Genomic DNA, 55,073 nt, shown 5'->3' with positions numbered 1-55,073 from the left:
AGTGTATCGCCGTCGCGGCAACGCGTGAAGAACGCTTTCTTACCGACGATGGCCATGCCGCCGAGATGGCGTTTCAACGAGATGTCGAAGTCTGGGATCTGAAGCTACTCCTCGAAGCAACCCTCGTCAAAGGCCATGTCGAGACCAGGAGCGAACTCGAAACCATAATCGACACACTTCGGGAACGGGACGGATATCGGTTCTCGAACCAAGACCGGACTGACCTGTTCGACCGCCTCTGACTCAACATCGAATATGTGCGACTCACGCGTTCGTGAGGGCCTCTACGAGCAGCACGAGCGGAACCGAGAGCAGTGCATCGAGGCCGTCACATGCTGGGTGAAGTAGAGAACGACGACGGCGCTGCCGAGCACGAGTACCCAATCGGTCGTCATCCACTGGCTTTTCGCATAGATCGATTTGTCAGGCCTCGGAGAGCGGAGGTTCTCAATGATCGACACACCAAACCCAGACGTCCATCATCAGGCAGCGTTCGGTGACGCGGCGAACTCGAGATTTATCGGCGCGCCTGCGAAGGGCGCAGGCGCGTAGAAACGGGCCTGTGTAAACTATGGACCAATCAGCAACGACGACGGTGTTCGCGGGAATCGACGGCCGAGCAGACGCGGCGCTTCCAGAGTGATACGCGGCGCAGCACGGTGAGGACGACGTCGTATCGTTCGCGGAGGCAATTCGGAGCCTCCTACGGGCGGTCGCATCATCGGTGGCGTTCCAGAATCGCGACTCGGGGGCGTGGATGGAGACCGAGCGGTTCAGCGCGCTTGTCGATCCGGAACGGGTTCTACCGCACTGCGCCACGCTCCCGTGAGAGGTCAAGTTTCAATCCCGTGCTGGGTTTCTACCGCGTTGCAACATCGCCTGCTCGTACTCGTCGAAGCTCGTGTATTTGTTTCAATCCCGTGCTGGGTTTCTACCGCGTTGCAACGTCCTCGATGCCGACGATCGCGACGTCGACCGTCTGTTTCAATCCCGTGCTGGGTTTCTACCGCGTTGCAACCGCCCACTCCCGGAGCACACCGGTCGGCGACGACACGTTTCAATCCCGTGCTGGGTTTCTACCGCGTTGCGACCACGGGATCACCGGCAGCAGCTTACCCATCCTGGATGTTTCAATCCCGTGCTGGGTTTCTACCGCGTTGCGACCGTCGAGGACGGTAGCAATATATCCCTACCCGGCAAGTTTCAATCCCGTGCTGGGTTTCTACCGCGTTGCGACGAGCGCCAGGGCGGCGACCAGGACGGCGATCGAGTTTCAATCCCGTGCTGGGTTTCTACCGCGTTGCGACGCCCGGGAGGTCGCCGTCCTGGACGTCGACCACTTAGTTTCAATCCCGTGCTGGGTTTCTACCGCGTTGCGACGTGACCGGCCGTCTCGGACTTCGTATCGGCGAGGTCGGTTTCAATCCCGTGCTGGGTTTCTACCGCGTTGCGACCACAAGATGCTGACAGCGGTCTGCATGAATGAACTGGTTTCAATCCCGTGCTGGGTTTCTACCGCGTTGCGACACTTCGACGCCGGTGATGGACTGCCCCTTGAGGATGTTTCAATCCCGTGCTGGGTTTCTACCGCGTTGCGACGAAGACGCGAGGTGGTGCGTGATGCGGGACACGATGTTTCAATCCCGTGCTGGGTTTCTACCGCGTTGCGACACGACATCGCAGAGGAGAGCGAGGCATAATGTACGTGTTTCAATCCCGTGCTGGGTTTCTACCGCGTTGCGACACGACATCGCAGAGGAGAGCGAGGCATAATGTACGTGTTTCAATCCCGTGCTGGGTTTCTACCGCGTTGCGACGCGACGACCGAGTCCGCAGTCTCGTCGGGGTCGGGCGGCTGTTTCAATCCCGTGCTGGGTTTCTACCGCGTTGCGACCGGAACCACGAGACGAGCTCCTCCTTTTCGTCCTTATGTTTCAATCCCGTGCTGGGTTTCTACCGCGTTGCGACAGTTCCAATAAATCTCCCCGATATTCGCCCGAAGGTTTCAATCCCGTGCTGGGTTTCTACCGCGTTGCGACTCCTGCTATGGTGAAGTCTGAAAGCGGGCAGGCTGAGTTTCAATCCCGTGCTGGGTTTCTACCGCGTTGCGACAGATACGTCATATCCGTCCTTTTGGTGGGTAAGGGCATGTTTCAATCCCGTGCTGGGTTTCTACCGCGTTGCGACACGGGGTAGTTTTTCGCTCAGAGCACCTATAGTTTTCTCTGAAGATGCGAGTCCGCGCGTCTCAATCGTGGACCCCCACCGTACACTACTTTCAAAAAGGTCGACGAAGATCAGCGGTCACACCCGAAGTCGACCGGCGAGTGTCGGGGTAACATAACGGGTTTTGCCTTCCATCCACGTCTCGACGGCGCCGTCGGCTTCAAGCGCGTCAAGGTGCCGACCGACGGTGCTCCGCGATTTATCAGTCTCCTCGGAGACCTGAGGTAGTGTCGTCTCTTCGTCGAGCGAAACAAGATAGCGGAGCGTATCGAGGGTCGCATCAGACGGGCGACTCATTAGGTCCGGGAGAGTAAGCTCCTCGATCTCCTCGTCAACGTCTCTAAACTGGAGCGCGAGATCGACGACGTCGGGTCGAGCAAGCGCGGCGACGGTCAACGGGAGAAAGATCTCGCGTGGGCCTCCATCGAAATTGAGAACCACTGTTCCGTCCGCGGCTTCCAAGACGTCTACACACTCCAGTACGGCGGTCTCGAACGATTTGTAGCTGATTTCCTCGACGGCAACTGTGGATCCGGGACCAAGTTCGGTGACCGTCTGCTTGACGTCTTGGATTGCGCTCTTTGCTCTCTCACTCCCGTCGTCACGCGGTCGGAGGAGAACGACGACATCGTCGGCGTCGAGGCCGTTGTTGAGTATCGGGCGCATCACCCGTGGACTATAGTGCCCGATTGTCGAGACGTACGTGCGCATACATCTGATTGCAGTTGTACCCGACTAAACGGTTTGGCTTCGAAAAAGTGGAATCGAATGGGAACGACGCCGGGAACGTGAATACGTATCCAAAATCACGAAAAGATTCAATACGGTGACCAGAGCAAATGTGACCGTGAATCGACACACGATCGACCGGCTTCGTGAGGTGCCATGAGGCGGGTCGACTTAACGCTTGAGCCGGCGGGCTCGTTTCCGGTTCCGACTGCGAACGGCTATCAGATCTACGGTGCTGTCCTCTCAGCGCTCGACGATGTCGACGAGGACGTCAGCACACGAGTCCACGACTCTCCGATCGGGAGCTTGACGAACAGCGGCCTGCTCGGGACCTTCGACGGTAGCCACCGCGATCACCACAAGCGTGTGACCCACGACGAGACCTACGACCTCAAACTGGGTGTCGCCGACCCGCGTGACCAGGACGTCTTCCAAGCGCTCGCCGACGCGTTCGTCTTCAGCGGCGACACGCTCGAACTTGCCGACGGCGACTTCCGCGTGCGCGACTTCGCGAGTACGAATACGACCCACGAGGAACTCCTCACCGACGCCTCGGAGATCGTCGCCCAGAACCACGACACCTTCGAGATTGAGGTTCACTTCGAGACGCCGACGTGCATCAAGGAGAGTGGGGAGATTACGACGATGTTCCCCCACCGTGGCAGCGTCTTCCGTTCGCTCCTCCGCAAATGGTCGTCGACGATCCCGGATGAGCGGGCCGACGAGCTCGACCTCGCGATGACCCGCGAGGACTTCGAGACGAATCTCATCGAGAAACCCGAATCACACACCTACGAGACGCACAGCGTCCTCGTTAATCGCGGCGAGGACGGTGGCCCGATCCTCCGCCAAGGGTTCACCGCTGACTGCACCTATCGGTTCAAGGGCGCAAGTGAAGCCATCCGAACTGCGGTTACGGCCCTCGCGCTCTTCAGCGGGTACGCAGGCGTCGGCGGGTTCGTCTCTAGAGGGTGTGGGGCGGTATCTGTAGAGGTGGAGGGATGACTGGGGACTCCGACACCCCCGCCTCAGCGGCCCGCTACGCGCACGACTACATCGTGGACTCGCCGCTTGTCGGGAACGTCCTTGAGCACGCTGGCGAGTACGACGCGAAGACGGACCCGGAGGAGACGACGTCGCTCGCGGCTCACGTCATCAACGCGATGACGATCGGCGTGAACACCTTCGTGTACAACGCCGTCGACGGTGGTCACGACATCATGGAGCTCGAAGAGGAGCTCTCTGTGCTCGCAGCGGCGCTGGTACTCCACGACACCAACAAGTACGTCCAAGAGGCGTACGGCGTCAAGACGGACGGGAACACGAGCAAGGCCTTCGACGCCTACTTCGAGAATGGTGACGACTTCGGCGTCGAAGCGTTCCTCGGCGATGGCTATCGCGACGATCTCCACTACCTTGTCCAGCGAACGGAAGTTAACGAGGACAGCCGCGAGACGCGGGGTACGGAGACAGAGTTCGCCAGCCTCGCACGGTACTGTCGGATCGGCGATCAAGTCGCGTCGGTAATCCTCCGCGACGGTATCGAACGCGGGTTCGTCGAACTCCGGAAGAAGCTCGACGACGATGAAGTCCACCTCCTCGAGCTCTCACAGGTCGAACAGCCGATCCTCAACGACGAGCTCCTCGGTGCGACGAAAGAAGTCATCTCCGGTGAAGACGACGGTGAGGAGTATGGCGTCGTCGTCGGGAGCACGTCTGACCGCGTGCTGTACCTCGGTGACGAGGTTGACCGCGACGTGCTTCGGGAACGGGTTGGGAGCCATCTGAGCCAGCAGCTCGTCGAGACCGATCGATACTCGTTCTCGTGTAAGCTGAACTGGAACTCGTTCGACTACGATATCCTCGCTGAGTTCGCGCTCGACCCGGAGAAGAAAGAGGAAATCATCGCGACGACGTTTCGCGATCTCCTCACCGACGGGACCGCCGGCGTCGAAGGGTTCGAGCACATCCCGGAAGGGTTCGATCCGTACTTCCCAGTCCTCGCGAAGGCGATCTACATCGACGGACAGTCAGAATTCGGCGACGAGGACGTACAGGCCGCGTACGACGAAATATACGAGGAACAAGGCCCGCAAAAGGCCAAGATCCACTTCGTCGCGTACCTCCTCCGAAACTTCGAGGAGCACCGGGAGTTCCTCAAGGAGTTTCGAGAGGACGTTCGGCCCCATCTCCACGACGACCTCGAACCGAAGTCCGACGCGATTGGCTCCGTCATCGATCGGTTCTTCGACGCGACGGCGTCAGCGAGTCTCGGATCGAAGGGGGAGATGTGCTTCCTCTGTGGGGCCGAGGCGGAGACGAACTACCAGAAGGGGCTCTCCGCAGTCTATCGGACTCAGGAGTTCTCCCGGCGTGTCCGTCCACACGCGAAGTACAAGAAGATCTGCGAGGTGTGCAACCTAGAGTACGCGCTTCTCGCGGATCTGTGCGAGCGCTCCGACGTCAATTTGAACGCGAACGTCGGCGTCGCGTACTACTACTTCGACGAGTTCCTCGGGGATATCCGGCTCCGTGGTGGACGCGTCGGTCTCCAGCAGGGCGAGACGATTGACCTCAGCGACACGGAGGTGGACAAGAGCCTCCTCCGACCGCAGTACTACGTCCAGCCGTTCAACTTCGGTGGTCACCCCGCGATGGGTGAGAAAAATCACCGGATGGTCATCGTTCGCCAGTTGATGCAGGCGGCACAAGACGCCGGCATGAAGGTCGTCCTCGGTCGGCCGTTCACGCGATTCGAGAGCGCGGACGAGGTGTTTGTCGACGAGGATGCGATCCGCCAGCAGGAGCTCCTCGGTCTGGACGCAGTCGATCGATTCGGGCCGCTCCCATCGTTCATCGATCGCGAGGATGGACACGAGCAGTCACACCTCCGACGTGCACTCTCGCTCTGTAAGATCATCAGCATGGTCGGACAGGACGCGGGGATGCGGAACCCCTACCTCCAGCTCGATCGGGACACGTATCACCACCTCGCCGACTTCGCGGTACAGAACCACGAGCACGCGACTCGTCTCTCCGATCTCGAGTCGTACCTCAAAGCGTACCACACGAAACAACTCATGGACATGAAAACCGTCGCCGAGCGAGGAGTTGACCTCTTCGGCAAGCAGTACGACAGCAAGTACAAGAAGACGAAGATTTTCCGAGAGGCAATCGACGCGTTCCTCAGCGCGAAGAACCAGCGGATGTCCGAGGAGGACCTCCTCGAACACGTCGCGGCGCAGGTGTACGACGCAGCGGACCGCGAGGACTACGCCGGCTACGTGACGGTCGAGGAGGCGGAGGCGTTCGTCGACGCTTTACAGACGTACCTCGTCGAGAACGATCTCGCCTCCCTCAAAAAACTCTCCGATTGGGAGAACGCGCTCGTCAACTCGTACCTCTACGCCTACGAACAGGTGCTGTATGAAGACGACACCGACGACGAACCGTCCGATAACTGATCCCACCCACCGATCCACAATGTCACTCACGTACCCCGAAACCGGCCTCGTCGACTCGTTCGAAATCTACCGCACACAGAAGCCGAGCGTCACGCTCGTCGTCGAACGCGAGATTACCGAACCGACGCTGTTCCGCAACTCAAACAACGACCGCGCCGAAACCCAACAGTTCGGCGACCAACTGCACGCGCAGGTGAACGGGGAGAAGTTCACGAGTAAGGAGCGCCTCACCGGACTCGATCTGCTTCGATCGCTCGACGACGAACTCGTCGACGACGAGTACACGTACAACGAGCCCGCGTCGCTCGAAGAGTCGATCAACGTCGGCACGCTCACATACGGTCTCGCCGGTACCGGTGACCAAGACTTCGCAATCAAGTCCCGGGTCATCGAGGGCTACACGTACACGACCGATGAGTACGACCTAATGAACAAGGAGACCCGGAACGCGGTGTACGAGTCCGGGACGATGCGAACCGACGAGAACGAGCAGTCCGAGGCACTGTTCGACTACGTCAAGGTCCAGCCCGGCAACTCCCTCGTCCACTTCATTACACTCGAAGCCGCGACGGGACCGATGCTTCTCTACGCGCTCCACAACGTCCTCAACACGGGCCGATACGGAGCTCGCGAGACGCGGACAGGGCGTAATGTCCGAAACGAGGTCCGTGCCGTGATCCTCGGTGGGCACGACACATCGCTCTCGACGGGTGAACTCCTGATGGAATACCACGAAAATGAGGCCTGCATCGGCGAGAGTATCGCCGACTACATCGAGGCGGTCCGCCGCACTGATTGGGAGGTTTACGGTGAGTTCGAGGGGGCTGACGACTTCCCTGAGTGGTACGAGAATCTGGAGGCGGTCGCAGCGCGAGAGACCGACGACGCTGACGATGTCCTCCGTGAGGAGTTCGACCGCCTCACTGAGGCGGCGATAGATGTCTTCACCGACGATGATTGAGCGGACGTACGAGGCACAGCTGTACGCTCCGCTGTTCTACTCGAGCGCGGAGGGGCGCTCCATCCGAACGCAGCCGATGCTCTCTGCGACGGCGCTCATGCACGCGATCGGCTACCGCTACTGCGGACTCGAGAAGCGGTACGCGCTCGTCGGGGAGGAAGCGACGAGCGCGTCGTACGACCATCTCCGCGACCTGCCATTGTTCGTGAGCGATATGCGCCCGGTCGCCGTCAAAGCGAACGAACGGACGTTCCGGAGCACCGACTACCGATCCGAGCGCCACTTCACGACAGCGGACCCCGACGTCGCGGATCAGGTGACTGGTGGGAAATCCGTCCCGGAAGTCCTCGAGCGATCCGGCGCCGGGTGGCAGACCATCCGGCGATACCAGGGACTCTCGCCGGGATCCACCTTCGAGTTCACCGTTTGGAGCGAAGAGCCGCTTCCTAACAGACCGTCGTTCCAGATGGGGATCGGACAGACTGGAGAGTTCCGGGCGACCGAATCGGACCTCGACCAGCTCGTGTTGAACAAGTACCTCCTCGAAAACGTCTATGACCTCCCGACGGAGACGCTCACCGAGCTCTTAGAGCGAAGCGACACGTTCGAGCGCGGTAACGACCCGCGGCTCCAGCACTTCGTCGGTGTCGATCCCGAGTACGTACGTGAGACGATCATCCCGGAGGTGAGCTAGATGCGCGTCCGGAGCGCCGCGCTCGCGACCGAACCACCCGCGGAAGGGTTCGCCGAGCGCGGTTTTGACCACGCCCGCGCGTTCCAGAACCGCGTCGCCGAATGGGCACACGACGACGACGCGAAACCGGTCGCCGTCCTCCGAGCCCCGACTGGGGCGGGAAAGACCGCGACGTTCTACGAGGTGATCGAGGAGAACGACCTGTCGCTCGTCGTCTACCCGACGAACGCGCTTCTCGACCAACAGCTCCAACGGTTTCGCAAGTGGGACGGCATCAGCGCCGAGCCGCTCAACAGTGACACACTCGACGGACACGGGGACGGCCGCGTCGAGGACCTCTTGCAGCTGACCGACCGCTTTGAGGGACACGACGTCGTCGTCACAAATCCCGACATTCTGCAGGCGATCATCCAGGATCAATACCAAGGCTCAACGAAGCCGATGCAGTTCTTCGACCGCTTTGACGCAGTCGTCTACGACGAGTTCCACTTCTACGACGACTTGGCCGCGAGTGGGTTGCTCCTGCAGACACACGTCATGAACGACCGACGCGGGACGAACGTCCTCCTCGCGTCCGCGACACCGAACGAGTCGTTCGTCGAGTTCGTTAAGCACGAACTCTCGCTCCCTGTCCGAGACATCACTGCAGAATACGTCTCGGACGGCGATCAGTTCCGCCGTTCGGTGACCGTTGACAGACACGACACACGAGTGATCGATGAGGAGCGTGAGGCGGTCGCGGAGCGTCTCCGCGAACTCGTTGACGACGCCAGCGACCTCAGTGAGCCACAAGTTGCGCTCGTATTCAACAGCGTTGCGGCGAGTAACGACTTCCACGCGTACCTCGCTGAGGAGTTCCCCGATGTATTCGAATACGCCGCGAAGGACAACGGGTTCGACACAAACGATCCGGATGCAAACCTCAAGTCCCAGGGCTTCTTCGTCCTCAACACGACAAGCAAGGGCGAAGTCGGGCTGGATTACGATATCAGGACGCTGTTCATGGAGACGCCACCGACGCCGAGCGCGTTCCTCCAGCGGTTCGGCCGCGCCGGCCGTGAGCACGAAGCGGTCATTCATGTGTTCGGTCTCGGAGATATGGCGTGGCCGGACGTGATGTGTTACCCAGACTTCGTCACGTCCATCCACGAGGCACTCGGCACGCATCGAAGCCAAGACGAGGCGATTTCGACGCTCCGGAGTCTCGTCGGGATGCGCGCAGCCTACGCGATTCATTCGCGGATGGCTGAGGACGAGTGGTTTGGGCCGGAACTGTTCGCAGACTTCGAGTCCGTCTCCGAGTATGGGAAGTGGCGGGCATTCTTCCGTACGGTCGACTCAACCTTGGAGAGTGCCGGCGAGTTCGGATCGCCGGTCATGCAGAACAGCGCCACCCGGAAGATACTCGCTTTCGCACAACACTGCTTTGGGGCCTTTGAGAGCCTCCGCGGTCGTTCATTACCCGTCGACATCAAATATCCGCGAGGCGATCGGCATGCGCTCACATCGTACGACCTGCTGACGACGCTTCGATACTATGATATTGAGGCCATAGAACCCGACGGGACGCTAGTCGTTGATCGACGTGGGTCAACGCAACCGGTTGCGATCACCGCCCGGTTCCCCGGCTACGAAAATCGACCACGGGACTACAGCGGGTCCAACAGCGAGATCAAACAGATGTTCTCCCGGTGGATCTACCCGGAGATTGAGGAGGCCGGCCTCGCTGAAACTGAAGTCGACGAGGGTGTGCTCCGACAGTTCTTCTCCGACCTCGCGCTTCCGAAGGCGGTGATACCGATCGAGGTCCGATACGGCCAGTACGTCGCATACGTCGACCAGGCAGGAATCACGTCGGTCGATGTTGAACACCGACAGATATGAGCGAGGAGCTGATCAACGTCTCCGATCTGAACCAGTATGGCATCCGTCTTTAGCTAAGCCAGAAACCGCGTGACAGCAGCGGCTTATCGAGGCTACTTTTCGGAAGGAGTGAGGAGGAGAAGTCTGTGCACAACTCTCCGTCCTCACCTCGAATTATGCGTCGGCTCACTACACTGTTTCCCTCTGAGTTCCTCGAAGAGCACGCCGAGGAACTCGGCGTGGTCGAGCGAGAGGGCAAGCTTCAGATTCCCGTCCTCGTGTGGGCGTTCGTGTTCGGCTTCGCCGCAGGCGAGAGCCGAACACTCGCCGGGTTCAGACGCTGCTACAACTCCACAGCTGATGAAACGATTTCTCCCGGTGGATTCCATCAGCGGTTGACGCCGACGTTGGCAGAGTATCTCCGCGACCTCGTCGAGCGCGGCCTCGACGAGGTCGCTGTCCCCAACGCTGTTGACGCTGATATCGACCGATTCAGAGACGTGATGATCGCTGATGGAACGGTGTTGCGGTTGCACGAGTTCCTCTCTGATGAGTTCCAAGCCCGTCACGAGGAGCAGGCTGGAGCGAAGCTCCACCTGCTCCACAATGCCACCGACAAGATGATTGAACGACTCGACGTGACAGACGAGAAAACGCACGACAGCACGCTGTTCAAGACAGGTTCGTGGCTGCAAGGACGACTTGTTCTACTCGACCTTGCGTACTTCAAGTACCGCCGGTTCGCGTTAATCGACGAGAACGACGGCTACTTCGTGAGTCGGCTGAAGCAGAGCGCGAACCCGGTGATAACAGAGGAATTACGGGAATGGCGCGGTCGCGCCATTCCCTTGGAGGGCAAGCAGATCCACGATGTGGTCGATGACCTCTCGCGGAAGTACATCGACGTAGAGGTCGAAGCGGAGTTCAAGCGGGGCCAGTACGAGGGAACGCGGTCGCTGGACACGAAGCGATTCCGCGTCGTCGGCGTCCGCGATTCGGACGCCGACGACTACCATCTGTACATCACGAATCTGTCGAGAGAGGAGTTCCTACCGTCAGATCTAGCGACGCTGTACCGGTGTCGGTGGGAGGTAGAAACGCTGTTTCGTGAACTGAAGACGCAGTACGAGTTAGACGAGTTCGACACAAGCGACCCGGATGTGGTGAGAATTCTGCTGTATGCGGCGTTGCTGTCGCTGCTGGTGAGTCGTGAGCTGTTGGATCTGGTGACCGAGCAGGCTGACGACGAGATCGTGTTTCCGCCGGAACGCTGGGCGGCGACCTTCCGGTCGCACGCCCAGCTCATCCTCCACGAACTCGGTGAGTATCTCGGTTACTCGCCACCGCCGTTGCTGGAGCGATTGATCGAGGACGCTCAGAAGATTCACCAGCAACGACCGGTCTTACAGGAGACGCTCGCTACCGCTACACAACCGAGGTGTGAGTCTTAGCTAAAGACGAATGACCAGTATGGTTACTGCCCCCGTCGCTACTGGTATCTCCACTTCTTCGACACACAGGGAACCAACTACGAACGCACTGAGGGAACATCGCTCCACGACTCGAAGTCGGAGCGAGGCGGGTGGGTCGACGAGCTCTACCTTGAAGACGAAGAAATCGGTCTCAAGGGAAAGATAGACATCCTCGAACTCCACGACGATCTGATCCCGATTGAACGGAAACGTGCAGAAGGAGGCGACTACTACCGGAGTGATAAACTCCAGCTTGCGGGGTATTGTCTCCTGCTGGAATCGTATCTGGGTGAGCCGGTTCAAGAGGGAGCGATCTATCTCTACGAGACCGATCAGCGTATGCACATACAGATTACTGACGATCTCCGAGATGAAGTTCGCGAACAGATCCGGGCGATGCGCTCGATGTCCCCGGACGATGTTCCCCCGATCACCGACAACCCGGAGAAGTGTACCGCGTGTTCGGCTCGGCCGTACTGTCTCCCCGAGGAGACGCTACAGCTCGAACCCGATCGAATGCCGAGCCAAGAATGGGAGGAATACGTATGAAAGAGAGCCAGGGGATGTTCGACGACTCGGTCGTCTACGTCACGACACAGGGCTCACAGGTCCGCATTGACGGCGGCCAAGTTGTCGTGTACGACGTCGAGGGGGACGATGGCGAGCTCGGGTCGTTCCCGGTCGAGAAACTCGACACGATCAACGTCTTCGGGGGTGTGAACTTCTCCACACCGTTCGTCGCGACGGCGAACGAGCACGGGATCGTGCTCAACTACTTCACGCAAAACGGGAAGTATCGGGGGAGTTTCGTTCCGGAGCGCAACACGATCGCCGAGGTCCGTCGTGCGCAGTACGCGCTCGGCGATGACGCCGAGCTCGCCGTCGCGAAGGCGATGATTGCGGCAAAGATCCGGAACGCACGAACGATCCTCTCGCGGAAAGGAGTCCGCGGGACGTCCGTGCTCAAGGATCTCGGTGAGCGTGTGGCGACGGCGTCGAACAAGGACGACCTCCGCGGCGTCGAAGGCGAAGCCGCCGAGCGCTACTTTGCCCGTCTCGACGAGACGCTCGTCGACGACTGGACGTTCGAGACGCGGAGTAAACGACCACCCGAGGACCACATCAACTCCCTACTGTCGCTCACGTACGTGATGATGAAGAACGAGGTCCTGAGTGCGTTACGCTGTTACAACCTCGATCCCTTCTTGGGCGTGCTCCACGCCGACCGACATGGACGGCCGTCACTCGCACTCGACCTCCAAGAGGAGCTTCGACCGCTGTTCTGCGACGCGTTCGTCACCCGTCTGGTCAATCGCGGAACAATCACGCATGATCAGTTCGGGAACGATAATCGCCTCACCGACGATGGTTTCCAGGCGTACTTAGACAAGTTCGACGACTACATGCAAGAAGAGCTGACCCACCCGCATTTCGAGTATCGTGTGAGTCGCCGGAAAGCCATCCGACAGCAAGCGATCCTCCTCCGGAAAGTGATCACGGGTGAACTTGACGACTACCACGCACTGGAGGTGTCACGATGAGGCTCGCCGTGACGTACGACGTCAGCGACGACACGAACCGGCGGCGTGTCTACCGAACGCTCGAACGGTACGGCGCGTGGCGACAGTACAGCGTCTTCGAACTTGACGTGTCGAAAAGCGAGCGGGTCGAGCTTGAAGACGAACTTGAGGGTCACATCGAACCGGCTGACGGGGATCGGATTCGGTTGTATCGGCTCTGTAGTGCCTGCCAGGAGGCGACGACCGACCTCGGGATGGAACCTCCGGACGAGCAGTCCAACGTCCTTTGACTGGCAGGCTTCGTCGACCCTTTTCAAAGCCGTGTACAGCAGGGGTCCACGAACGGACCCCTCTCTCTCGCGTCTACAGAGAAAACTATAGGTGCTATCCCCGAGAAAACACCCCCTGTCGCGACGCGGTAGAAACCCAGAACGGGATTGAAACATCTTCAGGGTGGAAATATCACCCGCATGGTCTACAGTCGCGACGCGGTAGAAACCCAGAACGGGATTGAAACTGAATCGACTCTAAGCGTATTATCCGAAGGGCCGTGTGTCGCGACGCGGTAGAAACCCAGAACGGGATTGAAACGATCACCCAGCCGGTCGCGTCCTCGACGGCCGTCGTGTCGCGACGCGGTAGAAACCCAGAACGGGATTGAAACCGCGACGTCACGTTCGAGCTCGGCGCGCTCGCGGGTCGCGACGCGGTAGAAACCCAGAACGGGATTGAAACAAAGTGAAACCGGCGGCCCGGAAGTCGTCACGGGCGTCGCGACGCGGTAGAAACCCAGAACGGGATTGAAACCGTTCGTCCTGGTTGGCGTTCTCGTCGTCGCAGCGTGTCGCGACGCGGTAGAAACCCAGAACGGGATTGAAACGCGACAAGACGACGACGTCCATCACCATCCAGTTCGTCGCGACGCGGTAGAAACCCAGAACGGGATTGAAACCGACCTCGAAGTTCGGTTCGGCCATCCAGTCCGTCGCGACGCGGTAGAAACCCAGAACGGGATTGAAACACGTCGTCGCGGTGATGGGGCTGGACGGTCTGCCGTCGCGACGCGGTAGAAACCCAGAACGGGATTGAAACATCGTGCGGAGGATGTCGCCGGTCGTGGCTCCGTCGCGACGCGGTAGAAACCCAGAACGGGATTGAAACTCGACGTCGCCGAGGTCGATCTCGCTCGGGTCGTCCGTCGCGACGCGGTAGAAACCCAGAACGGGATTGAAACAGGTCCTCGACGCGATGACGTCGCTGGTCACGGACTGTCGCGACGCGGTAGAAACCCAGAACGGGATTGAAACCCGTCCTCGGCGTAGACATGGTAGAGGCCGGGCGCGTCGCGACGCGGTAGAAACCCAGAACGGGATTGAAACAACTCGTAGTCGACCGACCCCTGGGAGACGACGCGTCGCGACGCGGTAGAAACCCAGAACGGGATTGAAACATCCAGATTGACGAGACGCTTTCGCCGCGGCCGGGTCGCGACGCGGTAGAAACCCAGAACGGGATTGAAACATGTCCGCGTTCGCTGCGACGTCGGGCGCTGCAGTCGCGACGCGGTAGAAACCCAGAACGGGATTGAAACTCGACGTCGAGTACGGCGATGGATGCGGTGTCGACGTGTCGCGACGCGGTAGAAACCCAGAACGGGATTGAAACCTCCTCGTTGGAGTCGCCCTCGGGGTTCATCCCGGTCGCGACGCGGTAGAAACCCAGAACGGGATTGAAACAGGCCGCTGTGATAGCCTGGCGGAGGCCGCCAGCAAGTCGCGACGCGGTAGAAACCCAGAACGGGATTGAAACGACGCGAACGTCGCGAACGACGACTCTCCCACTATCGGTCGCGACGCGGTAGAAACCCAGAACGGGATTGAAACGGCTCGCGTCGAGGTCGTCGACGAAGAGACTGCCGGTCGCGACGCGGTAGAAACCCAGAACGGGATTGAAACTTCGCGTTCGGCTGCGCGGCGGCCTGCACGCGCACCGTCGCGACGCGGTAGAAACCCAGAACGGGATTGAAACCCGCCAGCGCATTATCGCTTCCAGAACACGACGCGGTCGCGACGCGGTAGAAACCCAGAACGGGATTGAAACCCGGGGGATCAGATACTCAAGTTAGTTCGGGAAAACGTCGCGACGCGGTAGAAACCCAGAACGGGATTGAAACGCGTACTCTGTTCTTCGCGCGCTCCCCCCAAAAATCGTCGCGACGCGGTAGAAACCCAGAACGGGATTGAAACCGGACGCGGACACGCGGACAACCCGACGCTATCATGCGTCGCGACGCGGTAGAAACCCAGAACGGGATTGAAACTCGGCGTGAGTCCACGGGGTCACACGAACGCAAAACGTCGCGACGCGGTAGAAACCCAGAACGGGATTGAAACTCTGGTTCTGAAGACATTAGTGAAGAGGGGGGTTAGGTCGCGACGCGGTAGAAACCCAGAACGGGATTGAAACTGCCGTGCCCATGCCGTGATCCCCGTTGCTCGATTGCGTCGCGACGCGGTAGAAACCCAGAACGGGATTGAAACTGGATCGGCGAGGATGACGGCGATATGATCGCGGAGTCGCGACGCGGTAGAAACCCAGAACGGGATTGAAACTCCTCGCGGACCTTGTCAATCTCGTCGAGTCCCGCGGTCGCGACGCGGTAGAAACCCAGAACGGGATTGAAACTCGTTCGTCCACACCGTGCTGATGATTTCGGTACTGTCGCGACGCGGTAGAAACCCAGAACGGGATTGAAACATCGCGCAGCGCTCCGAGCAGAACCCACCGACCGGTCGCGACGCGGTAGAAACCCAGAACGGGATTGAAACGTCGAGTTCGCTCTGCTGTTTTTGGAGGTCCTGTTGTCGCGACGCGGTAGAAACCCAGAACGGGATTGAAACCGCCTCGAATTTGAGGGTGAGGACTAATAATGGGGTCGCGACGCGGTAGAAACCCAGAACGGGATTGAAACATTAGGCCTGAGACCCCGAAGGCAAGTTTCCCGGCGTAGTACTCTGGTTTGTGGGGTCCTCTTTGGTCGAGTGATCAGGCTGTCGCCACCCATGATCGTCCCACTCAAGGCGTGGCACCACTCTCTGTTTGTGAGTGTGGTGTCCATCCTCTGTCGTGTTCTCTCGGGAGGCCACGGGCCGTGCCATCGGCCCTTGTGCTCTTATTGTGGCTCCGATGAACTACCCTGTTCGCCCGCTCACATGATCTCTGTCGGTTCCCGCTTCTCTAGGTCGTCTACCGACGCATCACCGGACCACGCTCAAGAGCCCCCTCACCCACACGCCGGGCGCGTTCGAGCGCGAGTGTTCGAGCGCGTGACGGAGGCTGTCCGCGGCGGCAGTCTCGACGCCGTGGCCGTGGCCGACGAGGATGCGCTCGGGACGGAGGCCACGAAGCGTCGAGGGCGGCGTGAGTCGGAGCATCGGATGCACGCCGAGTTGCTCGTCGGCACCGCGGAAGAACGGGGCGGTCCCGACGGCTTCGGGAACGACGAGCGTCTCGCTGTCGAAGAGCGCGGCCTCGTGCCAGCCGGGGATGTCGAGGGTCCGCAGGAGACCGTACTCGGTGCCGGGGAGCGAGCCGCTGAAACGCTCCGTGGGCGCATCGACCTCGCGGGTGAGGAAGGACGGCAGGTAGACGGGGACGTCGTGGCGGCGCGCGACTGCCGCGGCGTCGCGCTCGTGGCGATCGAGGAGGAGAACGACGCCGGCGACCTCGCCGAATTCGGCGGCGAGCTCGTCAATTCCGGGCGCATCGAGGGGATCGACGAGGAACACCCCGGCGTCGGTGTCGAGGACGTGGCTGGCGCGCTGCATCGCCTCGTCAGAGTGAGCCAGCCAGCTCGTCCCGCCGTCGAAGCGGTTCGTCTCCTCGTAGTCGGCGGCGTCGCTCGGCATACACATCGCTTCGGGAGGCGTTCACAAGAGCATTCGGCCCAGTACTCGTGGTACCGGATGAAGCGCCGTCGCCGGCCGGTTGTGGGGACCCGGCCGATCGGGCACGAAATCCCGGATGGTTCGAACGTGGACCGGTCGGATCGAGCGGGCCGACGGCGAGGCTTTTTCGTGACGTCGTCCGTGGGGCCGGACATGGGACTGGACGAAGACGCACTTGACTATCACGAGCGCGAGCCGCCGGGGAAGGTAGCGATCGCGACGACGAAGCCGACGAACACGCAACGCGACCTCTCGCTCGCGTACTCGCCGGGGGTCGCCGCGCCCTGTCGGAAGATCGACGCGGACGAGACGGACGCCTACAAGTACACGGCGAAGGGGAACCTGGTGGGCGTGGTGTCGAACGGCTCGGCGGTGCTGGGTCTCGGTGATATCGGCGCACAAGCGAGCAAGCCGGTGATGGAGGGGAAGGGCGTCCTGTTCAAGCGCTTCGCCGACATCGACGTCTTCGACATCGAGTTGGCGCACGACGGCGTCGACGCGTTCGTCGAGTCGGTCGCCGCGATGGAGCCGACGTTCGGCGGGATCAACCTGGAGGACATCAAGGCCCCCGAGTGCTTCGCGATCGAGGAGCGCCTTCGTGACCGGATGGACATCCCGGTCTTCCACGACGACCAGCACGGTACCGCCATCATCAGTGGTGCCGGCCTCATCAACGCCCTCGACATCGTCGGCAAGGACATCGAGGAGATCGAGGTGGCGTTCTCGGGTGCCGGCGCGGCCGCCGTCTCCTGCGCGAAGTTCTACGCGTCGCTCGGCGTGCCACACGAACAGATCACGATGTGCGATATCGACGGCGTGCTCTCGCAGGAGCGTGCGGACGCGGGCGACCTGAGCCCGCACGCCGAACCGTTCGCGCAGGGCGTCGAACCCGGCGAACTCGCGGACGCGATCGAGGGCGCGGACGTCCTCGTCGGGCTCTCGGTGGGCGGGATCGTCAGCCAGGAGATGATCCGCTCGATGGCCGACGAACCGATCGTCTTCTCGATGGCGAACCCCGATCCGGAGATCGGCTACGAGGAGGCGAAGGCGGCCCGCGACGATCAGGTCATCATGGCGACGGGGCGCTCGGACTACCCGAACATGGTGAACAACGTCCTGGGGTTCCCGTTCATCTTCCGCGGCGCGCTCGACGTCCGCGCGACGGAGATCAACGAGGGCATGAAGGTCGCCGCGGCGAAGGCGCTGGCGGAGCTCGCGCGCGAGGACGTGCCGGATCAGGTCGTCAAAGCGTACGGCGACCAGCCGCTCCAGTTCGGTCCGGAGTACATCCTTCCGAAACCGCTCGATCCGCGCGTGCTCTTCGAGGTCGCGCCCGCCGTCGCCGACGCCGCGATGGAGTCCGGCGTCGCGCGCGAATCGCTCGACCTCGCCGCGTACCGCGAGCGCTTGGAGGCGCGTCTCGGCAAGAGCCGCGAGATGATGCGCGTCGTCCTCAACAAGGCCAAGAGCGACCCGAAACGCGTCGCGCTCGGCGAGGGTGACGACGAGAAGATGATCCGGGCGGCCTATCAGCTACAGGATCAGGGGATCGCGGAGCCGGTCCTCCTCGGTGATCGGGACGAGATCACGGACCTCACCGGCGATCTCGGTCTCGACTTCGACCCCGAGGTCGTCGACCCCGAGGAGGCCGACAACGAGGCGTACGCCGATCGCCTCCACGACCTCCGCAAGCGAAAGGGCGTGACCCGGCGCGAGGCCGCCGACCTCGTCTCGCGCGACTCGGCGTACTACGGGAGCGTGATGGTCGAGCAGGGGGACGCGGATGCCCTCCTCACCGGCCTCACTCACAGCCATCCCTCGGCGCTCCGCCCGCCGTTGCAGGTCGTCGGCACCGCACCCGACGCCGAGTATGTCGCCGGCGTCTACATGCTGACGTTCGCGAACCGCGTGATCTTCTGTGCCGACGCCACCGTCAACCTCGATCCGACGGCGGAGCAGCTGGCGGAGATCACTCACCACGTCGCCGAGACCGCCCGTAGCTTCGACGTTGATCCCCGTGTCGCGCTCCTCTCCTACTCGGACTTCGGGAGCGTCGAGAACGAGGGCACGGCGAAACCGCGCGAGGCCGTCGAACTGCTCCACGACGACCCGAGCGTGGACTTCCCGGTGGACGGCGAGATGCAGGCCGACACCGCCGTCGTCGAGGATATCCTCGCGGACACCTACGGCTTTGCGGAACTCGAGGGGCCCGCGAACTGCCTCGTCTTCCCGAACCTCGAGGCCGGCAACATCGGCTACAAACTCCTCCAGCGCCTCGGCGGCGCGGACGCCATCGGCCCGATGCTCGCCGGCATGGACGAGCCCGTCCACGTCATCCAGCGCGGCGACGAAGTGAAGGACATTGTCAACCTCGCCGCCGTCGCGGTCGTCGACGCCCAGGAGGAGTAGCCGTTGTTGGAACGGCCGTATGGTGGTTCGAGAGGGCAAAACCCCTCGTCATCACGAGAGATGCTTCGCGCCTTTCGAACGGCGCAGCAACCGACCGACCTGTTCGGCGGCGGGAGGAGGACGTTCCCGACGGGAGAGCGGGTCGCATCGTAGATCGGCGACTATCCACCTGCGGCACGGGAGCCCCTAACCGTGAACGACGTCGAGGACGTCACGCAGGAGCGGTATCCGAGGTGCCGGACAGAGTGGAGAGAGAGACATCGATCTCGAGGTGGTCGTACCAGACGACGGGCTGCTTGGCGCGGCCGTCTTGCTCGAAGCGAACGAGGCCGAGTTCCTCGAGTTCGGCTAGGGCAGTGGAGACGTTCTTAACGTCACGATCGACCTGCCGGGCGATTTCACGGATACTTTCCGGTTGCTCGTCTGCGATGGTGCGGAGGAGAGTGAGGTTCTTCGCGTTCAACACGCGCTCGAGTGCCTGTTCGTCGGGGAGGCTGAGGACGTACTCGTCGTCGAGGTCAGCATCGGCCTCGAGTTGGCGGACGTCCGCGAGCGCGGCGTCGAAGAAGTCGCTGGTCGATTCGACGGTAATGTGGAGTGTGTTCGTGCTCATGGCGTGTATTCGTCGGGGAGTTCTCGGATGAAGCGCCGAAGTAGGGCTTCGTATCCAGGGAACTCGTCTAGTTCTTCGATGGTCGATCCGTCGTGTCGTTCGTGAGTGCCGTGGTGATTGTCGTACCGGAGGATCGGATCGTCCGAGCCCTTTTCGCCGAAGTGGTAGCCGTACTTGATGCCGTCCGGGAACTTCGATGACTCCGGAACGCGGAGCACCCGAATGCGGACGATATGTTCGCCGAAGTCGCGGCGGCGATCACGGACGACTGAGACATCACCATCGGGTGCCATCGCCGTGTGATGGTATTTACGCCAACACTATAATTATGTTGGTGTTCTCACCAACGATAGGAGAGGCCACGAGATCCATCCGGAGCAAAAGCTCTCCGACGCCGAGTGAGGATCTCTCAATCGGGTCGTCGACGGTACCGAACACCGAGGGATCGGTAGGCGCGATCCCGATGTCCGCGAGTGTCTACTCGTTTAAACAGTGTACTAATAGTACCAGGCGTCGTCGTCGAAATCGGGCTCGCGTCCCTCCAAGAAGGCGTCGCGGCCCTCCGCGGCTTCGTCGGTCATGTAGCCGAGCCGGGTTGCTTCGCCGGCGAAGACTTGCTGGCCGACCATCCCGTCGTCGGTGGCGTTGAAGCCGTATTTGAGCATCCGCATCGCCATCGGGGACTTCCCACACATCCGCTCGGCCCACTCCAGCGCCGTCTCCTCGAGTTCGTCGTGTGGCACGGCCTCGTTCGCCATCCCCATGTCGACGGCCTCCTCCGCGGAGTAGGTCTTTCCGAGGAAGAACACCTCGCGGGCTTTCTTTTGGCCGATCTGTTTGGCGAGATAGGCGGAGCCGAAGCCGGCGTCGAAGGAGGCGACGTCGGGGTCGGTCTGGAGGAACTTCGCGTGCTCGTCGCTCGCGAGCGTGAGGTCGCAGACGACGTGGAGCGAGTGGCCGCCGCCGACGGCCCAGCCGGGGACGACGGCGACGACGGGCTTGGGCATGAAGCGGATCGCGCGCTGGACTTCGAGGATGTGGAGACGGCCGGCTTCGGCCGGATCGGGGTTCTCGTCGTCCCCCTTGTACTCGTACCCCTCGTCGCCGCGCACGGACTGATCGCCGCCCGCACAGAAGGCCCAGCCGCCGTCCTTCGGGCTGGGGCCGTTGCCGGTGAGGATGATACACCCGACGTCGGACTGGCGCTTTGCATGGTCGAGCGCAGTCGCGAGTTCGTCCACGGTCCCCGGGCGGAAGGCGTTACGAACCGCAGGGCGATCGAAAGCGATGCGAAGCGCACCAACGTCCGTCGCGCGGTGATAGGTGAGATCGTCAAAGTCGAATTTCGCTACCTCGTCCCAGCGCTCGGGATCGAAGGTCTCCGAGACGGTGTCCATACCGTCCCGTCGAACCGCGCCGCGCTAAAGGCTTCCCTCGTCGTCGATGTCGTCGCCTTCCTCGGTAGGAGCCACGGACGGTTCGGCGTCGAGCACCGGCAGGATCGTCGTGTCGGGGGAATCAACGGGACTATCGGGACCGGTGAGCCACGCCGTGAGATAGACGAGGCAGGCGGCGACGACGGCGATGGGGAGTTGGAACGAGATGGCACCGTAGACGACCGTCACGGCCATCGTCGCGCGGACGAGCGTGCGCCGATCGGTCCCGCCGTAGTAGACGATGGCGGCGAGCGACAGCGCCGCGATCAGGACGCCGACGCCGAGGAGGACTTCTTGGACGATGAGCATACTGTACACGAGCGCGAGGACGCCGAGGAGGACGACGCCACCCGCGGCGATACGGTGTGTGGAGGGCATCGGTCAGTAGTGGTTCGCCCGGAGGAAAACCGTTCGGGTCGGGTGGCGTGTGGCCCGCGGGAGCGCCGCGTCGCCCCTCAATCGCGTCGGTCGAGGATCCGCTCGATGATTGCGCCCGTCGAGAGCAGTTCGTCGTCGTACGCGCGCTCGCGCCCCGACGCGCGGCGAACGGCACAGTCGAGGCCGCGCTCGGCCAGTTGCGCCTCGATGGCCTCGACGTCGTGGTGTTGGTCGTAGCCGAGCGCGATCACGGACGGCTCGAGCTCCTCGATCGGCGCGAAGATATCGTCAGGATGGCCGACGCGCGCCGCATCGACGGGGTTGAGCGCGGCCACCATGTCGCGACGCTGGCGATTCGGGAGGATCGGTTCGTCCTTGTGGGTCACGTTCGTCCGACGGGCGACGATGACGTGGAGTTCGTCGCCCATCGCCCTCGCCTCGCGGAGATAGTGGACGTGGCCTGGGTGGAGGAGGTCGAAAGTGCCCTGCGCGACGACGCGCTCGGTCATCGACGCCCCTCCTCTTCGAGTTCGGCGTCGATGTCGGCCTGCGTGAAGTCGAAGAAGTCCTCGGGATCGGGGAGCGTCACGTCGTAGACGTCGAGCGTCGTCGGTTCGCCCTCGCGGTCGAACGCGCGCCAGCAGTCGCGTTCGTAGGGCGCGCCGAGGATGATGTGGACGTTCCCCTTCGTGAACATCTGTCTGTCCTGGTCGCTCGGCCGGAGGACGCCGTTCGGGTGGGAGTGGATCGTCCCGACCGTGTGGCTGTCGTTCGGCACGAGATCTGACTGGAGGGTCGCCTGCACGGGGCTAGAGGTCGTCTTCGGGATGAAGAGCACGTCCGTGATCAGATCACCGTCCCCACTGAGGTCGTACTCCGCGGCCGGGGTCCCCCGGAGAACGCCGAGGTACTCGTTCGGGTGGGAGTCCTCGGCCGCCTCGAGGGCGAAGTCGAGCGTCTCCCCGGCGATGCCGACCACCGGCCGCGAGCGGAACGCCATACGTCGTCGTGGTCGCCCGCGCGTGCTAAACCTTTCGAGGGCGGGACGAACCCTCTCGATCAGCGTATCGCACGACGGCGACGAGGCGTGCCGGGAGCGGCCGAAGCGTCGCTCGCGCCACGTATAAAGTCTTAAACGCGCCGGTGCCGAAATCCGACCCATGACTGACGGTTCTTCCGACGACGACGCCACGCCCGTCGTCTATCGGCTCGCCCCCGAGTGTACCGTCGAGGACATCGACGTGGGCGAGCGATACACTGCGACCGTGAACGGCGTGGTAGATTACGGCGTCTTCGTCGATCTCTCAGAGAACGTCTCCGGGTTGCTCCACGAGTCCGTCCTCCCCGCAGACGGCGACTACGCGGTCGACGACGACATCGTCGTCGAGCTCACCGAGATCCGCGAGAACGGCGACCTCGGCTTCGAGCGCTTTGAGGGCGATGACTACACGATCGAGGAGCGCGCGTTCGCTTACGAGCGGGTCGCCGCGGGCGCGCTCGCCGGCCGCGTCGGCGACACCGTCCACATCGAGGGCGAAGTCGTCCAGATCAAACAGACCGGCGGCCCGACGGTGTTCCGGATCCGCGACGAAAGCGGCACCGTCCCCTGCACCGCCTTCGAGGAGGCCGGCGTTCGCGCCTACCCCGACCTCGCTATCGACGATGTCGTCCACATCACCGGCGAAGTCGAGGAGCGTGAGGGCTCGATCCAGGTCGAGATCGGATCGCTCGAAACGCTCGACGCCGGCACGGCCGAGCACGTTCGCGAGCGACTCGACGCCTCAGCGACGGAGCGCGCGACGCCCGCGGACGTCGACCCGCTCGTCGACTGGCCGGCGATGCGCGAACTGTACCCCGACCTCCAACGGGTTGCGCGCCGTCTCCGCCGGACCGTCCTGGAGTCGCGCCCGATCCGGATGCGCCACCACGCCGACGGCGACGGGATGTGCGCGAGCGTCCCCGTCCAACTCGCCCTGGAGCGCTTCATCGAGCGAACCCACGAGGACCCCGACGCCAAGCGCCACCTCCTCAAGCGCCTCCCGAGCAAAGCGCCCTACTACGAGATGGAGGACGCAACGCGCGACCTCAACTTCTCCCTCGAGGACCAGGCGCGCCACGGGCAGAAGCTCCCCCTCCTCCTCATGCTTGATAACGGCTCCACGGAGGAAGACACGCCCGCCTACGAGACGCTGAGCCACTACGACATCCCGATCCTTGTCGTCGATCACCACCATCCGGACCACGACGCCGTCGACCCGCTCGTCGACGAGCACGTCAACCCCTACCTCCACGACGAGGATTACCGGGTGACGACGGGCATGATGTGCGTCGAACTCGCGCGGATGATCGCGCCGTCGATCGCCGACGACCTCGATCACGTCCCCGCGGTCGCCGGGCTCTCGGATCGCTCGAAGGCCGAGGCGATGAGCGACTACCTCGATCTTGCGCGCGAGGCCGGCTACGACGATGCGTTCCTCCACGACGTCAGCGAGGCGCTCGACTACGAGGCCTTCTGGCTGCGCTACAACGCCGGGCGCGACCTCATCAACGACGTCCTGAACGTCGGCGGGAGCGAGGAGCGCCAGCGCGAACTCGTTCCGTGGCTCGCCGAGCGTGCGGAGCGCGACGTTGACCTCCAACTCGATTCGGCGATGCCACACGTCGAACACGAGACCGTCGAATCGGGCGCACACCTCTACCGCATCGATGTCGAGAACTACGCGCACCGCTTCACCTACCCCGCGCCGGGCAAGACGACGGGCGAGATCCACGACCGAAAAGTCGAGGAGACGGGCGAGCCCGTCATCACCATCGGCTACGGCCCCGACTTCGCCGTCCTCCGCTCCGACGGCGTCCGCATGGACATCCCGCAGATGGTCACCGAACTCAACGCCGAGTTCCCCGGTGCCGGCGTCAGTGGGGGCGGCCACCTCGTCGTCGGCTCCATCCGCTTCGTTAACGGGATGCGCGAGGAGGTCCTCGACGCCCTCGTCTCGAAGATGGCCGACGCCGAAATTGACGAAGAGCTGCATAGCAGCACGCTGACGCGCTGAGCGACAAGGGCGAGAGGGCGCGGCCGGCTCATTCCCACTCCTCGCCGCACCACCCGAGCTGCTCCGTCTCGGCGCTCACGAACGCGATTTCTCGCCGGAGGTACCAACACGCACCAGCGACGCCACAAAGCGCCACGACCAGCAGGGCGAGCGGGAGCGTCCAGACGCCGCCGCGCCAGTCCGCACGGAAGAGCCGCGCGTAGTAGCGCCCGACGGCCGGATCGGCGACGACGAGATCGGTCTCGCGGTTGGCGGTCACGGCGTTCGCGTTCCAGTTGACGCTGCCCACCAGTACGCGCTCGCCGTCCGCGATCGCGCCCTTCACATGCAGGTGCCCGTAGCGCCCGCGGGGGTCGGCGAGTTTCGCCCGGAGATCGAGGCCATCGCGTCGCGCCCGATCGTTCAGCCGCGCGGCGAGAGCGGCGTTCTCCTCGCGGGCGTACCACGCACCACTCAGGAGGACGCGGACGCGAACGCCGCGCTCGGCGGCTGCGAGCGTTTCGTTCCAGAGGACGGTGTCGGTGCTGAAGTCCATCTGCTCGACGGCGAGCGTGTCGGTGGCGTTCCGGACGAACCCGACGAGCGCGCGCTGGGCGTTCTCCGGTGAGACGACGAGGGAGACGTGATCGGCGGTGACATCGAGCGGCGCGAACGCCATTGGATACGTCGCTGTCGCGGGGTTCGGCGGCTGAAACGTCGCGTTCGCCCGATAGGCCATCCACGTGACGCCGTCGATCCAGCCGGTATCGGCGCGGTGAACCGCGGCGAGGTCGTCGGCGAGCGTCGCATCGCGGACGACCGCGCCCCACCCGCGGGTCGCGTGGCCACCGACGCCGCTCGGGTCCCAGTTCTCCGAGGTGACGAGCACCGCATCGTCGACGACGGCGTACTTCGCGTGGTGGAACGGGTAGCGCGCGTGCGGGCCGTCGAGGACCGTGACCGTAACGTTCGGCGTCGCGGCGAGCGTATCGAGGAGAGTGGCCTCGCGTGCGGAGACACCGCCGACAGGGCCGCCCTCGACGAGAATGCTGACGCGAACCCCGTGTCCGGCGGCGTCGCGGAGGGACGCGGCGACGCGTGCGGACGTGAACGTGTAGCCGCCGAGGAGGACGCGATGCTCCGCGTTCGCGAGCGTGTCCGTAACGGCCGCGGGTGCATCGGGGAGCGCGAACACGGTCGTCGGCGCGTCCGCCACCGATCGCACGGGGAACGCCGTCCGGCCGGGCGAGCGCCACGTTCCACGCTCGAACACCTCGCCTTCCGGGGCATCCTCGTAACTCGCGGCGTCGACGACCTGGCCATCGCAAACGAGGACGAGTCGCTCACCGGCGTTGGCGAGCGACGGGAGCGGGCTCTCGATCACACGGCCATCCACGAGCTCGCGAGTGCGGTTCGGCACGGTGCTGAGCGTCACGCGGCCGTGTGCCGTGGCGTCAGGGAGGCTGACGCTCGCTTCGTCGTCGGCGAGCGCACATCGACCGAGCGGCGTCTCATCGGGGAAGACGACCGTGACGAACTCGCCAAGGTCGTCTTGGAGCGTGGGGTTCGGATAGAGCGCGACGACGTGCGGTGTCCCAGTCGCCGTCTCAGCTTCGAGCGTATCGCTCGCATTCGTCCCTGCGACGGTGCCGAGCGACCAGCCGACGAGCAGGAGCGTACAGGCGATCCGCACGGCGAGGTGCGTCCGTGGCGTCACGTTCCGGTGTGGGCCCGCCATCGCGGAAGAACCCGCGCCCGCCCGCGGGTCGGCACGTTTTAGCGACCGGCGTCCGGAGGGCGGCGTATGGTCGCGTTCACGCTAATCGAGAGCGTTCGCATGGCCGGCTACGCGCTCGCGACGCTCGGCATGCTGCTCGTCTTCCTCGAGTTCTTCCAACAGCCGAGCTACGTGAGTTACGATCCGGAGTTCGAGAACTACAACGTCGACATCTCGCCCCAAGCGGTCCGCGAGCACACATGGATCGGCCGTCTCGGCGCGCTCTTCGCCGCGGCCGGCTTCGCCGTCGAGTTCCTCGCCTTCTTCCTCTAGTCGAGCGCCGCCGCGTTCCTCGCCTTCTTCCTCTAGTCGAGCGCCGCCGCGTTCCTCGCCTTCTTCCTCTAGTCGAGCGCCGCCGCGGCCTTCTCCGCCTCGGACTGCACGAGGAACGAGCGCGTTCCCGTCTGTTCGGCCGCCGTTTCGAGCGCGCGGGCGGTGCCGATCTGATAGAGCGCCCACGCGGCGCTCGCGCGCACGCCCTCGCTCTCGGCGTCGTCGGCGAGGACGTCGCCGAGCGGGTCGATCGCGCGCGTGTCGCCGAGGAGGCCGAGCGCGCGGGCGGCCGCACTCCGCACGTCCTCGCGCTCCGCGACAAGCCACTGGGCGACATCCTCGGTGTGCTCGGTCGCACCGAGCTCGCCAACCGCCCGCAGCGCCGTCTTCTGGAGTTCCGGGTTCGAGTCGGAGTCGATGTAGTCCGCGACGCCCTCGACGGCGTCCGGATGGCCGGTCTTCCCAAGTGCCTCGACGGCCGTAAGGTTGCGCCGCTGGGCCTTCTCCTTCAGGACCTCGATAGCCTCCGGGTTCCCCATGCGGACGAACGCCTCCAGACAGTGGTTCTGCATGTACTCCGAATCCCCGAAATGCTCCATGCAGAGCGCGACCATCTCGACGTTGTCGCGCTTCGTCCACTCCTTGATCGCCGACCACTCCGGCGGGTAGTCCTTGTGCTTCCCGAGCACGTCGTAGAACCCCTCGTACTGGAGTTTCGCGCGCGAGGAGAGGTCGGCGAACGCCTGCGAATCGTCGATCCCGGATTGGAGGTCGTCCGCGAGGTCGAGGAGCGCCGCGATGGTCCCCTCGTCCTCGTCGGCGTCGAGCGCCGCGTCCTCCACGGCCTGGATCGTCGCGTCGAGCGCGGCGACGTCGTCCCCGCCGAGGTCGGCGTCGAGTTCCGACGCGACATCCGCGACGAACGTTCCAATCGCGTCCGCGACCTGTTCGTCGCCCGTCTCCGTCCAGCGCGTGCTCTCGACGGTCGACGTCGCTGTCTCGATCTCGTTCACGACATCCGCGGCATACGGGCCGCGCTGCTCTTCGAGTTCATCCTGGAGGTCCTGCAGCTCGTTCGTCAGTTCCTCCTCGAAGTCGAGAAGCTCCTCGACGTCCTCGTCCTCATCGAGTTCCTCCTCGTCCGGCTGAAACTCCTCGGGATCGGTGAAATCGGCGGCCTCGATGTCGGCCTCGATCCCCTCAAGCGTCGCCTCCATGTCGTCGAGGTCGGCCTCCGTTTCGGCGGCCTCGAGGGCGTCCTCGGCCTCGGCGAGCCGGTCGAGAAGGGCTTCGTAGCGCTCTCGTTCCGCCGGGCGAGGCTCCTCGTCTTCGGCGGACAGTTCGTCCGCGTCGGGTTCCTCGGCCGGCGCGCTCTCGGACTCGTCGGGGGCCGGCTCGTCCGCGGCGTCCGCCGGCTCGTCGTCCCCGTCACTCATGGTTCGACGTTCCGCCAGCGCGCCTATCAGCGTTTCCCTTCGCCAGCCCGGTAGAACTGCGGCCCGAGGACGCAGTACGCGAGCGCGAACGCGAGGAGCGCGCGCGGGAAGAGCCGGCCGAGGACACTCGGAACGAGGACGGCGAACGTCTGTACCACGCCCATCACGAGCGCGTCACGCACGCGGAGGTCGGGATACGGGAGGCGTGTCACCATCGCCACGGTGAGCACCGCGCCGAAGCCGACGATCACGGCCGGTGCATGCACGCCCGCGAGCACCGTCGCCGCGAGGAGCGTTCCCGCGAGCGTCGACGGGACGCCCTCGGTGTGCCCGTCGCCGACATCGTCGGCGGTGTAGATGCCGAGACGGACGACCGCCGCCGCGACGAAACACGCGCCGACGGCGACGGCAACGAAGAACAGCGGGCCGCGCCACGCGGCGTGTGCGCTCGCGACGACGAGCGCGGCGGGTGCGACGCCGAACGAGGCGACGTCGGCGAGCGAGTCGAGGTACGGGCCAACGGTTGATCCGCCATAGCGTCGTGCCAGAATGCCATCGACGGCATCAACCATCGCGGCGAGGAGGAGGACGCGTGCAGCGAGGAGCGGTGAGATGGCCGCCGCGACAACCGCGCAGAAGCCGAGTGCCGCGTTCGCCACCGTTGCGACGTCCGCGACGCCGAGTCGGCCCGCGAAACGCGGACGAAGCACGCCCGGCCGTACGCGGCGGTCGTCGTCGGACGGAGGCATATCCCACGCGACGATCAGCGTATCCTTACGTGTTTATATCCGAATGGCGGGGACGGTCCCGGGACCGGGAGACGACGTCGACACGGTCGGCGGCGCGCGTTCGACAGCGCGGCCGCTATCGGACCGTCGCGTGCCGAAAGAAAGGTGGATGAGTCGTTACTCGTCGTTGGTGTCCACGGCGGAGGTCTCCTCCTCCTCGTAGACCTCCTCGGGGTGGGCTTCCAGCGTCGCCTTCTCCACCTCGACCCGGCGGAGCGGGTAGATGGTGTTGGCCTCGCTGTAGATCGCACTGGAGAGACGTCCCTCGAGAACGGAGTCGATGAGCCCCTCGAAGGTGCGCTCCTCGGCGGCCTCTTCGACGAGCTCGATCATGAGGCGGCGGATAGCCTTCTGCTGGCTGTCGTCCGCGCTCTTCGTCGTGTACGCGACCGGCTGGAGGCGCACGCGGTAGTCGTCCGTCGTCTCGACGGTGATGACCGAGGCGATCTTCGAGGAGCCGCGACGAACGAGGCTCCGCTGATAGTCGCGCGTGAGCTCGGACTGGACGAACTCGGTGTACGCCGAGTCGCTGCCGACGTCCGCCACCTGGAAGGTGAGCTTGAGGTCGTTCTCACCGCCCGACTCGCCCGTGACGTCGCCGAGGGTGGCTTCGATGGTGCGATCGAGCACCTTCTCCGGTTCGTCCGCGAGGGTCTCGCCGAGCTCCGCCCGGTCGAACTGCTCGGGGGCGATCACGGTGTACCATCGCTTCTGCTGGTTCTGCTTGGATACTGAACGTTCGCTCATATGTTGTGTGTCATGTGTCGGTTTGCGTGCTGTGCAACCTCGTTCGCCACCGTGACGTTCACCACGTAGTCGTCCGTCGTCGCGCGCAGGCCGCTGGTGTCCTCACGTTCGATCGTTGTGACGACCGTGTCGTCATCGACACGCGTCGTCATCGACTCGGTGTTGTCCGGGCGGACCGCATTCGCGATCAGCTCGGCGTCGTCGTGCGCGGTACGAACCGTCGCACTACGGCCGGCGTCGCTCACGAGAGAACCTCCCGAACGCCGTCGAGGACGATGTCCGCGTCCGTCTCGGGCGTACGCGCGTGCGCCTCTGTGCCGGCGACGGCATCCGCGCCGACCGCCGTGGCAAGCGTCTCGCGCGCGTCCGGTCCGTCCGGTGTCGTCGCGAGCGCCGCGCCGTCGATTCCGACGACGAGCGCCGCGGGGTCCTCGGTGAGCGTGTCGCGCACGAGTCGCGCGAGCGGCCACGCGGGCGCGTCAACGTCGCAGACGACGAGCCCACTGTATCGCGACGGGTCCGCCGTCCGGAGCGCCGCGTGCGTCGCGCTCGCGTGCTCGCGCCACGCGTCGAGCGCCATCGGCCGATCCGCGACGCCGATCGCGAGTGCCGACGCGAGCCCCGGGGCGGCGACCGCGAGACAGTCAAGGACGTCCGCATAGCCCTCCACCGTCTCGAACGGCGCGTCCGGAGTGACGTGTGGCCGGAGGACGTCGGCGAGCGCCTCGACGGCGCGCGGCGCAGCGCCCTCGGTTGCGTCGAGTGCGACCCGCGACGCCAGTCGACGCCGCGCGTCGTCGTCGAGTTCCGCCGGGAGAGCGAGCTCCGCGAGCAACGCGCCCGCCTGGCGGTCGTCGCCCGACCAGTCGGCGTGCAGCCGCGTTGCGTGCGCGAGCCCATCCGAGAGATCCGCGACCGGTAACCCGACACCCGGCCGGCGCTCGAACGCGTCAGCGAGGTCGCCCATCGGAGCATCACCGGCCGCACAGACGCCCGCGAGCGCAAGCGCCCGATCCGGCTCGTGGAACTCGCTCGCTGTCTCGAACGCCGTTCTCGAGAGCGGATCGCCCCCGAGCGTCGCGTCCGCGACCGTGTCGTCGAATCCGACCGCGAGCGTCGTATCGTCGTCCTCGCCGGCGAGCAGCCGATCGCTCGCCGCGCCACGCGTCGCCGCGACGCTCAGCTGATACGGCGTCCGGGTCGCCGCACAGGCCCGCGCAAGCAGGCCCGCGGCGGCGAGCGCGTCGCCATCCGGTCGTGCAACTACGCGGACGAACGCCGCCTCGCGGCAGCGCTCGGCCAGCAGTGTCGCGTCACCGGACGACTCTGGACGGCCCGTGGTGGACATCGGGGTTACTCTTCGAGGAGTTCGACGGCGACCTCGTACGAGTACGTGAAGTCCTCGTCGAGCTCGTCACCGCGGTAGTAGTCCGCGAGCCGGCGGATCTTCGACTCCGTGTTCTGGAGCGCGCGCCGGTTCTGGTGGTCCTGTCCGTTCTGTTCGACGTGCCCGCGAAGGCGGATCGCCTTCTCGAGGAGGTTGCGGAAGTCCTCGGGAAGCTCGGGTTCGGCGTCGTTCTCCTCGAGGATCTCGGTGACCTTCTTGTCCGCCGCGAGCTTCACGTCCGGGACCGGCGTCCCCTGAACGCCCTCGTCGCGTAGCTGCATGCCGATCTGGCTGGGGTCGTACCCTTCCTCGGCCAGTTCGACGACGCGCTCTTCGATGGCGTCGGCGTCCACGTCGCTCCACTCCGGAGGTTCGTCTGCCGCCGGCTTGTCCGAACCGGACGAGCCGCGACGGCGGGTGTGCATTCGTGCCATAGTGTGAATTGGAACGACACGAACCGCTGTGCGGCGCTGGGCGCAATTGACGCCCGAGCACTGCCACACTCCCAAGCCGCCCAATTGGACGGCGCGTCGGATATGCGGCCGTGCAGTTCCCTACGACATCGTCGGTGTCTCGGACGCTAAAGGGTTTCCACTTCCGTCGAGGGCGGATCGAAGGGTTCAATTACGTCCCCCGGATACGGAAGGATGCGTTCGAGGGCTCGTAGATCAGTGGTAGATCACTCCCTTGGCATGGGAGAGGCCCCGGGTTCGAATCCCGGCGAGTCCATACTATTTTATTTGACATTTCTGCCCCGTCGTTCTGATTCCTTTATTTCCCCGTATATCAGCTGTTGAGCGGCTTTCTCTCCCTTTCACCGCTACTATACTCTCCGATATCCCATGAATTCTGATATTATACAGTAGTATTATTGACCTGATCGCCGGGTTTTGAAGTAGAACCATAGTGGGAGAGCGGTACAAGTACCGAACGTGGCTACAGCACGTCTACGTTGATCTCGACTGGACGCAAACTCGAATTGCGGAGGAATGCGGTGTTTCTGCGCGGACGGTCGGCAATTGGATCGATAAGCTCGGCGTCGTGAAGAACCGCCACGATCCGGCGTGACATCCTCCCCGCCGTGAACGGCGGGGCTTCCCGCACGGTGGGAATGCCAGTCAGTCGCCGTCACCAGAACCAGAGGTTCTGGTTGGCTCACGAGACTGCGTCTCGTGAACGCTGGCAGAGGGTTTCGACTCTTGGAACGTTGTGAGTGTCATCTGCGAGGGTGTCTCGCTCTGCTCACACTGAGTCGTGGCGGTGTCACAACCGCTCCCGTCCTGTGGCGAGTCATCGTCTGCCTGTTTCCACGGCAGGCTCTCTCCCCACGGGTCTACGCGACGTGCGATATTCGCACTCGCGTTAATATCCGCTTGAAACGTCGATACGTGGCACTCAGGGTTCTTGCACTTGAACTCGGCTTGTCGGGGGCGATACCCGATGTGCTTGCACGAGTGACACGTCTTCGAGGTGTACTGCGGGTGGACGTACCGCACCGGAATCCCGGCGTCCTTCGCTTTGTCCTCGATTCGACCTTGCAACCGAGCGAACGCCCACGAGTGTAGGCGTCGGTTCATGTACTTCCCGTAATCCAGCGACTCGCGGATGTACGCCAAGTCCTCCATCACGATGACGGGGTTCTCGAACTGTCGGGCGTATTCCACGGACTCACGAGACGCCTGCTCGATGATGTCCGTGAGTCGGTTCTGGTAGTACGAGAAGCGTTCTTCGACGCGCCACTCCGACGCATCGCGCTCTTGCAGCCGCTTGAGCGTCGTGAACATCTCCTTTCGGAGTCGCTTGGCTTCCTTCCCGTTGATGAGCAACGGGTTCGTCGGGGTGTCGTACTGGAGGGCACAGCCCGTGACCAGCATCGACTCACCAATATCGAAGCCAACCCGAGTCGGGTTCTCGGGCATCTCGGTCGTGTCTTCGACCTCGTACGCAACGGTAACGTGGAGCGTCCACGTCTTCCGGTGTTTCTGTAAGCGCAGTTCGCCCACGTTGGTACTCGACTCATCGTCGAGCAGGTCGTCCCACAGCTCCTCCTGTTCAGGATTCAGTCGAAGTGGAATCCAGAAGTTGGTTCCGCGACCGGGTTGTGGAACGTTCCAGCAGATTTCGTATTCACGCGATGAGTCACGGTCGAACTTCCCGGCCCGATTCACGAATTGGAGGGGGTGTTCGTCGTCCAACTCGTTGGCGTTGTACGTGTTGTGGAGTTTCGGGACGTAGGATTTGAGGGCGTCTTTCGCTTGGTACGGTAGGTTGTACGGTGTCACCACGTCGTTCGTGGCACCCATCGTCGTACAGTCTTGCTCGAAGGCGTTGTTGAGTGCGTCTCGGTATTCAGACAGCGTTTGCTGGAGGCGTTGCTCTTTGCACCGCGTGGGTGGTGCGAGCGTGGCTTCCAGCGTCTTATTCGCCGTCTGAGTCGTTGACATCGTAGCCTTCGGATTCGAGTGCTTTGCGGAGGAGTTCGGGGTACGCTCGTGAGTGGCGTATCCCGTGGTCGCGGGCGTACTCCTTCACGGCTTCGTGAAGTTGCCCGTCTCGCTCCATATCGAAGTCGGCCCTCATTCACCTAAGCGTAAGTTCCTACGTAAGTTAGAGGTGACGGTCGGCATTCAGGCCAAGTACCAGAGCGTGGTTAGTGTGGGCGTTGTCGGATTCCCTCCCGGCCTGAAGGCCGGGATTCCCTCCTTGTAGGAAGATGGCTGACCGACAAATACGTTAAAGAACACCTTTCACAGCGGCAGATCGGCAAGCTTTGCGACACGGGAAGTTCCACAATAGGGGATCAGCTACGGAAGCACGGGATCGAACGGGAGCGGAAATACCGGGATCGGACGTGGTTGCGGGAGAAGTACGAGCGTGAGGAGCTGACGATCCACGAGATCGCGGACACCGTCGACGTCGGGGACTACGCGATCCGCTACTGGCTCGTGAAAAACGGTATTGAGCGTCGCGGCACCGTGTTCCCGGTCGGGGATCACCCCGTCGACTACGACCAGACACGCCTCGCAAAGTGGGCCGAGCAGGTGAAGGAGCGCGACGGCCACGCGTGCGTCGCGTGTTCGAGCACGGAGCGCCTGCACGCCCACCACGTCGTGCCGAAGTACGAGGACCGAAGCGAGGAGATGCTGTACGGGCTCGACAACGGCGAGACGCTCTATCGGGCCTGCCACGCGAAGCGACACCGCGAGCGCGGTGACGAGTCGATTGCGAGGCTGCTCAGGCACACGCCGCACTGACGACCCTCGAAGGGGGGAGTCGCTCTAGTACCCGAGCAGTTCGTCGAGGTCGATCGACTCGTCGCCGTCGGGGACGAGCACGTCGGCGGTGCTGCCGGTCGCGTCTACCTCGCGCTCGAAGTCGTCGGTATCCTGCTCGATGGGCGGGAAGGTGTCGTAGTGGATGGGGACTGCGTAGTCGGCGTCGAGCCAGTCGACGGCGACGGCGGCCTGCCACGGCCCCATCGTGAAGTGGTCGCCGATGGGGACGGCGACGACGTCGGGCTCCAGATACGGTGCGATGACGTCGCGCATCTCCGTGTGGAGGCTCGTGTCGCCGGCGTGGTAGAAGGCCTGACTCTCGCTATCGGCGACCTGCGTGGGCTTCGTGTCGCTGACGACGTAGCCGGCGGGCATCCCGCCGGTCGCGCCGTAGTCGGTGTCGAGGCCGTTGGAGTGGTCCGCTCGGACCATCGTCACGTAGGCTTCTTCGGTCTCGAAGGTGCCGCCGAGGTTCATGCCGGTGCCGTCCTCGATGCCGTACTCGTCGGTCAGATAGCTGATGATCTCGGGCGTCGCGACGAAGTGCGCCCCGCGGAAGCGATCGGCGTCCGCGATGTGGTCGGCGTGGCCGTGCGTGATCAGCACGTAGTCGGGGTCGAGCTCCTCGGGATCCGTCTCCGTCTTCGGGTTGTCGAAGAACGGGTCGATGAGGAGGGACTCGTCACCGATCTCGACGCCGAACGTGGAGTGGCCGTACCAAGTGATCTCCATAACGGGTTGAGTTACTCGTGGAGACGTCATAAAGCCTGTCGGCCGGGTGGATTCCGCCGACTCCGCCGAGATCGCGGGGCGGCCGCGGACCTCGTGGCCGCGACCCGAACCGTTAGGAAGTGTCCACGTCGATACGTCGGTATGGACGAACGCACCCTCGGTTCGACGGGGTTCGACGTGACGCCGATCAGCCTTGGGACGTGGGAGATCGGCAGCGACTGGGGCGAGGTCGACGAGGCTGAGGCCCGCGACGCGCTGCACGCCGCGCTCGATGAAGGAATTACCTTCCTCGACACCGCGGACGTCTACGGCGACGGCCGCTCGGAGCGCCTCATCGCGGACGTACTCGCGGAGCGCGAGGAGGAGCCGACGGTCGCGACAAAAGCCGGCCGACGGCTCGACCCGCACGTCGCCGCCGACTACGACGAGGCCCACCTACGGGCGTTCGTCGAGCGCTCGCGCGAGACCCTCGACGTCGACACGGTCGACCTCCTCCAGTTGCACTGCCCGCCGACGGACGCCTACTACCAGCCCGAGACGTTCGCCGCACTCGAGACGCTGCGGGACGACGGCCTGCTCGCCCACTACGGCGTCTCCGTGGAGCGCGTCGAGGAGGCGCTGAAGGCGATCGAGTACGACGGCGTCGAGACGGTGCAGATCATCTTCAACCCGTTCCGCCAGCGCCCCGCGGAACGGCTCTTCGAGCGCGCCACCGAGGAGAACGTCGGCATCATCGTCCGCGTCCCGCTCGCCTCCGGCTTGCTGACCGGTGCGGTGGACGCCTCGACGGAGTTCGACGCGGACGACCACCGAAACTTCAACGTCGAGGGCGAGGCGTTTGATGTCGGCGAGACGTTCGCGGGTGTCCCGCAGGACGTCGGCGCGCACGCCGCGGACGAACTCGCCGCGTACGCGCCGGCGGACGTGACGCTCGCGCAGTTCACCCTCCGGTGGATCCTCGATCACGACGCCGTCTCGACGGTGATTCCGGGGAGCACCTCGCCGGCGCACATCGCGGAGAACGTCGAGGCCGCCGACCTCGCGCCGCTCAGCCACCGCCAGCACGGCGCGGCGCGCGACGTCTACGAGGCGTACGTGAAGGAGTACGTCCACCAGCGCTGGTGACGTCGAACCCAAACGCTTACTCCCCACCCGGCGAATCGCCCACGCATGCGACACGTTCGCTTCCGTGACGAGGCCGGCGCAATTCGAGAGGGCGAGTATCACGACGACGGGACCGTCTCTTTCGGCGGCCGGACGCACGCCGTCGACGACGTCGAGGTCCTCGCGCCCTGCGAGCCCACGAAGATCGTCTGCGTCGGGCGCAACTACGCGAAACACGCCGCGGAGCGAAACGAGGACGTTCCGGACCGCCCGCTGCTCTTCTTGAAGCCGCCAAACGCCGTCGCGGGCCACGGCGACACCGTGACGCTCCCACGCGAGCGCGAGAACATCGAACACGAGATCGAGTTCGCGGTCGTGATCGGCGAACAGTGCCGGAACGTCGCGGCGGAAGACGCGGACGACGTCGTCGCGGGCTACACGATCGCGGACGACGTCTCGAATCGCGACGATCAGTCGCGCGAGCAGAACTGGGTGCGCGGGAAGGCCTTCGACGGCGCGTGTCCGCTCGGGCCGGTGCTCGCCGATCCCGAGCACGTCGACCCGGACGACGCGGCACTCGAGCTGCGCGTGAATGGCGAGGTTCGCCAGTCCTCGAACACCGAGCACTTCATCTTCGACGTGCCGACGCTGATCGCAGAGATCACGCGCTACATGACGCTCGAAGAAGGCGACGTGATCCTCACGGGCACGCCGGAGGGCGTCGGGCCGCTGGAGGCCGGCGACCACGTCGAGGCCGAGATCGAGGGGGTTGGCACCCTCGAGCACGACGTCCGGCGGGACTGAGACCGATCAGGCCCCGAGAACGCCGAGCCCGGAGACCGGGACGCCGACGGCCCCGAGGACGAAGACGACGATGGCGGTGGCGACCCACGCGACGAGTGCGATGAGGATCGCGTTCACCCACCCGCCGCGGTAGCGCCAGTTGATGACGGCGACGTACGCGACGAGGGCGAGGAGACTCCCGATCACGGGCACCCACGAGAGTACCGCCCACGCGAGCGCGCCGACGAGGGCGGTGATCACGGCGTGCGAGTAGTCCTCGACGCCGGTGATGACGCGCGCGCCGACGTAGATGCCGAGGCCGCCGACGAGGAGGCTAATCACGAACAGGAGTAGTGAACCGATCGCACTTGCCATACAGATGACGACGGCGGCGGAGCGGAAAAAGCGCGGGGGCCGATAGCGAGAGTCCGGAGCGGCTTCAGAGCCCGGCGGCGAGCGCGCCGGCGTCGACGAGGAGGAGGAGCGCGACGACGCTCGCGGCGCGCAGGCGCGTCGACGCGTCGCGGGCGGGACTCCGGACCTTATCGACGGCGATCCCGTCGCGGATCGTCGAGGCCCCCATCTCGGTCAGCGTGGCGAGCGCGAGCCAGAGCACGACCATCGCGGCGACGAGGTAGCCGCTGGTGCTCGACCAGTAGGCCGTGGTCGTCGCGACGCCCATCGGGCTGGCCATGAAGCCGCCGGTGAGGAGCTGAACGATCGCGCTGACACGCGAAATGGTGGTGAGTTTGCCCGTGGTCGATTCGAGCGCGCTGGCCGAGAGGTCGCCGTCGCGTCCGAGCGGGAGGACGGCATACGCGAAGTAGCAGACGCTCCCGGTCCACAGCGCGGCGAAGACGAAGTGGATCACGAACGCCGCGGAGAGTGCTGTCGCCATGCTCGTGCATGCAAGCGGGCACCCCTAAGGCGTAGCGGTCGCGCGACGATGGCGACGCGCGACGTGCTCACCGTCGTCCACGACGGGTGCGGCAACAACGGCCAAGTCGGTGCCCGCCGTCCACCCGGTCATGTCCAGCGTCGTCCTCGACGACGATCCGAAGCTCGATCCACAGGTGTTCCGCGAGACCCTCGGTACGTCCGTCACCGTCGCACCGATCGACACGACCGAGTCGTTCCGTGCGGCCGTCCGCGAACACGGGGCGCGCGCCGCGGTAGCCACGGGCGGCGTCGACGTGACCCGCGACCTCCTCGCCGGCCTCAACAGCCTCGCCGTCTACGGACAGGCCTCGATCGGCCTCGACAACGTGGACCTCGACGTCGCGGCCGACCTCGGCATCACGGTCACGCACGCCCCCGGCTACTGCGTGGACGAAGTGGCGACGCACACGCTCGCCCTCTTTCTCGCGTGCGTCCGTGACGTGCCCGCTCACGATCAGCGCGTTCGCGACGGGATGTGGAGCGAGTGGGCGGGCCGGGAGCTCCACCGCCTTCGCGGCGATACCGTGGGCCTCGTCGCCTTCGGCGACATCGCGCGCGCCGTGGCCGATCGCTTACAGGGCTTCGGCCTCGATGTCGTCGCTTACGACCCGTATGTGGACGCGGAGACGATGCACGAGCACGGCGTGGCGAAGGTCGGCGTCGATGGGTTGTGCGACGCCGCCGACCATCTCTCCGTGCACGCGCCGCTCACTGACGCGACGCGCGGGCTCGTCGACGACGCGTGGCTCGACGCGCTCCCCGTACGCGGCGTCGTCGTGAACACCGGTCGCGGGGGCGTCGTCGACGAGGACGCCCTCCGCGCGGCGCTCGATGACGGCGCGATCGCGGCCGCGGGACTCGACGTTTTCGAGACGGAGCCACCCGTAGGCTCGCCGCTCCGCGGACGCGACGACGTGGTGACGACGCCCCACATGGGGTGGTACTCCGCCGAGGCGCGCGCGGAAGCGAACGAGACGGTCGCACACGACGTCGCCCGTGTCCTGGCTGGCGAGGAGCCCGCGCACGCGGTCGGCCCGGCCGAGTGGTAGGTGGCTTGCATCGGCCGGTTTAAGTCTCGGCGGCGGTTCTCTCGGGATATGCGACCACGGGACCTCTCGGATCACGTCGAGTACCGCGCGGGGCGCGGCATCGAGGAAGTCGCCCGCGAACTCGGCCGCGACCCCGAGGAGTTCGTCAAGCTCGCGTCGAACGAAAACATGTTCGGGCCGAGCCCCGCGGCCGTCGACGCCATCGAGGCCAGCGCCGACGAGGTGCACCACTACCCGACGGCCGACCACCAGGATCTCACGGCCGCGCTCGCCGAGCGCTGGGACGTGACGAGCGAGCAGGTGTGGCTCGCCAACGGCGGCGACGGCGCGCTCGACTACCTTTCGCGGGCCGCCCTCGAACCCGGCGACGCGGTGCTCGTCCCCGCACCCGGCTTCGCCTACTACGGGATGAGCGCGCGCTTCCACCACGGCGACGTGAACGAGTACGACGTGACGACCGACGACGGCTTCGAGCTCACCGCCGACGCCGTCCTCGACGCCTACGACGGCGAGCGGATCGTCCACCTCACGAGCCCGCACAACCCCAGCGGCGCGCGCTTCACGATCGATGCGATCGAAGAAATTGCCGAGGAAACGAAGGAGGAGACGCTCGTCGTCGTCGACGAGGCGTATGGCGAGTTTGACGACGCACCGAGCGCGCTCGAACTCGTCCGCGAGCGTGACGATATAGCCGTCCTCCGCACGTTCTCGAAGGCGTATGGCCTCGCGGGCCTCCGGCTCGGCTATGCGCTCGTCCCCGAGGCGTGGGCGGACGCCTACGCGCGCGTGAACACGCCGTTCGCGGCGAGTTTCGTCGCGTGCCGTGCTGGTCTCGCCGCGCTCGAAGACGACGAACACGTCGAGCAGACGGTCGAGGCGGCGCGCTGGAGCCGCGACTACATGGCCGAGCACGTCGATGCGCCGACGTACGAGAGCCACGCGAACTTCCTGCTCGTCGAGGTGGGCGACGCGAGCGCCGTCGCGGAGACGCTCCAGGAGCGCGGTGTCATCGTCCGTGACTGTTCGAGCTTCGGGCTCCCCGAATGTATCCGGATCACCTGCGGCACCGAGGACGAGACGAAACGCGTCGTCGACGAACTCAACGAGGTGCTCGCATGAGGGTTGTCGTCACCGGCACGCCGGGCACGGGCAAAACCACCGCGACGGAACAGCTCGACACCGACCTCGACGTCGTCCACCTGAACGACGTGATCCGCGAGGAGGGCTTCTACACGGAGCGCGACGAGGAACGCGACAGTCTCGTCGCCGACATCGACGCGCTCATCGCGGAGTACGCGGAGGCCGACGACGTGCTCGTCGAGAGCCACCTCGCCCACCACCTCGACGACGTCGATCGCGTGATCGTCCTCCGCTGTGCGCCCGACGTCCTCGAAGAACGGCTCCGTGAGCGCGGAGAGGCCGAGGCGAAAGCCAACGAAAACGCGGAATCCGAGGCCCTCGACGTGATCCTCGGTGAGGCCGTCCGCAAACACGGCGAGGAGCGCGTTTACGAGATCGACACGACGGAGCGGTCGCCCGACGCCGTCGCGGCGGAGATCGGTGCCGTCATCGACGGCGAGCGTGAGCCGAGCGCGGGCGAGGTGGACTTCACGGAGTACCTCCTGTGACGCTCGATCGGCTCCGCCCGCTCGCGTCCCGCCTGCTCCGGCCGTTCGTCGCTCTCTCGGTGCGCCTCGGGCTCACGCCGGACGCGATCAGCGTCCTCGCGTTCCTCCTCGCGATCGCGGCCGCGGGCACGTTCTACGTCGGGAGCGCCGCGGGGTACGTCGTGGGCGCGGTCCTCGTCTTCCTGAACGGCTGGCTCGACCTCCTCGACGGCGCGGTGGCGCGCGAAACTGGTGTCGACTCGGAGGGCGGCGACCTCCTCGATCACGTCCTCGATCGCTATGCGGACGTCGTCATCCTCGCTGGCCTCGCTGCGGGCGTCGGATCATGGCTGCTCGGCTTCGCCGCTGTGACCGGCGTCCTCCTCACCTCCTACCTCGGGACGCAGATCCAGGCCGTCGGGCTCGGCCGGCAGTACGGCGGGTTGCTCGGGCGCGCGGACCGCCTCGCCCTCGTGGGTATCGTCGGCGTCCTTTCCGCAGTTATCCCCGTCGTCGGCGGCTTCAGCCTCGTCGCGTGGCTGCTGGGCTTCTTCGCCGTCGTCGGCCACCTCACCGCCTTCCAGCGCTTCTGGGGCGCGTGGAGTGATCTCCGCGACTCCTCGTAGCGCATCCACGGACCGACCTCGACTATTCTCGATCCGTGCGACCGGAGATCCGTAACGGGACCGCCGGCGTGTGCTTTATACGCGGGGCGGGGCTATATCGGATATGGTTCAGTGCGAGATGTGCGGGGCCGAAACGGCGACCCCAAAAACCATCAAAGTCGAGGGTGCCGAACTCGACGTCTGCAGTGAGTGCACCGAGTTCGGTACCGAGGTGAAGACCGAGTCGTCCTCGACGACCTCGACGAAATACTCGACGTCGTCCTCGGGTGGATCGTCGGGTTCGTCGAAGGCGAGTGGGGGGTCGTCCGGCGGCTCGAAACGCCGTCGTCGCGATATGTTCGACGAGATGCAGGAGCTCGCTTCGGACTACGACGACCGCATCCGGAACGCCCGCAACCAGGCGGGCCACAGCCAGGAGGAGCTCGCCGACGAGCTCAACGAGAAGGCAAGCCTCGTCCGCAAACTCGAACGCGGCGACATCCTCCCGAGCGACGACGTCCGAAAGAAACTGGAGAAGAACCTCGGTATCAGCCTGCTGGAGGCCACTGACGGCGACGAGGAGTGGGACAGCGGCTCCGAGGAGGGCGGGCTCACCCTCGGCGACATGGTCACGCGCAAAGACTGAGCGTTTTCTCACTTCGTAGTTCTTCATCTCTTTCCGTAAACGGTAATCCATCCGGCTCTGAAGGGACACGTATGTTCGTCCTCGTCAACCTGAAGGCGTACCCCTGTGATCCCGTTGCAGTCGCGGAGGCGGCACACGACGTCGCCGAGTCGACCGGCGCGCGGATCGCCATCGCACCGCAGGCAGCCGACCTCGCTGCTGTCGCCGACACCGGCGTCGAGACGTGGGCCCAGCACGTCAGCCCGAACGACTACGGCAGCCACACGGGCAGCACGCTCGCCGAACGAGCCGCGGCCGCAGGTGCGGAGGGAACGCTCCTCAACCACTCCGAGAACCGCATGAAGCTCGCGGACATCGACGCATCGCTTGAGGCAGCCAAGCGCGCCGGCCTCGAAACGTGCGTCTGCGGGAACAACCCCGCGCAGATCGGTGCGGTCACGGCGCTCGGCCCGGATTCGGTCGCCGTCGAACCGCCCGAGCTCATCGGTGGCGACGTCTCCGTGGCCTCGGCCGATCCCGACATCGTGACGGACGCCGTCGCGGCCGCCGAAGCGGTCGACGACGACGTCGACGTCTACTGCGGGGCCGGCATCTCTACGGGCGACGACCTCGATGCTGCGGGCGACCTCGGCGCGAGCGGCGTCCTCCTCGCCAGCGGCGTCGCGAAGGCCGACGACCCGAAGGCGGCGCTCGAAGCGCTCGTCGCCCCGCTAGCCTAAGTGTCTCGGCGTGCGAACCGCCGGAGCCCGAACGCGTAAGCCGGTCGCTCTTCTCACCTCGGATATTCATGGCCGATCGGCGTCACTACGAACTCGTCAAGTTCGTGCGGAGTCGGGCGCGGCAGAACTTCCGGACGGCCGTTCACTACACGGGCGACGACTGGGAGGTCATTTATCGTCGCGACGACCTCTCCGATGAACGATCACAGCGCCGCTCCGGCGGAATCGTCGAGCGGGTCCGAGAACGCGAGCCGCTGCGCGAGCCTGACAGCCCGTTCGGCACCTTCGAGTCGTGTGTCGAACTCTACGAGGGCGGCGTCTTCATGGTCGTCAAGGAGTCACCGACGGCAGGAGTCGTCGTCTCGCTCGAACGCGAAGCCGCGCAGAATCTCGCAGGGTTCGTCATCGCGTGCGAGCGCGTTCTCGACGAGGACGTCGACACCATCGGTCGTTAGAAGTCGCCGAGCGACGCCTGTCCGTCACCGTCAGTCGCGTCAGCCGCGTCGTCATGTGACACCGAGTTTTCGTCTGTCACGTCACTAGCGGCGGCTCTCTCGGTCTCGAACCCGCCGAGCTGCGCTTGCTCGCCGGCGGCGAAGGAGAGGTTCGACACCCGGACGCCGACCTTACGCACCCGCTCGTCCGTGAACTCCGCGAGCAACTCGGCCGCGACGTCTCGGACGAGCGCCGGGTCCTCGACCGGCCCCGGAAGCGATCGCGCGCGGGTGTGGACGTCGTACGGTGGTGTCACGACTTTCACGCCGATCGTTCGGTAGAGGGCGTCTTTTCTATCAGCGCGCTCGGCGACGGCGTCGGCGAGTGTCAGCGCCTGCTCCTGGACGCGCTCGTGGTCGTCAATCGGGCCGTCGAAGGCTGACTCGCGACTCAGGCTCTTCGGGTCGTCGCGGGGTTCGACCGGCCGATCGTCCCGGCCGAGCGCGCGCTCGTGGAGCTCGCGGCCGCGCTCGCCGAAACGATCCACGAGGGCGTACGGGTCGGCGTCAGCGAGGTCACCCGCGGTCTCGATCCCCATCTCGCGGAGCTCGCGCGCGCGGACCGGCCCGACACCGTGGATGTCCCCGACGTCGATCGGCGCGAGAAACGACTCGACTTCGTCGGGCGGAACGACGACGAGGCCGTCCGGTTTGTCGTGGTCGCTCGCGATCTTCGCGGTGCTCATGTCGGGGGCGACGCCGACGCTCGCGGGGACACCGACGTCGCGGGCGATCCGCTGTCTGACGTGGCGGGCGAACCCCGCAGCGACGTCCCACGCGGTGCGCTCGGTGACGTCGAGATACGCCTCGTCGATGCTGACCTCGCGGACGGTGTCGGCGAGGTCGTGGAGGATCACCTTCACGTCCGCGGCGACGGTCTCGTAGTAGTCGAGGTCGACCGGCCGATAATGCGCGCTCGGCCCGTCCGGGTCGTTGGCTCGTCGCGGGAGGCGCTCGAGCGCCGTCGAGATGGCTTGCGCGCTCTCGACGCCGTGTGCACGCGCTTCGTAGCTCGCGGTCGCGACCGCGCCCACGGTCTCGCCGGCCTCGTACCCCATACCGACGACGACCGGTTCGCCGCGAAGCGCGGGCTCGCGCTTTCGCTCACACGAGGCATAGAAGCAATCCATGTCGACGTGGAGGACGATGCGCTCTTCGGGGTCGGGCGCGCCGGGCAGACGACCGCCCGCAGTCATGAGTGTGCGAAAGGGATCGAGAAACGAATAGCTTCGGTTCGCGATCGGCGCGTCGAGCGGCTAGTGCTCGGTGTCGCGGCTCTGCTCGTACACGAGCCCCCAGAGGGCCTGTTCGAGCTCGTCGTCGCTGGGCTCTCCGAGCGCGTCGTACAGGTTGTTCGGGACGTCGATGGACTGCATACACGGGACATTAATCGCCGACAGTAAAAGCGTGATGTGAGTACTGAACGAGTACAAAATCAGGGAGTACGCATCGAGTTAATTTCGGATCGCGACGTCGCCCTCGACCGTCGTCCCTTCCTCGCGGCAGACTTCGAGGGCGTGTTTGGCGGCCATTCCGGCGTCCGTCGCGGTGCGGCCCGCGCCGACGCCGACCTTCAGCGACATGTCGGCCGCCTCCCGGACGTGCTCGATGACGTCCACGTACGTCTCCCGGTCGAGGTCGGGGACGAGCGCGATGACGTTGTCGCCGCCGACGAAGAACGCGAGGCCGTCGTGCTCGTCGTGGAGGGTGCGCATCAGCGCCGCGTACCCCTGCTCGATGCGGACGAACGTGGAGAAGGCGTCGAGTTCGTCCGTGTACTTGCCCGTCGCGTCGTTCACGTCGAAGTGGGCGATGTGGACGTCGTCGTCCGTGCGTTCGGCTTCGGGGATCGTATCTCCGCCGAGCACCTCGCGGCGATCGGCGTCCTGCGCGCTTCCCGCGGCTTGGAGGTGCGCGGTGGCGTCGACGAGCGCGTCCGTCGGGTTCGCGCCCGTTCCGATGCCGAGACTCACGGTGACGGGGTACCGATTCCGCAGCGACTCCTGGAGACGTCGGTGGGCCGCGCGGTCGATACCGTTCGTCACCGCGATCATGTTGTCGAAGCGCGTGAAGAAGGCGTAGCCGTCGCGCGTGCCGAGGAACTGCGAGATATCGGCGAAGAGGCGCGACTGCATCGTTTGGAGGTCCGCCTCACGGCGGGGTTCCGGCGTCACCGTCCACGGCCCGTAGTTGTCCAGTTGGACGAGGGTGACCTGGGCGTTCATCACGGATACGTCCCACTCCGCCCCGCCGTCGCTTATCGGTTTTGAATCGCGTCTCAGAACTGGGTATCACGCGGGGGCGACGAGCGCTCCCGTATCGCCCGCGCGGCCGACTGCCGGACCGCCTCGGGCGTCATCTCGTGGTCGTGCTGATACACCTCGTCGTTCAACACATAGATGCACTCGCGTTCGTTACAGAGCGCGGCGACGTCCGCGCTCGACAGTGCCGGCGGCTGTTCAATCTCGGTCCCGAAGAGTTGGAACTGATCGCACACACGATCGTCGTAGAGCGCCGTTACACCGCCGATATCGTCGAATCTCGTCCACCAGCCGTAGGTCCACAGCCGGTGGCTGTCGATCCCGTCCGAGCGGATGACGTACTGCGGGATCGAGGCCCCGCCGCCACCGACGCGGACCAGACACGTCGAGGCGTCACCGGCGAAGCGAAGGGAGCCGTCAGTACCGGACCACGCGACGGCGCGCTCGAACGGTGCCCCCGAGAGGAGTCGCCCAGCGATCCGCCCGACGGTGCGAGAGTCGAGCGAGGAGGACGCCACGCCGATGCGAGCGCCGCGCTCGACGAACGCCTCGATGGCCTCGCTACCGGCGTCTAGGTCGCCGACGACCGACACCGCGCGCGCCGACACCGACGGTACGCTCGCCGGATCGAGAACGCCGTCGCGACAGACGAACCCGTGCTCGGTCAGCGGCGCGTCAATATGGACGAAGCCGTAGTCCGCGGCGAGCGCGGCCCTGACAGCCGCCGTCGTCGGGGCCGTGATGTCGATCATGAACGGTTCGGCGACCTCTCGGTGTTCCTCGCCGAGTAGGACCGCGGAGAGGGCGTCGCGCGCCGCGTCGTCGACGCCGAGGAGCGCGAATCGCTCCTCCGTGACGTCGTGTATCGGCTCAGAGAGCGCGTGTTCGAACCCCGCGACGGAGAGACGGGTCGCCCCGTCGGGAACGCGACCTCCGCTGTACCCGGTGAGGAGCGCACGATCGCTCGGCACGTCACGTCGATCCGTCGTCACCGGGACGAGGTCGCGCACGAGGTAGGGGAGGAGCGGGGCATCAGCCGGATCGTCACGCACCACTGCCGCGTAACGTGCGTCGGGGAGGTAGTTGGCGAACGCCGAGCGCGGGGCTTCGAGGTACTCCATGAGCTGCTCCACCATCGGCCGGTCGTAGAGCGCCGGTGGGTAGAAGGCGAGCGCGCCCGCGACCGCCTCGTACTCCTGGCGCGGAACGCCGTAATAGCCCGCCGTGCGGACGAGCGAGTCGAGGAACAGACAGCGTTCGAGGAGCCCCGTCACCGTCCGCGGTGCGACCGCCCCATCGCCGAGCGACTGGCGATAGCCGTTGTCGAGTCGGAGCTCGGGATCAGCCGACGCGACGACGTCCGCGCCGAGGTAGTACGAAAGCGGGGCGGCAGCGTAGAGCGAGGCGTACGTTTCGGGGACGGCGAGTGTCACACCCGTGTCCGGCCGCGAAAGCGACGACGGGATCGAGAGCTCGTCACCGCGCTCGATCCGCGGCGGGTGGCCCCGGAGCGTCGCCCACGAGCGCTCGGGCGACCACTCTTTCATCGGCGAGGCGAGGTACGGCAGCGCCTCACGCAGCGAGTTGGGATCGGCCGGCACCGTGATCGTCGTGTGTGGACGCTCGTGATACGAGCGGGCACCGATCGCGACTCGGGTCGGCTCCTCGAACGTCAGCGTCGCCGCCCCCTGTCCGTGGTGGTGCTCGGTGGACGCCTCGAACGCGGCGTCGAACACCTTCACGTAGAGCTTACAGGCCGCTTCGACGTCAACGTAGTACGTGCCGTGCGGGAAGGATACTGAGAGCTCGGAGAGTTGGGCCTTCTTTTCACCGCGTTCGTTGCGGACGCACGACCCGACGTTCGCGGGCATCGACAGCGTCGTCGCCTCGAAGGAGACCGCGGCGTCGACAGGGAAGAGGAAGCGTGCGCCCGACACCGGTTCGGGGTCGATCGACGTGTCGGCGGTGAGACGACACGTCGCGTCCATCACCCGGTCGTCGATCCGGAGCGTCTCCCCCGCCGCGTCGAACTCGATGGGACCTGCCCGCGTCACGACGTCCCGTAGCCCGTTGGACTATTTACATATCTCGGTTCGCGTGACGGCGGCGAGACGCATCGCTACGCGGTCGGGAGAAACGGAAGAGGGTGTCGCGTCAGTGGTCGTCCGCGTCCTCGTAGACCCAGGTCGCCTCGGCGGCGTCCCAGTCGACGAGTTCGTCCTCGTCGAAGAAGAGGGCGATCTCGCGCTCGTTCGCGCCCTCGTCCTCGTGGTCGCTGCCGTGGATGACGTTGTGCCCGAGGTCGTTCCCGAGGTCACCACGGATGGTGCCGGGAGCGGCCTCCTGCGCGTCCGTCGCACCCATCAGCTGGCGGACCTGCCGCGTCGCGTCCGCACCCTCCCAAACCATCGCGAAGACCGGCCCGGAGGTGATGAACTCGACGAGACCCTCGAAGAAGGGTTTGTCCTCGTGTTCACCGTAGTGTTCGTGGGCGAGTTCCTCGTCGATCTGCATGAACTTCCCGCCGACCATCTTCAGGCCCTTGTCCTCGAGACGGCCGACGATCTCGCCGATGAGACCGCGCTGGACGCCGTCAGGCTTGACCATCACGAATGTCCGCTCGTCGTGGTGGCTCATCTATTCGCCCTCGTTCGCCTGGCCCTCTTCGGTCCATTCGAGCTCGCGGGGCTCACGACCGAGGTCGGCGTTCTTCTCGCACTTCGACGAGCAGAAGTGAACGGTACGTCCGTCGTTGTAGACGAACATCGTGCCCGTGCCGGGCTCGATGTCCGCCCCACAGTAGTCACACTCTCGGGTCTGGGGCATTTACTGACCTCCGATGGAGTCGGCTTCGCGGGCCGTCTCACGCAGCTGGAGGACGTCACCGACCCGCGTGGGGCCGAGGACGTTGCGCGTGATGATGCGGCCCTGGTTGGAGCCTTCCTGAAGTCGACACTTCACCTGCATCGCCTCGCCGTGCATCCCGGTCTTTCCGACGACCTCGATGACCTCGGCGGACGTGGAGTCCTCCGTCTCCGATTCCTCGGCACTCATGGATTTACTTCAGCTCCTCGACCTTTGCGCCGATGTCCTCGACGTCCTCGTCGGCGTCGCCGGCGTCGACGACGGCCGCGGCGGCGGAGCCGACTTCGAGGCCGGCCGCGACGCCGAGTTCGTCCTGCGTCTCGACGAAGACGTACGGAACGCCCTTCTCCTCCGCGAGTTCGGGGAGGTGAAGGACGATCTCCTCGGGGGAGACGTCTTCGGCGATGATGACGAGGTCCGCGTTGCCGCGCTCGACGGCTTTGGTCGTCTCGTTGGTACCCTTCTTTACGCTACCGGTGTCACGGGCGACTTCGAGCGACTCGAGTGCTCGCTCTTGAAGATCGGCCGGGACGTCGTAGTCGACATAGACTGGCATTTTTATGTTCACCTACTCCCTCGGGTGGGCTTGCGCTCCATCGCCGACCGCGATTCCCGTGGCGACTCGAAGCATCATGACCCCCCGAAGGCTGTACAACCTATTCCGGATCCCGTAGTTAAAAACGCTTTCAAAGCAAGCCGGAATGCGAACGCGGAGCACGGGGCCGACGCCGGCCGCATGGAACGGTAACGCCCTTCGGGGTCGCGGGCGAACGAGGAACTAATGACCGTGGGAGAGACCGCCGCCGCGCTCCACGCGGAGGCCCGAGAGACGAACGAGCGCCGCCTTCTCGTCCTCGCCGACGAGACATCGACGGGGCTCGCAGACGCCGACACCTGTGGATCCGCCGACCGCGGGCTCGCCGCCGCCGCCGAGGCGCTCGATACCGCCGGGATTGAGCGCACCGAGACGACGCTCGTCGGCCACCGCGACGGCCTCGACTGCGAGCGCCTCGAACCGCGCGGGACCGGCGACCTCCTCGGCACCACGCGTGAAGCCGTCGTCTACGACGCGCGCGACGAGTGCCGACCGAACGCCATCGGTCGCGTCGCCGGCGCGGTCGACGGCGGCGGCCTCCTCGTCTTCGTCACGCCACCGCTCGACGAGTGGCCCGCGCGTCGCGATCGCTTCGATTCGGGCATGGCCGTCCCGCCCTTCGACGTCGCCGCCGTGTCGGGTCGCTTCCGTACGCGTCTCATCGACACCCTCCGCGCACACCGCGGCGTCGGGATCGTTGCCCTCGACGCGAACGGCGAGACGGTCGTCGACGACGGCTGCACGAACCCCGCGCCACGACTCCCGACGCCCGATCCCGCCGTGCCGGACGACCCGATCTTCCCCCACGAGGCGTACGAGGCCTGTCTCACGACGGACCAGGTCGCGGCCGTCCGCGCCTTCGAGGCGCTCTGTGATCCCGGTAATGCCGTCGTCTGCGAGGCCGATCGGGGTCGCGGGAAGACGAGCGCCGCCGGCCTCGCCGCCGCCAGCCTCGCCGCGGAGGGCTCGGACGTCCTCGTCACCGCACCGTCGTTCCGCGGCGTCGAGGAGCTCTACGCGCGCGCCACCGACCTGCTCGACACCCTCGGCGTCGCGCACGAACGACCCGAGCACACCCACATCGCACTCGCCGATGGTGGTGCGATCCGATACGCGAAGCCGCCCGAGGCCGTCGACGCGCTCGCCGACGCCGACGTCCTCCTTGTCGACGAGGCCGCTGCGCTCCCCGTCCGGCTCCTCAAACGCTTCCTCGACACCGAGCGGGTCGCGTTCACCACGACCGTCCACGGCTACGAGGGGGCGGGGCGCGGGTTCGACGTCCGATTCCGCGACATCCTCGCGGCGAGCGAGTTCGACGTGACCGAGACGCGTCTCGACGAACCGATCCGCTACGCCGCCGGCGACCCCGTCGAAGTCTGGGCGTTCCGTGCGCTCCTGCTCGACGCCCGGCCGCCCGTCGACCCGCTCGTCGCCGACGCGGAGGTGGCGAACTGCACGTATGACGCCCTCAGCAGTGACGCGCTCGCCGCCGACGAGAACCTCCTCCGCGAGACGTTCGGCCTCCTCGTCGCTGCGCACTACCGCACCGAACCCGACGACTTGGCCCGATTATTCGACGCGCCGAACCTCGACGTGCGCGCGCTTCGCCACGACGGGCACGTCGTCGCCGTCGCCCTCCTCGCACGCGAGGGCGGCCTCGACGCGGAGACGCGCGACGCGATGTACGTCGGCGAGCGCGTGAAGGGCAACATGCTCCCGGACGTCCTCACGAGCCAACTGCGCGACGCGGACGCCGCCAAGCCGGTCGGTACGCGCATCGTCCGGATCGCCACCCACCACGCGGTCCGCTCTCGCGGGCTGGGTTCCGCGCTTCTCGGGGGCATCCGCGACGAGTTCGACCATCGAGACTGGCTCGGCGTCGGCTACGGGGCGACGCCCGCCCTCCTGCGCTTCTGGGCGCGCAACGGCTTTTCGACCGTACACCTCTCGACGACGCGCAACGACGCCAGCGGCGAGTATTCCGTCCTGATGCTCGACTCACTGAGCGACGCCGGCGACGCGCTCGCCGACTATCACGAGTCGTGGTTCGCCGACCGGATCGCGGGCGTGCTCGCCGACGCGCTGACCGACCTCGACCTGGACGTCGCGCGCGCCGCGCTCGCCGCCTGCGACGCCGAACCGACGCCCGCCCTCACGGACGACGAGTGGCGCGTCGTCGCCGGCTCCGCCTACGGCTCCGCGATGTACAGCGTCGACCCCGAGCCCTTCCGCCGCCTCGCCGTCTGCGCGCTCGTCCGCGACGACGCACCCTCGCTCGTCGGAGCCGGGGGCGATGTCGACATCGACGATCGTGACGCCACCGTCGAGCGCCGCGAGCGCCTCTTCGTCCGGAAGCTCCTCCAATATCGCTCGTGGGACGCCGTCGCCGACGAGCTCGGCTACCACTCGACCGGCCAAGCGATGCGGGCGTTCGGCGACGCCCTGAAACCGCTCTGCGACGCGTGGGGCGGCGAAGCGGCCGCGGCCGAGCGCGCACGTCATGGGGACGAGTAGCCGATGGACGCTGCTGTCCTCCTCGCCGTCGGCGTACTCGGCATCGGGATGGTCGCCAGCGTCCTCCCGCTCCTGCCGAGCGGCCTCGTCTCGCTCGCGGGCGTCGGCCTCTACCGGTGGCACACCGGCGAACCCGGGATCGGCGTCCTCGCGGTCCTCGTCCTCCTCTGTCTCGTCGCACTCGCAGTCGACTGGTTCGGCGGCGCGCTCGGCGCGAGCGCCGGCGGCGCATCCATTCGGACGACGCTCCTCGCCGCCGTCGTCGGGCTCCTCTGTCTCCCGCTCGGCGGGCCGATCGGCGTCCTCCTCGGCGTGTCCGTAACCGTCCTCGCCCTCGAGTATTATCGCCATGGCGATGCCGAAGCGAGCCTGCGGAGCGCCGTCGCGGCGACGGTCGGCGTGCTCGCCTCCGCGGCCGTGCAGTTGGTCTGCACGGGCGTCGTGCTCGCGGCAGTACTGGTCGTCGAGTTCGCGTAGAAAAAAGCGGGCGACTGCGACGCGTGGCGGAGCCTGCTACTGGGCCTACTGATGGGCGTAGTACGCGACGGTCTCGTCGTCCTCCGCGCGGTCGTAGCGCGCGAAGCCGACGCGGACGAACTGCGCGAGGTCGTTCGGCTCGTAGTCGGCGTACCCCGGTTCGGCGTAGCCGTAGACGTCGCCGTCCATTTGGCGCAGCCGGACGGGCACGCTGTGCTCGGCGGGGACCCAGTGGATCACGTCGACCCCCTCCTCGCGGACGACGTTGATGTCGTCGTCGGTGTAGACGAACGAATCGCCGTCGAAGCGGACGGGGCCATACCCCTTGAGCCAGACCCGATCGCCCGAATCCGGAACGTCCGCGGTTTCGACGAGTACCGCGTCGCCCACGGGGATGTCGCGCTCGCCGCGCTCCTCGTGGTTCGGGTGGACCGGGGGGTGGGCGGCGTCCGGGCCGCCCTCGATGGCGATTTCGGTGGCCGCGTAGTCGGCCTCGGCGTCGTCGGTGCGCGCCGCGAACCCGTTGCGAACGAGAAACGCGCGCGGGGTCTCGTCGTCGATTAGGTCGCGATTGTTCGCGTAGATCGAGGACATCGCGAGGTCGACGTCGGAGGTCGAGGTGCCGAGTTCGACCATCGCGTCCACGATGGCCTGCCCGCGGATCCCGCGGCGGCGAACGCTCTTGAGCGTGGGCGCGCGCGGGTCGTCCCAGCCGTCGAGCTCGCCGGCCTCGATCCGCTCCTTGATCGTCGACGTGCTCATCTTCACGTCGTAGGCATCAACCTGGACGTGGCCCCAGTGGACGACCTCCGGGTACTCCCAGTCGAAGTAGTCGTAGACGAACGCCTGGCGCTTCGCGGAGTCCTGCAGGTCGATCCCGCGGACGATGTGCGTGATGCCGAGCAGGTGGTCGTCGATCCCGGACTGGAAGTCGAGCATCGGCCAGCAGCGATAGTTGGCGGCCTCCTCACGCGGATGTGGCGTGTCGACCATCCGGAAGGCGACGAAGTCGCGCAGCGCGGGGTTCTTGTGCTCGATGTCAGTCCGCACGCGGAGGACCATCTCTCCCGAGTCGTATTCGCCGTCGATCATCGCCTCGAACTCGTCGCGGACGACGCCGGGGTTCTTCTCGCGGTGCGGGCAGGCCTGCCCGTCGTTCTTCAGCTCGGAGAACGCCTCCCCAGTGCAGCTACATGTGTATGCGCCGCCGCGGCTGATGAGTTCGCGCGCGTGCTCGTAGTAGGTCTCCATCCGGTCGCTGGCCGTCACGACCTCGTCGGGTTCGAAACCGAGATAGTCGATGTCGTCGAGGATCGCGTCGTAGGCGTCGAGATCCGGGCGCTTCGTCTCCGGGTCCGTGTCGTCGAAGCGGACGCACATCCAGCCGTCGTAGCGCTCCTTGTACGTCCCGATGACCGCGGGCATTCGGGCGTGACCGAGGTGCCACGGGCCGTTCGGGTTCGGCGCACAGCGCATCCGGATCTCGTCGTAGTCGTCGGCGTGCGGGAGGTCGGGCAGCGGATGCTCCTCTTCCTCGTCCTCCGCCTCGAGTTCGGCGAGCCGATCGGGGGCGATCTCCTCGAGGCGCGCGCGTTTCTCGGCCTCATCGAGCGCGTTCACCTCGTTCACGACGGGCGCGACGACGCCCGACACCTCGTCGCCGTGCTCGCGGAACTCGGGGTTCGCACCCATCAGCGGGCCGAGGATCGCGCCGGTTTGGGCGTCGCTCCCGTGTTTCAGCGCGTTGAACAGCGCGTTCGCCTCGGCCTCCCGTCGGATCCGCTTCCGGAGGTCCTCGTCCATTGCCTCTCGCTTACCGGGGTACGAGGAAATTCGTTTGGGTTCACGTCGCGGCACGTCGGCGAGGACGCCGCAAGACAGAGCACGAAAGGCGCGCCGTCTGCCGCTGCCACAGCGCCTTACCTGCTCCTCGATCAAGGACGGGTATGGTCACGAACGAGAGCGACACGTTCGACATCGGCGGCGAGTACACCGTCCACCGACTCGGTTTCGGCGCGATGCGCATCACCGGCGAGGACGTCATCGGTCGCCCCGAGAGCGAACCGAACGCCCGCGACGTGCTCCGGCGCGCGGACGAGCTCGGCGTCGACTTCATCGATACCGCCGACTCCTACGGCCCCGCCGTCTCCGAGCGCCTGATCGGCGAGGCGCTCGATACGACCCGCGACGACCTCGTCGTCGCCACGAAGGCTGGACTCCTCCGCAACCGTGAGGGCGAGTGGCTCGCGCACGGCGAACCCGACTACATCCGCAATCAGGTCCTCACGAGCATCGACCGCCTCGGCGTCGACTCCATCGATCTCTATCAGTTCCACCGTCCCGACCCGGATACGGACTACGAGGCGTCGATCCAAGCGTTCGCGGAACTGCAGGACGACGGGCTCGTCGATCACGTCGGGATCTCGAACGTCTCCGTCGAGCAGCTCGAACTCGCACGCGACCACGTCGACGTCGCGACGGTGCAAAACGAGTACAACCTCGGCAACCGCGAGCACGAGGCCGTCCTCGAGGCCTGTGAGGAGTACGGTATCGGCTTCATCCCCTACTTCCCCGTTGGGGCCGGCGGCTTCGACGACGCGGCCCGCGACGCTGTCGAAACCGTCGCAGAGCGCCACGACGCGAGCGTCTACCAGGTCGCGCTCGCGTGGCTCCTCGATCACAGCGACGTCACCCTCCCGATTCCTGGAACGTCCAGTATCGCCCACCTCGAGCAGAACGTCGGCGCGAGCGAACTCGCCCTCACCGACACGGACCGCGAGGCGCTCGACGTCGAATAGGGACGCGACGACTCCACGACCGGGGCGAGGGTGTTCCGCGCGTAGTTCGCCGTGAAATACGGCTATCCTCGCGGCGATAGGCCAAAAACACGACCGAGACGCGATCATCGGGACCAAGTTCGACCTCTCGGAGGCCCACCTCGACGAACTCGAAGCCGGCATCCAGCACGATCAGTACAGCGACGTCGAGATGCGCATCACCACCCCAATTTCATCGATCAGGTCGAGGACCGCCTCACCGCCCTTAATTCCGTCAAGAGCGTCGCACTCGACACCGACAGCGGTACCGACACCCAGCGGCGTCGAATCGAGCGACTGAGTGGCCCACTGCGGGGCCACCACACCCCACCGATGCAAGTGTTCCGAACGACCTTTTGCCAGCGCGGGCTATAGTGACTAACGCAACTTCTGAATGAATCCGTCGAGGTGATTTTCGATCCACGAGCCTGCGAAACTCA

The 55,073-nt window shown here is 65.2% G+C and carries 55 protein-coding genes, 1 tRNA gene, 1 pseudogene and 2 CRISPR repeat arrays (1 of these 59 running past the window's edge); of the genes and pseudogenes, 28 read left to right on the top strand and 29 right to left on the bottom strand.

What is annotated here, in order from left to right:
- Positions 1-242, top strand: partial view of a hypothetical protein gene (locus ABDZ36_RS05180; RefSeq protein ID WP_211312510.1) — the 3' portion only. Its footprint begins 16 nt before the window's first position; 242 of the gene's 258 nt are visible here — the last part of the coding sequence; the start codon falls outside the window, past its left edge; it ends in the stop codon at positions 240-242.
- Between the two features lie 595 nt (positions 243-837).
- A CRISPR array of direct repeats spans positions 838-2,187; the repeat unit is 37 nt; unit sequence GTTTCAATCCCGTGCTGGGTTTCTACCGCGTTGCGAC.
- 117 nt (positions 2,188-2,304) lie between these two features.
- On the opposite strand, the gene csa3 is transcribed toward ABDZ36_RS05180, so the two are convergent.
- The gene (gene csa3 / locus ABDZ36_RS05175) at positions 2,305-2,937 is read right to left on the bottom strand and encodes a CRISPR-associated CARF protein Csa3 (protein ID WP_211312511.1); all 633 of its coding nucleotides are present in this window, start codon (positions 2,935-2,937) and stop codon (positions 2,305-2,307) included.
- 174 nt (positions 2,938-3,111) lie between these two features.
- Between csa3 and cas6 the strand changes: the two genes are divergently transcribed.
- From cas6 to cas2, 9 genes and pseudogenes are all read left to right on the top strand, one after another.
- On the top strand, positions 3,112-3,960 hold the full coding sequence (gene cas6, locus ABDZ36_RS05170; protein WP_211312512.1) for a CRISPR system precrRNA processing endoribonuclease RAMP protein Cas6: 849 nt from the start codon (positions 3,112-3,114) through the stop codon (positions 3,958-3,960).
- Complete coding sequence (locus ABDZ36_RS05165; RefSeq protein ID WP_343749232.1) at positions 3,957-6,419, top strand: hypothetical protein; 2,463 nt, start codon at positions 3,957-3,959, stop codon at positions 6,417-6,419. Before cas6 ends, ABDZ36_RS05165 begins: the two co-directional genes overlap by 4 nt.
- Before the next feature lie 19 nt (positions 6,420-6,438).
- Complete coding sequence (gene cas7d / locus ABDZ36_RS05160) at positions 6,439-7,380, top strand: type I-D CRISPR-associated protein Cas7/Csc2 (protein ID WP_211312513.1); 942 nt, start codon at positions 6,439-6,441, stop codon at positions 7,378-7,380.
- Complete coding sequence (locus ABDZ36_RS05155; RefSeq protein ID WP_343749231.1) at positions 7,358-8,074, top strand: hypothetical protein; 717 nt, start codon at positions 7,358-7,360, stop codon at positions 8,072-8,074. Before cas7d ends, ABDZ36_RS05155 begins: the two co-directional genes overlap by 23 nt.
- Entirely contained in the window at positions 8,075-9,958 is a 1,884-nt protein-coding gene (cas3, locus tag ABDZ36_RS05150) for a type I-D CRISPR-associated helicase Cas3' (protein WP_211312514.1), read from the top strand.
- 155 nt (positions 9,959-10,113) lie between these two features.
- Positions 10,114-11,388, top strand: a complete 1,275-nt coding sequence (locus ABDZ36_RS05145; RefSeq protein ID WP_211312515.1) for an IS4 family transposase — start codon at positions 10,114-10,116, stop codon at positions 11,386-11,388.
- A gap of 75 nt (positions 11,389-11,463) precedes the next feature.
- Positions 11,464-11,958, top strand: a pseudogene (cas4, locus tag ABDZ36_RS05140) (CRISPR-associated protein Cas4); the annotation flags it as partial.
- Positions 11,955-12,950 carry a CRISPR-associated endonuclease Cas1 gene (cas1, locus tag ABDZ36_RS05135; protein ID WP_343749230.1) on the top strand — a complete coding sequence of 332 codons (996 nt, stop codon included), beginning with the start codon at positions 11,955-11,957 and terminating at the stop codon, positions 12,948-12,950. The pseudogene cas4 and the gene cas1, both read left to right, overlap by 4 nt.
- Complete coding sequence (cas2, locus tag ABDZ36_RS05130; protein WP_211312516.1) at positions 12,947-13,219, top strand: CRISPR-associated endonuclease Cas2; 273 nt, start codon at positions 12,947-12,949, stop codon at positions 13,217-13,219. The genes cas1 and cas2 overlap by 4 nt, the downstream gene beginning before the upstream one ends.
- 117 nt (positions 13,220-13,336) lie before the next feature.
- A CRISPR array of direct repeats spans positions 13,337-15,900; the repeat unit is 37 nt; unit sequence GTCGCGACGCGGTAGAAACCCAGAACGGGATTGAAAC.
- Positions 15,901-16,186: 286 nt separating this feature from the next.
- Here the strand turns inward: cas2 and ABDZ36_RS05125 are convergent.
- Positions 16,187-16,837, bottom strand: a complete 651-nt coding sequence (locus ABDZ36_RS05125) for a hypothetical protein (protein ID WP_211312517.1) — start codon at positions 16,835-16,837, stop codon at positions 16,187-16,189.
- 192 nt (positions 16,838-17,029) lie between these two features.
- On the opposite strand from ABDZ36_RS05125, the gene ABDZ36_RS05120 reads away from it, so the two are divergent.
- Positions 17,030-19,285, top strand: a complete 2,256-nt coding sequence (locus ABDZ36_RS05120; RefSeq protein WP_211312518.1) for an NADP-dependent malic enzyme — start codon at positions 17,030-17,032, stop codon at positions 19,283-19,285.
- 211 nt (positions 19,286-19,496) lie between these two features.
- Here the strand turns inward: ABDZ36_RS05120 and ABDZ36_RS05115 are convergent, their stop codons facing one another.
- The 6 genes from ABDZ36_RS05115 to ABDZ36_RS05090 form a co-directional block, all read right to left on the bottom strand.
- Entirely contained in the window at positions 19,497-19,898 is a 402-nt protein-coding gene (locus ABDZ36_RS05115) for an HVO_A0114 family putative DNA-binding protein (RefSeq protein ID WP_211312519.1), read from the bottom strand.
- Positions 19,895-20,191: a toxin-antitoxin system TumE family protein gene (locus tag ABDZ36_RS05110; protein ID WP_211312520.1), complete on the bottom strand. Its 297-nt coding sequence runs from the start codon at positions 20,189-20,191 to the stop codon at positions 19,895-19,897. Before ABDZ36_RS05110 ends, ABDZ36_RS05115 begins: the two co-directional genes overlap by 4 nt.
- Before the next feature lie 204 nt (positions 20,192-20,395).
- Positions 20,396-21,295, bottom strand: coding sequence for a 1,4-dihydroxy-2-naphthoyl-CoA synthase (locus ABDZ36_RS05105; protein WP_211312521.1), 900 nt, complete (start codon positions 21,293-21,295; stop codon positions 20,396-20,398).
- 24 nt (positions 21,296-21,319) lie between these two features.
- Entirely contained in the window at positions 21,320-21,712 is a 393-nt protein-coding gene (locus ABDZ36_RS05100; RefSeq protein WP_211312522.1) for a hypothetical protein, read from the bottom strand.
- A gap of 77 nt (positions 21,713-21,789) precedes the next feature.
- Positions 21,790-22,221, bottom strand: a complete 432-nt coding sequence (locus ABDZ36_RS05095; protein WP_211312523.1) for an FAD synthase family protein — start codon at positions 22,219-22,221, stop codon at positions 21,790-21,792.
- A complete protein-coding gene (locus ABDZ36_RS05090; RefSeq protein ID WP_211312524.1) occupies positions 22,218-22,712 on the bottom strand; it encodes a Mov34/MPN/PAD-1 family protein in 495 nt (164 codons plus the stop codon). The genes ABDZ36_RS05095 and ABDZ36_RS05090 overlap by 4 nt, the downstream gene beginning before the upstream one ends.
- Positions 22,713-22,872: 160 nt before the next feature.
- Between ABDZ36_RS05090 and han the strand changes: the two genes are divergently transcribed.
- The gene (gene han, locus ABDZ36_RS05085; RefSeq protein WP_211312525.1) at positions 22,873-24,765 is read left to right on the top strand and encodes a Hef-associated nuclease; all 1,893 of its coding nucleotides are present in this window, start codon (positions 22,873-22,875) and stop codon (positions 24,763-24,765) included.
- Positions 24,766-24,793: 28 nt separating this feature from the next.
- Here the strand turns inward: han and ABDZ36_RS05080 are convergent, their stop codons facing one another.
- Positions 24,794-26,461 (bottom strand): phospholipase D-like domain-containing protein, encoded by a 1,668-nt coding sequence (locus ABDZ36_RS05080; protein ID WP_211312526.1) that lies wholly within the window; start codon positions 26,459-26,461, stop codon positions 24,794-24,796.
- 87 nt (positions 26,462-26,548) lie between these two features.
- On the opposite strand from ABDZ36_RS05080, the gene ABDZ36_RS05075 reads away from it, so the two are divergent.
- Entirely contained in the window at positions 26,549-26,794 is a 246-nt protein-coding gene (locus tag ABDZ36_RS05075) for a hypothetical protein (protein WP_211312527.1), read from the top strand.
- Positions 26,795-26,862: 68 nt separating this feature from the next.
- On the opposite strand, the gene ABDZ36_RS05070 is transcribed toward ABDZ36_RS05075, so the two are convergent.
- From ABDZ36_RS05070 to ABDZ36_RS05045, 6 genes are all read right to left on the bottom strand, one after another.
- Positions 26,863-28,134, bottom strand: a complete 1,272-nt coding sequence (locus ABDZ36_RS05070; RefSeq protein WP_425545304.1) for a HEAT repeat domain-containing protein — start codon at positions 28,132-28,134, stop codon at positions 26,863-26,865.
- 122 nt (positions 28,135-28,256) lie between these two features.
- Positions 28,257-28,979, bottom strand: coding sequence for a protein sorting system archaetidylserine synthase (locus tag ABDZ36_RS05065; protein ID WP_211312529.1), 723 nt, complete (start codon positions 28,977-28,979; stop codon positions 28,257-28,259).
- Between the two features lie 156 nt (positions 28,980-29,135).
- Positions 29,136-29,765, bottom strand: coding sequence for a 30S ribosomal protein S3ae (locus tag ABDZ36_RS05060; RefSeq protein ID WP_211312530.1), 630 nt, complete (start codon positions 29,763-29,765; stop codon positions 29,136-29,138).
- The gene (locus ABDZ36_RS05055; RefSeq protein ID WP_211312531.1) at positions 29,762-30,010 is read right to left on the bottom strand and encodes a KEOPS complex subunit Pcc1; all 249 of its coding nucleotides are present in this window, start codon (positions 30,008-30,010) and stop codon (positions 29,762-29,764) included. Before ABDZ36_RS05055 ends, ABDZ36_RS05060 begins: the two co-directional genes overlap by 4 nt.
- Positions 30,007-31,113, bottom strand: coding sequence for a hypothetical protein (locus ABDZ36_RS05050; protein WP_211312532.1), 1,107 nt, complete (start codon positions 31,111-31,113; stop codon positions 30,007-30,009). The genes ABDZ36_RS05055 and ABDZ36_RS05050 overlap by 4 nt, the downstream gene beginning before the upstream one ends.
- Positions 31,114-31,118: 5 nt before the next feature.
- Positions 31,119-31,586, bottom strand: a complete 468-nt coding sequence (locus ABDZ36_RS05045) for a 30S ribosomal protein S15 (RefSeq protein ID WP_211312533.1) — start codon at positions 31,584-31,586, stop codon at positions 31,119-31,121.
- Positions 31,587-31,809: 223 nt separating this feature from the next.
- Here ABDZ36_RS05045 and ABDZ36_RS05040 point away from each other — a divergent pair.
- A tRNA-Ala gene (locus tag ABDZ36_RS05040) sits at positions 31,810-31,881 on the top strand.
- Between the two features lie 177 nt (positions 31,882-32,058).
- The gene (locus tag ABDZ36_RS05035; RefSeq protein ID WP_211312534.1) at positions 32,059-32,220 is read left to right on the top strand and encodes a helix-turn-helix domain-containing protein; all 162 of its coding nucleotides are present in this window, start codon (positions 32,059-32,061) and stop codon (positions 32,218-32,220) included.
- Between the two features lie 50 nt (positions 32,221-32,270).
- Here the strand turns inward: ABDZ36_RS05035 and ABDZ36_RS05030 are convergent, their stop codons facing one another.
- Positions 32,271-33,596: an RNA-guided endonuclease TnpB family protein gene (locus tag ABDZ36_RS05030; RefSeq protein ID WP_211312535.1), complete on the bottom strand. Its 1,326-nt coding sequence runs from the start codon at positions 33,594-33,596 to the stop codon at positions 32,271-32,273.
- Positions 33,571-33,732: a hypothetical protein gene (locus ABDZ36_RS05025; RefSeq protein ID WP_343749229.1), complete on the bottom strand. Its 162-nt coding sequence runs from the start codon at positions 33,730-33,732 to the stop codon at positions 33,571-33,573. The genes ABDZ36_RS05030 and ABDZ36_RS05025 overlap by 26 nt, the downstream gene beginning before the upstream one ends.
- A 275-nt stretch (positions 33,733-34,007) precedes the next feature.
- Between ABDZ36_RS05025 and ABDZ36_RS05020 the strand changes: the two genes are divergently transcribed.
- On the top strand, positions 34,008-34,406 hold the full coding sequence (locus ABDZ36_RS05020; RefSeq protein ID WP_211312536.1) for an HNH endonuclease: 399 nt from the start codon (positions 34,008-34,010) through the stop codon (positions 34,404-34,406).
- 24 nt (positions 34,407-34,430) lie between these two features.
- Here ABDZ36_RS05020 and ABDZ36_RS05015 read toward each other — a convergent pair whose 3' ends face one another.
- Positions 34,431-35,159 (bottom strand): metal-dependent hydrolase, encoded by a 729-nt coding sequence (locus ABDZ36_RS05015; protein ID WP_211312537.1) that lies wholly within the window; start codon positions 35,157-35,159, stop codon positions 34,431-34,433.
- 141 nt (positions 35,160-35,300) lie between these two features.
- On the opposite strand from ABDZ36_RS05015, the gene ABDZ36_RS05010 reads away from it, so the two are divergent.
- Together ABDZ36_RS05010 and ABDZ36_RS05005 are read left to right on the top strand one after the other, a co-directional pair.
- Positions 35,301-36,284 carry an aldo/keto reductase gene (locus tag ABDZ36_RS05010; RefSeq protein WP_211312538.1) on the top strand — a complete coding sequence of 328 codons (984 nt, stop codon included), beginning with the start codon at positions 35,301-35,303 and terminating at the stop codon, positions 36,282-36,284.
- A gap of 45 nt (positions 36,285-36,329) precedes the next feature.
- Positions 36,330-37,067, top strand: a complete 738-nt coding sequence (locus tag ABDZ36_RS05005) for a fumarylacetoacetate hydrolase family protein (RefSeq protein WP_211312539.1) — start codon at positions 36,330-36,332, stop codon at positions 37,065-37,067.
- A 6-nt stretch (positions 37,068-37,073) separates the two neighbouring features.
- Here ABDZ36_RS05005 and ABDZ36_RS05000 read toward each other — a convergent pair whose 3' ends face one another.
- Entirely contained in the window at positions 37,074-37,421 is a 348-nt protein-coding gene (locus ABDZ36_RS05000) for a hypothetical protein (RefSeq protein WP_211312540.1), read from the bottom strand.
- Between the two features lie 64 nt (positions 37,422-37,485).
- Complete coding sequence (locus ABDZ36_RS04995) at positions 37,486-37,944, bottom strand: transporter (protein WP_211312541.1); 459 nt, start codon at positions 37,942-37,944, stop codon at positions 37,486-37,488.
- Between the two features lie 130 nt (positions 37,945-38,074).
- Between ABDZ36_RS04995 and ABDZ36_RS04990 the strand changes: the two genes are divergently transcribed.
- From ABDZ36_RS04990 to ABDZ36_RS04960, 7 genes are all read left to right on the top strand, one after another.
- Positions 38,075-39,034, top strand: coding sequence for a C-terminal binding protein (locus ABDZ36_RS04990; protein ID WP_211312542.1), 960 nt, complete (start codon positions 38,075-38,077; stop codon positions 39,032-39,034).
- Positions 39,035-39,082: 48 nt separating this feature from the next.
- Positions 39,083-40,153, top strand: coding sequence for a histidinol-phosphate transaminase (gene hisC, locus ABDZ36_RS04985; RefSeq protein ID WP_211312543.1), 1,071 nt, complete (start codon positions 39,083-39,085; stop codon positions 40,151-40,153).
- Entirely contained in the window at positions 40,150-40,662 is a 513-nt protein-coding gene (locus ABDZ36_RS04980; protein ID WP_211312544.1) for an adenylate kinase family protein, read from the top strand. Before hisC ends, ABDZ36_RS04980 begins: the two co-directional genes overlap by 4 nt.
- Entirely contained in the window at positions 40,659-41,267 is a 609-nt protein-coding gene (locus ABDZ36_RS04975) for a CDP-alcohol phosphatidyltransferase family protein (RefSeq protein ID WP_211312545.1), read from the top strand. Before ABDZ36_RS04980 ends, ABDZ36_RS04975 begins: the two co-directional genes overlap by 4 nt.
- Positions 41,268-41,370: 103 nt before the next feature.
- Entirely contained in the window at positions 41,371-41,892 is a 522-nt protein-coding gene (locus ABDZ36_RS04970; RefSeq protein WP_211312546.1) for a multiprotein bridging factor aMBF1, read from the top strand.
- 71 nt (positions 41,893-41,963) lie between these two features.
- Positions 41,964-42,611: a triose-phosphate isomerase gene (gene tpiA / locus ABDZ36_RS04965; protein WP_211312547.1), complete on the top strand. Its 648-nt coding sequence runs from the start codon at positions 41,964-41,966 to the stop codon at positions 42,609-42,611.
- Positions 42,612-42,679: 68 nt separating this feature from the next.
- Positions 42,680-43,066, top strand: coding sequence for a DUF7522 family protein (locus ABDZ36_RS04960; protein WP_211312548.1), 387 nt, complete (start codon positions 42,680-42,682; stop codon positions 43,064-43,066).
- Here ABDZ36_RS04960 and dinB read toward each other — a convergent pair.
- From dinB to rpl7ae, 7 genes are all read right to left on the bottom strand, one after another.
- Positions 43,063-44,301 carry a DNA polymerase IV gene (gene dinB / locus ABDZ36_RS04955; protein WP_211312549.1) on the bottom strand — a complete coding sequence of 413 codons (1,239 nt, stop codon included), beginning with the start codon at positions 44,299-44,301 and terminating at the stop codon, positions 43,063-43,065. The genes ABDZ36_RS04960 and dinB overlap by 4 nt on opposite strands.
- Positions 44,302-44,559: 258 nt before the next feature.
- Positions 44,560-45,333: a GTP cyclohydrolase III gene (locus tag ABDZ36_RS04950; RefSeq protein WP_211312550.1), complete on the bottom strand. Its 774-nt coding sequence runs from the start codon at positions 45,331-45,333 to the stop codon at positions 44,560-44,562.
- Between the two features lie 50 nt (positions 45,334-45,383).
- A complete protein-coding gene (locus tag ABDZ36_RS04945; protein WP_211312551.1) occupies positions 45,384-47,420 on the bottom strand; it encodes a hypothetical protein in 2,037 nt (678 codons plus the stop codon).
- A 100-nt stretch (positions 47,421-47,520) separates the two neighbouring features.
- Positions 47,521-48,003: a nucleoside-diphosphate kinase gene (ndk, locus tag ABDZ36_RS04940; protein ID WP_211312552.1), complete on the bottom strand. Its 483-nt coding sequence runs from the start codon at positions 48,001-48,003 to the stop codon at positions 47,521-47,523.
- On the bottom strand, positions 48,004-48,192 hold the full coding sequence (locus tag ABDZ36_RS04935; RefSeq protein WP_211312553.1) for a 50S ribosomal protein L24e: 189 nt from the start codon (positions 48,190-48,192) through the stop codon (positions 48,004-48,006). It lies immediately after the preceding gene.
- Positions 48,193-48,420 (bottom strand): 30S ribosomal protein S28e, encoded by a 228-nt coding sequence (locus tag ABDZ36_RS04930; RefSeq protein WP_020221793.1) that lies wholly within the window; start codon positions 48,418-48,420, stop codon positions 48,193-48,195. It lies immediately after the preceding gene.
- Positions 48,421-48,424: 4 nt separating this feature from the next.
- A complete protein-coding gene (rpl7ae, locus tag ABDZ36_RS04925) occupies positions 48,425-48,787 on the bottom strand; it encodes a 50S ribosomal protein L7Ae (RefSeq protein WP_020221794.1) in 363 nt (120 codons plus the stop codon).
- 225 nt (positions 48,788-49,012) lie between these two features.
- Here rpl7ae and tmcA point away from each other — a divergent pair, with 225 nt between their 5' ends.
- A complete protein-coding gene (gene tmcA / locus ABDZ36_RS04920; protein ID WP_211312554.1) occupies positions 49,013-51,340 on the top strand; it encodes a tRNA(Met) cytidine acetyltransferase TmcA in 2,328 nt (775 codons plus the stop codon).
- A gap of 3 nt (positions 51,341-51,343) precedes the next feature.
- Positions 51,344-51,817, top strand: a complete 474-nt coding sequence (locus ABDZ36_RS04915) for a DUF456 domain-containing protein (protein ID WP_211312555.1) — start codon at positions 51,344-51,346, stop codon at positions 51,815-51,817.
- Between the two features lie 45 nt (positions 51,818-51,862).
- Here ABDZ36_RS04915 and ABDZ36_RS04910 read toward each other — a convergent pair whose 3' ends face one another.
- Positions 51,863-53,620: a glutamate--tRNA ligase gene (locus tag ABDZ36_RS04910; protein ID WP_211312556.1), complete on the bottom strand. Its 1,758-nt coding sequence runs from the start codon at positions 53,618-53,620 to the stop codon at positions 51,863-51,865.
- Between the two features lie 143 nt (positions 53,621-53,763).
- Between ABDZ36_RS04910 and ABDZ36_RS04905 the strand changes: the two genes are divergently transcribed.
- Positions 53,764-54,615 carry an aldo/keto reductase gene (locus ABDZ36_RS04905; protein ID WP_211312557.1) on the top strand — a complete coding sequence of 284 codons (852 nt, stop codon included), beginning with the start codon at positions 53,764-53,766 and terminating at the stop codon, positions 54,613-54,615.
- A 171-nt stretch (positions 54,616-54,786) separates the two neighbouring features.
- On the opposite strand, the gene ABDZ36_RS04900 is transcribed toward ABDZ36_RS04905, so the two are convergent.
- The gene (locus ABDZ36_RS04900) at positions 54,787-54,954 is read right to left on the bottom strand and encodes a hypothetical protein (protein WP_211312558.1); all 168 of its coding nucleotides are present in this window, start codon (positions 54,952-54,954) and stop codon (positions 54,787-54,789) included.
- Positions 54,955-55,073: the final 119 nt, after the last annotated feature.

Source organism: Halarchaeum salinum (assembly GCF_039520965.1).
GTDB classification, from domain to species: Archaea; Halobacteriota; Halobacteria; order Halobacteriales; family Halobacteriaceae; genus Halarchaeum; species Halarchaeum salinum.
Note: the sequence above shows the minus strand (reverse complement) of the source record. Positions and strands in the feature narration are given on the sequence as shown.

Bases quoted from the DNA above. Each gene is read 5' to 3' on its own strand.
- csa3 (WP_211312511.1), bottom strand. From the start codon at position 2,937: ATGCGCACGTACGTCTCGACAATCGGGCACTATAGTCCACGGGTGATG.
- cas6 (WP_211312512.1), top strand. From the start codon at position 3,112: ATGAGGCGGGTCGACTTAACGCTTGAGCCGGCGGGCTCGTTTCCGGTT.
- ABDZ36_RS05165 (WP_343749232.1), top strand. From the start codon at position 3,957: ATGACTGGGGACTCCGACACCCCCGCCTCAGCGGCCCGCTACGCGCAC.
- cas7d (WP_211312513.1), top strand. From the start codon at position 6,439: ATGTCACTCACGTACCCCGAAACCGGCCTCGTCGACTCGTTCGAAATC.
- ABDZ36_RS05155 (WP_343749231.1), top strand. From the start codon at position 7,358: ATGTCTTCACCGACGATGATTGAGCGGACGTACGAGGCACAGCTGTAC.
- cas3 (WP_211312514.1), top strand. From the start codon at position 8,075: ATGCGCGTCCGGAGCGCCGCGCTCGCGACCGAACCACCCGCGGAAGGG.
- ABDZ36_RS05145 (WP_211312515.1), top strand. From the start codon at position 10,114: ATGCGTCGGCTCACTACACTGTTTCCCTCTGAGTTCCTCGAAGAGCAC.
- cas1 (WP_343749230.1), top strand. From the start codon at position 11,955: ATGAAAGAGAGCCAGGGGATGTTCGACGACTCGGTCGTCTACGTCACG.
- cas2 (WP_211312516.1), top strand. From the start codon at position 12,947: ATGAGGCTCGCCGTGACGTACGACGTCAGCGACGACACGAACCGGCGG.
- ABDZ36_RS05125 (WP_211312517.1), bottom strand. From the start codon at position 16,837: ATGCCGAGCGACGCCGCCGACTACGAGGAGACGAACCGCTTCGACGGC.
- ABDZ36_RS05120 (WP_211312518.1), top strand. From the start codon at position 17,030: ATGGGACTGGACGAAGACGCACTTGACTATCACGAGCGCGAGCCGCCG.
- ABDZ36_RS05115 (WP_211312519.1), bottom strand. From the start codon at position 19,898: ATGAGCACGAACACACTCCACATTACCGTCGAATCGACCAGCGACTTC.
- ABDZ36_RS05110 (WP_211312520.1), bottom strand. From the start codon at position 20,191: ATGGCACCCGATGGTGATGTCTCAGTCGTCCGTGATCGCCGCCGCGAC.
- ABDZ36_RS05105 (WP_211312521.1), bottom strand. From the start codon at position 21,295: ATGGACACCGTCTCGGAGACCTTCGATCCCGAGCGCTGGGACGAGGTA.
- ABDZ36_RS05100 (WP_211312522.1), bottom strand. From the start codon at position 21,712: ATGCCCTCCACACACCGTATCGCCGCGGGTGGCGTCGTCCTCCTCGGC.
- ABDZ36_RS05095 (WP_211312523.1), bottom strand. From the start codon at position 22,221: ATGACCGAGCGCGTCGTCGCGCAGGGCACTTTCGACCTCCTCCACCCA.
- ABDZ36_RS05090 (WP_211312524.1), bottom strand. From the start codon at position 22,712: ATGGCGTTCCGCTCGCGGCCGGTGGTCGGCATCGCCGGGGAGACGCTC.
- han (WP_211312525.1), top strand. From the start codon at position 22,873: ATGACTGACGGTTCTTCCGACGACGACGCCACGCCCGTCGTCTATCGG.
- ABDZ36_RS05075 (WP_211312527.1), top strand. From the start codon at position 26,549: ATGGTCGCGTTCACGCTAATCGAGAGCGTTCGCATGGCCGGCTACGCG.
- ABDZ36_RS05065 (WP_211312529.1), bottom strand. From the start codon at position 28,979: ATGCCTCCGTCCGACGACGACCGCCGCGTACGGCCGGGCGTGCTTCGT.
- ABDZ36_RS05060 (WP_211312530.1), bottom strand. From the start codon at position 29,765: ATGAGCGAACGTTCAGTATCCAAGCAGAACCAGCAGAAGCGATGGTAC.
- ABDZ36_RS05050 (WP_211312532.1), bottom strand. From the start codon at position 31,113: ATGTCCACCACGGGCCGTCCAGAGTCGTCCGGTGACGCGACACTGCTG.
- ABDZ36_RS05045 (WP_211312533.1), bottom strand. From the start codon at position 31,586: ATGGCACGAATGCACACCCGCCGTCGCGGCTCGTCCGGTTCGGACAAG.
- ABDZ36_RS05030 (WP_211312535.1), bottom strand. From the start codon at position 33,596: ATGTCAACGACTCAGACGGCGAATAAGACGCTGGAAGCCACGCTCGCA.
- ABDZ36_RS05025 (WP_343749229.1), bottom strand. From the start codon at position 33,732: ATGAGGGCCGACTTCGATATGGAGCGAGACGGGCAACTTCACGAAGCC.
- ABDZ36_RS05015 (WP_211312537.1), bottom strand. From the start codon at position 35,159: ATGGAGATCACTTGGTACGGCCACTCCACGTTCGGCGTCGAGATCGGT.
- ABDZ36_RS05010 (WP_211312538.1), top strand. From the start codon at position 35,301: ATGGACGAACGCACCCTCGGTTCGACGGGGTTCGACGTGACGCCGATC.
- ABDZ36_RS05005 (WP_211312539.1), top strand. From the start codon at position 36,330: ATGCGACACGTTCGCTTCCGTGACGAGGCCGGCGCAATTCGAGAGGGC.
- ABDZ36_RS05000 (WP_211312540.1), bottom strand. From the start codon at position 37,421: ATGGCAAGTGCGATCGGTTCACTACTCCTGTTCGTGATTAGCCTCCTC.
- ABDZ36_RS04995 (WP_211312541.1), bottom strand. From the start codon at position 37,944: ATGGCGACAGCACTCTCCGCGGCGTTCGTGATCCACTTCGTCTTCGCC.
- ABDZ36_RS04990 (WP_211312542.1), top strand. From the start codon at position 38,075: ATGTCCAGCGTCGTCCTCGACGACGATCCGAAGCTCGATCCACAGGTG.
- hisC (WP_211312543.1), top strand. From the start codon at position 39,083: ATGCGACCACGGGACCTCTCGGATCACGTCGAGTACCGCGCGGGGCGC.
- ABDZ36_RS04980 (WP_211312544.1), top strand. From the start codon at position 40,150: ATGAGGGTTGTCGTCACCGGCACGCCGGGCACGGGCAAAACCACCGCG.
- ABDZ36_RS04970 (WP_211312546.1), top strand. From the start codon at position 41,371: ATGGTTCAGTGCGAGATGTGCGGGGCCGAAACGGCGACCCCAAAAACC.
- tpiA (WP_211312547.1), top strand. From the start codon at position 41,964: ATGTTCGTCCTCGTCAACCTGAAGGCGTACCCCTGTGATCCCGTTGCA.
- ABDZ36_RS04960 (WP_211312548.1), top strand. From the start codon at position 42,680: ATGGCCGATCGGCGTCACTACGAACTCGTCAAGTTCGTGCGGAGTCGG.
- dinB (WP_211312549.1), bottom strand. From the start codon at position 44,301: ATGACTGCGGGCGGTCGTCTGCCCGGCGCGCCCGACCCCGAAGAGCGC.
- ndk (WP_211312552.1), bottom strand. From the start codon at position 48,003: ATGAGCCACCACGACGAGCGGACATTCGTGATGGTCAAGCCTGACGGC.
- ABDZ36_RS04935 (WP_211312553.1), bottom strand. From the start codon at position 48,192: ATGCCCCAGACCCGAGAGTGTGACTACTGTGGGGCGGACATCGAGCCC.
- ABDZ36_RS04930 (WP_020221793.1), bottom strand. From the start codon at position 48,420: ATGAGTGCCGAGGAATCGGAGACGGAGGACTCCACGTCCGCCGAGGTC.
- rpl7ae (WP_020221794.1), bottom strand. From the start codon at position 48,787: ATGCCAGTCTATGTCGACTACGACGTCCCGGCCGATCTTCAAGAGCGA.
- tmcA (WP_211312554.1), top strand. From the start codon at position 49,013: ATGACCGTGGGAGAGACCGCCGCCGCGCTCCACGCGGAGGCCCGAGAG.
- ABDZ36_RS04915 (WP_211312555.1), top strand. From the start codon at position 51,344: ATGGACGCTGCTGTCCTCCTCGCCGTCGGCGTACTCGGCATCGGGATG.
- ABDZ36_RS04910 (WP_211312556.1), bottom strand. From the start codon at position 53,620: ATGGACGAGGACCTCCGGAAGCGGATCCGACGGGAGGCCGAGGCGAAC.
- ABDZ36_RS04905 (WP_211312557.1), top strand. From the start codon at position 53,764: ATGGTCACGAACGAGAGCGACACGTTCGACATCGGCGGCGAGTACACC.